General features: G+C 54.3%; 56 protein-coding genes (1 of these 56 running past the window's edge). 38 read left to right on the top strand and 18 right to left on the bottom strand.

Annotation, left to right across the window (positions count from 1 at the left end; genetic code table 11):
* Window positions 1-73, bottom strand: the beginning of a protein-coding gene (csdA, locus tag M2406_RS23160) for a cysteine desulfurase CsdA (protein WP_012146510.1). It extends 1,133 nt beyond the left edge of the window; only the first 73 of its 1,206 coding nucleotides appear in the window; the start codon lies at window positions 71-73; the stop codon falls past the left edge of the window.
* 194 nt (window positions 74-267) lie between these two features.
* Here csdA and M2406_RS23155 point away from each other — a divergent pair, with 194 nt between their 5' ends.
* The 4 genes from M2406_RS23155 to rlmM all read left to right on the top strand — a co-directional run bounded on the left by M2406_RS23155 (window position 268) and on the right by rlmM (window position 3,336).
* Entirely contained in the window at window positions 268-492 is a 225-nt protein-coding gene (locus M2406_RS23155; protein ID WP_012146509.1) for a YgdI/YgdR family lipoprotein, read from the top strand.
* A gap of 382 nt (window positions 493-874) precedes the next feature.
* Window positions 875-1,792: a transcriptional regulator GcvA gene (locus tag M2406_RS23150; RefSeq protein ID WP_012146508.1), complete on the top strand. Its 918-nt coding sequence runs from the start codon at window positions 875-877 to the stop codon at window positions 1,790-1,792.
* Window positions 1,793-1,844: 52 nt separating this feature from the next.
* Entirely contained in the window at window positions 1,845-2,240 is a 396-nt protein-coding gene (locus tag M2406_RS23145) for a DUF423 domain-containing protein (protein ID WP_012146507.1), read from the top strand.
* Complete coding sequence (gene rlmM / locus M2406_RS23140; protein WP_012146506.1) at window positions 2,233-3,336, top strand: 23S rRNA (cytidine(2498)-2'-O)-methyltransferase RlmM; 1,104 nt, start codon at window positions 2,233-2,235, stop codon at window positions 3,334-3,336. Before M2406_RS23145 ends, rlmM begins: the two co-directional genes overlap by 8 nt.
* 30 nt (window positions 3,337-3,366) lie before the next feature.
* Here the strand turns inward: rlmM and xni are convergent, their stop codons facing one another.
* The 3 genes from xni to queF all read right to left on the bottom strand — a co-directional run bounded on the left by xni (window position 3,367) and on the right by queF (window position 6,588).
* Entirely contained in the window at window positions 3,367-4,122 is a 756-nt protein-coding gene (xni, locus tag M2406_RS23135; RefSeq protein WP_112363397.1) for a flap endonuclease Xni, read from the bottom strand.
* 56 nt (window positions 4,123-4,178) lie between these two features.
* On the bottom strand, window positions 4,179-5,543 hold the full coding sequence (ppnN, locus tag M2406_RS23130; protein WP_012146504.1) for a nucleotide 5'-monophosphate nucleosidase PpnN: 1,365 nt from the start codon (window positions 5,541-5,543) through the stop codon (window positions 4,179-4,181).
* A gap of 199 nt (window positions 5,544-5,742) precedes the next feature.
* Window positions 5,743-6,588, bottom strand: a complete 846-nt coding sequence (gene queF / locus M2406_RS23125) for an NADPH-dependent 7-cyano-7-deazaguanine reductase QueF (RefSeq protein WP_112363398.1) — start codon at window positions 6,586-6,588, stop codon at window positions 5,743-5,745.
* A gap of 63 nt (window positions 6,589-6,651) precedes the next feature.
* Here queF and syd point away from each other — a divergent pair, with 63 nt between their 5' ends.
* Complete coding sequence (gene syd, locus M2406_RS23120) at window positions 6,652-7,203, top strand: SecY-interacting protein (RefSeq protein ID WP_017893799.1); 552 nt, start codon at window positions 6,652-6,654, stop codon at window positions 7,201-7,203.
* Between the two features lie 620 nt (window positions 7,204-7,823).
* Here the strand turns inward: syd and M2406_RS23115 are convergent.
* A complete protein-coding gene (locus tag M2406_RS23115; RefSeq protein ID WP_135344985.1) occupies window positions 7,824-9,062 on the bottom strand; it encodes an MFS transporter in 1,239 nt (412 codons plus the stop codon).
* A 183-nt stretch (window positions 9,063-9,245) separates the two neighbouring features.
* Here M2406_RS23115 and M2406_RS23110 point away from each other — a divergent pair, with 183 nt between their 5' ends.
* The 3 genes from M2406_RS23110 to M2406_RS23100 are packed head-to-tail and all read left to right on the top strand — an operon-like array spanning window position 9,246 to window position 10,828.
* Entirely contained in the window at window positions 9,246-9,575 is a 330-nt protein-coding gene (locus M2406_RS23110; RefSeq protein ID WP_012146500.1) for a YqcC family protein, read from the top strand.
* Window positions 9,575-10,345, top strand: coding sequence for a tRNA pseudouridine(65) synthase TruC (gene truC, locus M2406_RS23105; protein WP_012146499.1), 771 nt, complete (start codon window positions 9,575-9,577; stop codon window positions 10,343-10,345). The genes M2406_RS23110 and truC overlap by 1 nt, the downstream gene beginning before the upstream one ends.
* Window positions 10,346-10,378: 33 nt before the next feature.
* Window positions 10,379-10,828 (top strand): flavodoxin, encoded by a 450-nt coding sequence (locus M2406_RS23100; protein ID WP_017893795.1) that lies wholly within the window; start codon window positions 10,379-10,381, stop codon window positions 10,826-10,828.
* A 98-nt stretch (window positions 10,829-10,926) separates the two neighbouring features.
* Here M2406_RS23100 and M2406_RS23095 read toward each other — a convergent pair whose 3' ends face one another.
* From M2406_RS23095 to map, 4 genes are all read right to left on the bottom strand, one after another.
* Window positions 10,927-11,316: a DUF3461 family protein gene (locus M2406_RS23095; RefSeq protein ID WP_006318690.1), complete on the bottom strand. Its 390-nt coding sequence runs from the start codon at window positions 11,314-11,316 to the stop codon at window positions 10,927-10,929.
* A 129-nt stretch (window positions 11,317-11,445) separates the two neighbouring features.
* Window positions 11,446-12,270, bottom strand: coding sequence for a 2,3,4,5-tetrahydropyridine-2,6-dicarboxylate N-succinyltransferase (dapD, locus tag M2406_RS23090; protein WP_012146497.1), 825 nt, complete (start codon window positions 12,268-12,270; stop codon window positions 11,446-11,448).
* A gap of 43 nt (window positions 12,271-12,313) precedes the next feature.
* Window positions 12,314-14,992 (bottom strand): bifunctional uridylyltransferase/uridylyl-removing protein GlnD, encoded by a 2,679-nt coding sequence (gene glnD / locus M2406_RS23085; protein ID WP_012146496.1) that lies wholly within the window; start codon window positions 14,990-14,992, stop codon window positions 12,314-12,316.
* A 74-nt stretch (window positions 14,993-15,066) separates the two neighbouring features.
* A complete protein-coding gene (gene map / locus M2406_RS23080) occupies window positions 15,067-15,861 on the bottom strand; it encodes a type I methionyl aminopeptidase (RefSeq protein ID WP_012146495.1) in 795 nt (264 codons plus the stop codon).
* A gap of 356 nt (window positions 15,862-16,217) precedes the next feature.
* On the opposite strand from map, the gene rpsB reads away from it, so the two are divergent.
* From rpsB to M2406_RS22990, 18 genes are all read left to right on the top strand, one after another.
* Window positions 16,218-16,943, top strand: coding sequence for a 30S ribosomal protein S2 (rpsB, locus tag M2406_RS23075; RefSeq protein WP_012146494.1), 726 nt, complete (start codon window positions 16,218-16,220; stop codon window positions 16,941-16,943).
* A 128-nt stretch (window positions 16,944-17,071) separates the two neighbouring features.
* A complete protein-coding gene (gene tsf / locus M2406_RS23070) occupies window positions 17,072-17,923 on the top strand; it encodes a translation elongation factor Ts (protein WP_012146493.1) in 852 nt (283 codons plus the stop codon).
* Between the two features lie 148 nt (window positions 17,924-18,071).
* On the top strand, window positions 18,072-18,797 hold the full coding sequence (gene pyrH / locus M2406_RS23065) for a UMP kinase (protein ID WP_004952223.1): 726 nt from the start codon (window positions 18,072-18,074) through the stop codon (window positions 18,795-18,797).
* A gap of 123 nt (window positions 18,798-18,920) precedes the next feature.
* Window positions 18,921-19,478 (top strand): ribosome recycling factor, encoded by a 558-nt coding sequence (frr, locus tag M2406_RS23060; protein ID WP_012146492.1) that lies wholly within the window; start codon window positions 18,921-18,923, stop codon window positions 19,476-19,478.
* Window positions 19,479-19,635: 157 nt separating this feature from the next.
* Entirely contained in the window at window positions 19,636-20,832 is a 1,197-nt protein-coding gene (gene ispC / locus M2406_RS23055) for a 1-deoxy-D-xylulose-5-phosphate reductoisomerase (protein ID WP_017893792.1), read from the top strand.
* A gap of 278 nt (window positions 20,833-21,110) precedes the next feature.
* Entirely contained in the window at window positions 21,111-21,869 is a 759-nt protein-coding gene (gene ispU, locus M2406_RS23050) for a (2E,6E)-farnesyl-diphosphate-specific ditrans,polycis-undecaprenyl-diphosphate synthase (protein ID WP_012146490.1), read from the top strand.
* A 9-nt stretch (window positions 21,870-21,878) separates the two neighbouring features.
* Complete coding sequence (gene cdsA / locus M2406_RS23045) at window positions 21,879-22,727, top strand: phosphatidate cytidylyltransferase (protein WP_012146489.1); 849 nt, start codon at window positions 21,879-21,881, stop codon at window positions 22,725-22,727.
* A 28-nt stretch (window positions 22,728-22,755) separates the two neighbouring features.
* Complete coding sequence (gene rseP, locus M2406_RS23040) at window positions 22,756-24,111, top strand: sigma E protease regulator RseP (RefSeq protein ID WP_012146488.1); 1,356 nt, start codon at window positions 22,756-22,758, stop codon at window positions 24,109-24,111.
* Between the two features lie 35 nt (window positions 24,112-24,146).
* Window positions 24,147-26,552 carry an outer membrane protein assembly factor BamA gene (bamA, locus tag M2406_RS23035; RefSeq protein WP_259191509.1) on the top strand — a complete coding sequence of 802 codons (2,406 nt, stop codon included), beginning with the start codon at window positions 24,147-24,149 and terminating at the stop codon, window positions 26,550-26,552.
* A gap of 159 nt (window positions 26,553-26,711) precedes the next feature.
* Window positions 26,712-27,209, top strand: a complete 498-nt coding sequence (gene skp, locus M2406_RS23030; protein WP_017893791.1) for a molecular chaperone Skp — start codon at window positions 26,712-26,714, stop codon at window positions 27,207-27,209.
* A gap of 4 nt (window positions 27,210-27,213) precedes the next feature.
* Window positions 27,214-28,236 (top strand): UDP-3-O-(3-hydroxymyristoyl)glucosamine N-acyltransferase, encoded by a 1,023-nt coding sequence (gene lpxD / locus M2406_RS23025; RefSeq protein WP_012146485.1) that lies wholly within the window; start codon window positions 27,214-27,216, stop codon window positions 28,234-28,236.
* Between the two features lie 161 nt (window positions 28,237-28,397).
* Window positions 28,398-28,853, top strand: a complete 456-nt coding sequence (gene fabZ, locus M2406_RS23020; RefSeq protein ID WP_017893789.1) for a 3-hydroxyacyl-ACP dehydratase FabZ — start codon at window positions 28,398-28,400, stop codon at window positions 28,851-28,853.
* A gap of 3 nt (window positions 28,854-28,856) precedes the next feature.
* The gene (gene lpxA / locus M2406_RS23015) at window positions 28,857-29,645 is read left to right on the top strand and encodes an acyl-ACP--UDP-N-acetylglucosamine O-acyltransferase (RefSeq protein ID WP_135317742.1); all 789 of its coding nucleotides are present in this window, start codon (window positions 28,857-28,859) and stop codon (window positions 29,643-29,645) included.
* Window positions 29,646-29,648: 3 nt separating this feature from the next.
* Window positions 29,649-30,797, top strand: a complete 1,149-nt coding sequence (gene lpxB / locus M2406_RS23010; protein WP_012146482.1) for a lipid-A-disaccharide synthase — start codon at window positions 29,649-29,651, stop codon at window positions 30,795-30,797.
* On the top strand, window positions 30,794-31,387 hold the full coding sequence (rnhB, locus tag M2406_RS23005) for a ribonuclease HII (protein WP_012146481.1): 594 nt from the start codon (window positions 30,794-30,796) through the stop codon (window positions 31,385-31,387). Before lpxB ends, rnhB begins: the two co-directional genes overlap by 4 nt.
* Window positions 31,388-31,456: 69 nt before the next feature.
* A complete protein-coding gene (gene dnaE, locus M2406_RS23000) occupies window positions 31,457-34,945 on the top strand; it encodes a DNA polymerase III subunit alpha (RefSeq protein WP_012146480.1) in 3,489 nt (1,162 codons plus the stop codon).
* 12 nt (window positions 34,946-34,957) lie between these two features.
* Window positions 34,958-35,917, top strand: a complete 960-nt coding sequence (gene accA / locus M2406_RS22995) for an acetyl-CoA carboxylase carboxyl transferase subunit alpha (RefSeq protein WP_012146479.1) — start codon at window positions 34,958-34,960, stop codon at window positions 35,915-35,917.
* 138 nt (window positions 35,918-36,055) lie between these two features.
* On the top strand, window positions 36,056-38,200 hold the full coding sequence (locus M2406_RS22990; protein WP_012146478.1) for a lysine decarboxylase LdcC: 2,145 nt from the start codon (window positions 36,056-36,058) through the stop codon (window positions 38,198-38,200).
* On the opposite strand, the gene M2406_RS22985 is transcribed toward M2406_RS22990, so the two are convergent.
* A complete protein-coding gene (locus tag M2406_RS22985; protein WP_012146477.1) occupies window positions 38,197-38,742 on the bottom strand; it encodes a MarR family winged helix-turn-helix transcriptional regulator in 546 nt (181 codons plus the stop codon). The two genes, M2406_RS22990 and M2406_RS22985, sit on opposite strands and share 4 nt — an antisense overlap.
* A 150-nt stretch (window positions 38,743-38,892) precedes the next feature.
* On the opposite strand from M2406_RS22985, the gene M2406_RS22980 reads away from it, so the two are divergent.
* The 8 genes from M2406_RS22980 to M2406_RS22945 all read left to right on the top strand — a co-directional run bounded on the left by M2406_RS22980 (window position 38,893) and on the right by M2406_RS22945 (window position 48,440).
* Window positions 38,893-39,126 (top strand): thioredoxin family protein, encoded by a 234-nt coding sequence (locus M2406_RS22980; protein WP_012146476.1) that lies wholly within the window; start codon window positions 38,893-38,895, stop codon window positions 39,124-39,126.
* Between the two features lie 120 nt (window positions 39,127-39,246).
* On the top strand, window positions 39,247-39,636 hold the full coding sequence (locus M2406_RS22975; protein ID WP_017893785.1) for a VOC family protein: 390 nt from the start codon (window positions 39,247-39,249) through the stop codon (window positions 39,634-39,636).
* Between the two features lie 88 nt (window positions 39,637-39,724).
* Window positions 39,725-41,281, top strand: coding sequence for a lysine decarboxylation/transport transcriptional activator CadC (gene cadC / locus M2406_RS22970; protein ID WP_012146474.1), 1,557 nt, complete (start codon window positions 39,725-39,727; stop codon window positions 41,279-41,281).
* Between the two features lie 358 nt (window positions 41,282-41,639).
* The gene (gene cadB / locus M2406_RS22965; protein WP_115183941.1) at window positions 41,640-42,989 is read left to right on the top strand and encodes a cadaverine/lysine antiporter; all 1,350 of its coding nucleotides are present in this window, start codon (window positions 41,640-41,642) and stop codon (window positions 42,987-42,989) included.
* Between the two features lie 91 nt (window positions 42,990-43,080).
* A complete protein-coding gene (cadA, locus tag M2406_RS22960) occupies window positions 43,081-45,222 on the top strand; it encodes a lysine decarboxylase CadA (RefSeq protein ID WP_012146472.1) in 2,142 nt (713 codons plus the stop codon).
* 66 nt (window positions 45,223-45,288) lie between these two features.
* Window positions 45,289-46,737: a dipeptide permease DtpD gene (gene dtpD / locus M2406_RS22955; RefSeq protein ID WP_012146471.1), complete on the top strand. Its 1,449-nt coding sequence runs from the start codon at window positions 45,289-45,291 to the stop codon at window positions 46,735-46,737.
* Between the two features lie 56 nt (window positions 46,738-46,793).
* Complete coding sequence (gene tilS / locus M2406_RS22950; RefSeq protein ID WP_259191485.1) at window positions 46,794-48,104, top strand: tRNA lysidine(34) synthetase TilS; 1,311 nt, start codon at window positions 46,794-46,796, stop codon at window positions 48,102-48,104.
* Window positions 48,105-48,122: 18 nt separating this feature from the next.
* Entirely contained in the window at window positions 48,123-48,440 is a 318-nt protein-coding gene (locus M2406_RS22945; protein WP_026142508.1) for a cytochrome c, read from the top strand.
* An 87-nt stretch (window positions 48,441-48,527) separates the two neighbouring features.
* On the opposite strand, the gene rof is transcribed toward M2406_RS22945, so the two are convergent.
* Both rof and M2406_RS22935 read right to left on the bottom strand, forming a co-directional pair.
* Window positions 48,528-48,785 carry a Rho-binding antiterminator gene (rof, locus tag M2406_RS22940; RefSeq protein WP_368040125.1) on the bottom strand — a complete coding sequence of 86 codons (258 nt, stop codon included), beginning with the start codon at window positions 48,783-48,785 and terminating at the stop codon, window positions 48,528-48,530.
* A complete protein-coding gene (locus M2406_RS22935) occupies window positions 48,778-48,978 on the bottom strand; it encodes a YaeP family protein (RefSeq protein ID WP_012146467.1) in 201 nt (66 codons plus the stop codon). The genes rof and M2406_RS22935 overlap by 8 nt, the downstream gene beginning before the upstream one ends.
* A gap of 213 nt (window positions 48,979-49,191) precedes the next feature.
* Between M2406_RS22935 and M2406_RS22930 the strand changes: the two genes are divergently transcribed.
* From M2406_RS22930 to nlpE, 3 genes are read left to right on the top strand one after another with little or no spacing between them, the layout of a single operon-like run.
* The gene (locus M2406_RS22930; RefSeq protein WP_012146466.1) at window positions 49,192-49,740 is read left to right on the top strand and encodes a YaeQ family protein; all 549 of its coding nucleotides are present in this window, start codon (window positions 49,192-49,194) and stop codon (window positions 49,738-49,740) included.
* Window positions 49,741-49,743: 3 nt separating this feature from the next.
* The gene (arfB, locus tag M2406_RS22925) at window positions 49,744-50,157 is read left to right on the top strand and encodes an alternative ribosome rescue aminoacyl-tRNA hydrolase ArfB (protein WP_012146465.1); all 414 of its coding nucleotides are present in this window, start codon (window positions 49,744-49,746) and stop codon (window positions 50,155-50,157) included.
* A gap of 29 nt (window positions 50,158-50,186) precedes the next feature.
* Window positions 50,187-50,870 carry an envelope stress response activation lipoprotein NlpE gene (gene nlpE / locus M2406_RS22920; protein WP_218217284.1) on the top strand — a complete coding sequence of 228 codons (684 nt, stop codon included), beginning with the start codon at window positions 50,187-50,189 and terminating at the stop codon, window positions 50,868-50,870.
* Between the two features lie 51 nt (window positions 50,871-50,921).
* On the opposite strand, the gene proS is transcribed toward nlpE, so the two are convergent.
* The 6 genes from proS to metN form a co-directional block, all read right to left on the bottom strand.
* On the bottom strand, window positions 50,922-52,640 hold the full coding sequence (proS, locus tag M2406_RS22915) for a proline--tRNA ligase (RefSeq protein WP_012146463.1): 1,719 nt from the start codon (window positions 52,638-52,640) through the stop codon (window positions 50,922-50,924).
* A gap of 123 nt (window positions 52,641-52,763) precedes the next feature.
* The gene (gene tsaA / locus M2406_RS22910; protein ID WP_112363405.1) at window positions 52,764-53,471 is read right to left on the bottom strand and encodes a tRNA (N6-threonylcarbamoyladenosine(37)-N6)-methyltransferase TrmO; all 708 of its coding nucleotides are present in this window, start codon (window positions 53,469-53,471) and stop codon (window positions 52,764-52,766) included.
* Window positions 53,468-53,872, bottom strand: coding sequence for an Rcs stress response system protein RcsF (gene rcsF / locus M2406_RS22905; RefSeq protein WP_012146461.1), 405 nt, complete (start codon window positions 53,870-53,872; stop codon window positions 53,468-53,470). Before rcsF ends, tsaA begins: the two co-directional genes overlap by 4 nt.
* Window positions 53,873-54,138: 266 nt before the next feature.
* Window positions 54,139-54,954, bottom strand: a complete 816-nt coding sequence (locus M2406_RS22900) for a MetQ/NlpA family lipoprotein (RefSeq protein ID WP_004952177.1) — start codon at window positions 54,952-54,954, stop codon at window positions 54,139-54,141.
* Window positions 54,955-55,013: 59 nt separating this feature from the next.
* Complete coding sequence (locus M2406_RS22895; RefSeq protein ID WP_012146460.1) at window positions 55,014-55,667, bottom strand: methionine ABC transporter permease MetI; 654 nt, start codon at window positions 55,665-55,667, stop codon at window positions 55,014-55,016.
* Entirely contained in the window at window positions 55,660-56,691 is a 1,032-nt protein-coding gene (metN, locus tag M2406_RS22890; protein ID WP_012146459.1) for a methionine ABC transporter ATP-binding protein MetN, read from the bottom strand. Before metN ends, M2406_RS22895 begins: the two co-directional genes overlap by 8 nt.
* Window positions 56,692-56,878: 187 nt before the next feature.
* Between metN and gmhB the strand changes: the two genes are divergently transcribed.
* Entirely contained in the window at window positions 56,879-57,442 is a 564-nt protein-coding gene (gene gmhB / locus M2406_RS22885; protein ID WP_017893778.1) for a D-glycero-beta-D-manno-heptose 1,7-bisphosphate 7-phosphatase, read from the top strand.
* The last annotated feature ends 229 nt before the right edge of the window (window positions 57,443-57,671 follow it).

Genomic DNA, 57,671 nt, shown 5'->3' with positions numbered 1-57,671 from the left:
TGTCGAGATAAATGCCCGCTTGCTGCAAGGCAGGAAACTGATTACGAAAGACGATGGGATTAAAAGGTGTCATAACCTGATTGTCACTGGCTTGAGTCAATGGCCGATCCTGTCTTATTTTACCGCCAGAGACAAGCTATCCCGCATATTAGGATTCATCGTCTGGAAATTATAGGTAAGTTTGTTATGCTGTTAGGTGCGCACTAAGTCATGGCGTTAAATAACATAAAAGGTTTTTACAGCATTTAAAACTACAAGGAGTCCACAATGAAGAAAACAGCCGCAGTTATCTCTGCCCTGATGCTAACGTTTACCCTGGCCGCCTGTTCCAGCAACTACGTGATGCAGACCAATGATGGACGCACCATTGTCGCTAAAGGAAAACCCGCGTTGGATAACGACACCGGGATGATCAGCTATAAAGACGCCAACGGCGTTGAGCAGCAGATCAACCGTTCAGACGTGAAGGAAATGGTTGAAAAAGACCAATAACGTCGGGCAAAAAAAAAGCACCGCAAAGATTGCGGTGCTGCATAAAATCACTATGGACAGACAGGGTAAATGTACAGGAAGTGAAAAACAGTAGCTTAGCTACCACGTCTGGATTGCCAGACAATTTGCAAACACAACATCACAACCACAAGCCAAAAGTTCATCGGCGTCCTCGACACCCACTCCCTTTTCGTTCCGGCCCGGGAAGTGCCGCCACTATAGGTATTTACTGGCGCATGCTCAACGGACAATTTATAATGGCTCGGATTAAAAAAACTAATGGTAGCGCTTTGCTGTCTGGTGCCTATCGCACGGCAGATAACGCCGCCTGATTTTTTATGCCGAATCACTCGGATTATTGTTACACAAAAGTAGCTAATAAATGTCTAAACGCTTACCACCTCTTAATGCACTGCGGGTTTTTGACGCGGCTGCCCGTCACCTGAGTTTTACCAAAGCGGCAGAAGAACTGTTTGTCACCCAGGCCGCGGTGAGCCACCAGATCAAGTCGCTGGAGGACTTCCTCGGCCTGAAGCTGTTTCGGCGCCGCAATCGCTCGCTGTTGCTGACGGAAGAAGGGCAAAGTTATTACCTGGATATCAAAGAAATTTTCACCTCAATCAATGAGGCCACCCGCAAGCTGCAGGCCCGCAGCGCCAAGGGGGCATTAACCGTCAGTTTGCCCCCTAGTTTTGCTATTCAGTGGCTGGTGCCGCGCCTGTCCGGCTTTAACTCAGCTTATCCGGGAATTGACGTGCGTATTCAGGCCGTGGACCGCGAAGAAGACAAGCTGGCGGATGATGTCGACGTGGCTATTTTCTATGGGCGCGGCAACTGGACCGGATTGCGAGCCGAACGTTTATACGCGGAATATCTGTTGCCGGTGTGCTCACCCAGCCTGCTGACCGGGGAACATGCGTTAAAAATGACGAGCGATCTGGCTTATCACACGCTACTGCATGATACTTCACGCCGCGATTGGCTAGCCTATACCCGTCAGTTGGGGTTGCAGCACATTAATGTGCAGCAGGGGCCTATTTTCAGCCATAGCGCGATGGTGGTTCAGGCGGCGGTGCATGGGCAGGGGATTGCGCTGGTGAATAACGTGATGGCGCAGACCGAGATTGAAGCCGGGCGTTTGGTCTGTCCGTTTAACGAGGTTTTGGTCAGTAAAAATGCTTTTTATCTGGTATGTCATGACAGCCAGGCAGAACTGGGTAAAATAGCCGCCTTTCGTCAGTGGATCCTGGCTCGGGCAGCCAGCGAACAAGAAAAGTTCCGCTTTCGCTACGAACAATGAGGCCGGTCGCCGCGATGGCGCAGCCGGTTTTCTTCAATAAAGGTAAATAACGATGAGCAGTCGTTCAATGCTGATTTTTGCCGCTATCAGTGGCTTTGTATTTGTTGCTCTGGGCGCGTTTGGCGCACACGTGTTAAGTGGCACCCTGGGTGCCAACGAGATGGTCTGGATCCGTACCGGACTGGACTATCAGGGGTTCCATACCCTGGCGATCCTGGCGCTGGCGGTGGCAATGCAACGCCGCGTCAGCCTGTGGTTTTACTGGAGCGGAGCGCTGTTGGCGCTCGGCACCGTACTGTTCAGCGGCAGTCTGTACTGTCTGGCGCTGTCACACCTGAAGTTCTGGGTTTATATCACGCCGATTGGCGGCGTGTGTTTCCTGATCGGTTGGGTATTGATGTTGATTGGCGCTTTGCGTCTGAGGAAAAAGGCCGAGCGCCATGAATAGACTTGCGTTGTATTGCCGTCAAGGCTTTGAAAAAGAGTGTGCGGCAGAAATTACCGCCAAGGCTGCCGAACTGGAAGTGTTCGGTTTCGCCAGAGTAAAGGATAACAGCGGCTACGTGCTGTTCGAGTGCTACCAGCCGGATGACGCCGATCGCCTGGCGAAGGAAATCCCGTTCCGGGAGCTGATTTTTGCCCGTCAGATATTGGTGGTTGGCGAGTTGCTGCGCGATTTACCACCGGAAGATCGGGTTTCTCCGATTGTCGGCATGCTGATTGGCGTGGTCGATCGTGGTGGTGAGCTGCGCGTGGAAGTGCCGGATACCAACGAAAGCAAAGAACTGTTGAAGTTCTGCCGCAAGCTGACGGTGCCGTTGCGTACTGCGATGCGTGAGCAGAAGGTGTTGATGGCGCGTGAGAATAAGACCCGTCCAGTGGTGCATGTGTTCTTTATCGCTCCGGGGTGTTGCTATGTGGGTTACTCCTTCAGTAACAACAACTCACCGTTCTATATGGGCATTCCGCGTCTCAAGTTCCCATCCGATGCACCGAGCCGTTCTACCCTGAAACTGGAAGAAGCGTTCCACGTGTTCATTCCTGCCGACGAGTGGGATGAACGTTTGGCCAGCGGCATGCACGCGGTCGATCTGGGCGCCTGTCCGGGGGGCTGGACCTATCAACTGGTGCAACGCAGCATGATGGTACACGCGGTGGATAATGGCCCAATGGCACCGAGCCTGATGGATACCGGGCAGGTGACGCATCATCGTGCCGACGGTTTCAGATATGAGCCTTCCAGCAGCAAGATTTACTGGCTGGTGTGCGATATGGTGGAAAAACCGGCGAAGGTGACCAGCCTGATGATCCAGTGGCTGGTGAAAGGCTGGTGTCGTGAGGCGATCTTCAACCTGAAATTGCCGATGAAAAAACGTTACGAAGAGGTTTCGCAGAATCTGCTGGCCATCAAGGAAGCGTTGGATACGGCGGGTATCAGTTCAGAAATTCATGCCAAGCAGCTGTATCACGATCGTGAAGAAGTCACCGTGCACGTCCGTCGTATGTGGTCGGCCGTGGCAGGCCGCCGCGACGAGCGCGATTAAATGACAGGGCGCTGTCTTCAGCGCCAGTGATTAAACCGGTAACCGCAGTTGCTGCAGGTTGCCGGTTAATGCCAGATCGGTTCGCAAGGTAGCGACACTTTTGCTGACGTAGGCCATCTCGCGGTGCTGTTGCAGTTTTCCGCGCCATTTTTCCGGCACCTGTTCCAAATCCTGATATAACCCATCCAGCGAACCTGCCTGTTGTAACAGCAATACCGCCGTCTTCGGCCCAATCCCCGCCACGCCGGGGATTTTGCTGCTGCTTATTCCCGCCAGCCCCCAGTAATCCGACAATTGTTGTGGCGATACGCCGAACTCTTGCTGCACAAACGGCATATCCAGCCAACGTTTTTGGAAATAATCGCGGATCTGCACGCTGGGTGCCAATAGTTGGCAATAGCCTTTGTCGGTGGACACAATGGTCACCTGATGGCCGCCGCCTGCAACCTTGGCGGTCAGCGTTGCCGCCAGATCGTCGGCCTCATTGCCTGGAGAGTGCCAACAGGCAACGCCAAGTGATTCAAATGCTTGCCGTAACTGCGGCATTTCCTGCTGCAAATTGTCCGGCATGGGCGAACGTCCGGCCTTGTAGTCGGGCAGGATTTGGTGGCGCCAGCTTTCGCTGCGGTCATCCTCATCGAACACCGCTACGGCGTGCGTTGGCCGACTGTGCTGAATCAACTGTTGCAGTGCGTGCTGGCAGGCATTCACACAGGGGGACCCCTGCACGGCGTGTATGCGGCGGATCAGGTTGAGGGCATCGACAATCAGTAGGTGTATCATCATGGGCTTACAAGGTCAGAAGAAAGAAGGGCGGCTGTCAGGCCGCCCCGGATAGCTCATTAAGCGACTATTTCGTAACAGGGCACATAAGCGGTGCCTGGCAGTTTCATCCGGTGCTGAGCGACAAAGCCCTGCAGCAGACTGTCCATTTGCTTCATCATCTGCGGTTCGCCGTGCAGCTTGTACGGCCCAAACTGTTCGATGGCATGAATGCCATTTTCCTTCACGTTACCGGCGACGATGCCGGAAAACGCGCGGCGCAGCGCGGCAGCCAACTGTTCGGCCGGCTGGTCGGGATACAGGTTGAGATTGGCCATATTCTCATGGCTTGGCTCAAACGGCAGCTGCAAATCCGGCGCAATGCGGATCGACCAGTTAAAGCTGTAGGCATCGCCGGTATTACGACGGTTCTCTTTCACCAGCGGCATGGCTTTTTTCATCTGACGTGCGACTTCGGCCGGATCGTCGATGATGATGGTGTAGTGACGGCGCGCTTCATCTCCCAGCGTGTTCATGATGAACTCATCCAGCACCTGGAAGTAGTTGGCGCTCTCTTTCGGCCCGGTGAGGATCAGCGGCAACACCTGTTCGCTGTTCTCCGGGTTCATCAGGATACCCAGTAGATAAAGCAGCTCTTCTGCCGTGCCGACACCGCCCGGGAAGATGATGATGCCGTGGGCGATACGGACGAAGGCCTCCAGGCGTTTTTCAATGTCCGGCATGATCACCAGCTCATTGACCAACGGGTTGGGTGGCTCTGCGGCGATGATCGACGGCTCGGTCATGCCGATAAAGCGGCTATTGTGGTAGCGCTGTTGCGCATGGCCTACGGCCGCGCCTTTCATCGGTGCCTCCATGGCACCCGGCCCACAGCCGGTACAGATATTCAGCTCGCGCAGGCCCAGTTGGCTTCCGACCTTACGTGCGTAGAGGTATTCGTTTTCGTTGATCGAGTGACCCCCCCAGCACACTACCAGATTGGGATCTTCATCAAGGTGCAGCGCGCGGGCGTTGCGCAGGATAGAGAACACCAGATTGGTAATGTGGGCCGAGTTTTCCAGATTCAGATGCTGGAAACGGCCGGCGCTGTCGATCTGCCCGTGAACGAACAGGATATCGCGCAGCACGGCAAACAGGTTGGCCTGCAGCGAACGGATGATTCGCCCGTCGACAAACGCGTCTTCCGGTGGATTCACCAGTTCAAGTTTGACCCCGCGCTCACGGCGCAGAACGTTAATATCAAAGGTTTCGTAGCGTGACAGCAGCTGTTTGCTGTTGTCGGTCTGGCTGCCGGAGTTCAGGACGGCCAGCGAACAGTTGCGGAACAAACGGTATAGATCGCTGCTGGCGGTACGCTTCAGCATGTCTACTTCCAGCTGCGACAGCAAATCCATAGAGCCAAGCGGGCTGATGTGTGTAATCAAGGTAACTCCTTTGCACCCGGAAAGGGGCAGTAGTAATCCATACGCAGCAGAACAGCATCTCGTTATAGTTAGCGCACGGCGGCAACGTCATCGTTTGCCAGCCGGAATGCCCAGCGCTCCTGATTTAACCTTACCGCCGTCACCTGTTTTTTACCAATACAAACCGCTCGTTAGCTCAGTTGTTGAGCACTGTTTCGCACTATTGGCGTGCCAGACGGCCATGTGACGGGACAAAGTCAGTGTTGCTGCGCCATGGATTGATGTCCAACCCGCCGCGACGGGTGTAGCGCGCATATACCGTCAGGCTTTGCGGCTGACAGTAACGCATCAGGTCGTTAAAGATGCGTTCGACACATTGTTCATGGAATTCATTGTGATGACGGAAAGACACCAGATAACGCAGCAGCGCTTCGCGATCGATCTGCGCACCACGATAAGCAATTTGCACCGAGCCCCAGTCCGGCTGGTTGGTGATCAGGCAATTGGACTTCAACAGATGGCTGACCAACTGCTCTTCCACCTGCAGGGGGCCGGTGGCATTTTGCAGATAATCGGCATTGAACTCGTAGTTATCGATACGAATGTCCTGGTTATCGATGCATTCGCCGTCCAACCGGGCGATCGGGCTGCCTTCCAGCTGATCTACGCGGAACAATGAGACGCTGACCTCGCCCTGAGCGCAGGCAGACAGATCGCGTTGCAAGGTATTGCGCACCGTCTCCCAGTCGCTGAAAGGCGTTTGGTTGAAACTGTTGAGATAAAGTTTGAAGCTCTTGGACTCAATCAGATTGATGCTGTCGGCAGTCAGGCTTATCTCTCCAACTGCCACCTGCGGCAAGCCGTTGTCGTTCAGCCAGGAGAGTTCGTACAGCGTCCAGATATCGGCCCCGTGGAACGGCAGGCTGTCCGGATACAAGCCCAGCGGCTCGCGGTTCATACTGCGCGGTACCGCCTGCAACAGCGTGGCGTCGTAATGGTCGCGATACGCGGTGGCTTTGCCCAGCGTCAGTGCCGACAGGGCGTGATGGTCTTGGTAGGAGGACATCTGCTGTCACCTTGGTAATAGATAGGTACAATGGTTGTCAGTTTACCGTATGCGAGAAAAAATATGGACCATGATGTACCGCACGCCCTGCGTGAATTTACCCAGCGCTATGTTGATCTTTGGCAGCAAGAGCGTGGTCATGCCCCAGCCAGCCAGGATCTGTACGGTGTGCCGTCGCCTTGCCTGGTAGAAAATCGTGATGACGAAGTGCTGTGGTTGCCCCAGCCGTTTACCCCGGCGGCGACGCTGGAAAAGGTAGAGACCGCGCTCGAGCTGCGCTTGCAGCCGGATATCAATCTGTTTTATACCCAGCAGTATGCGGGTGACATGAGCGCCCAGTTTGGTGAGCATCACGTGACTCTGTTGCAGGTATGGAGCGAGGACGACTTTATTCGTCTGCAGGAAAACCTGATCGGTCATCTGGTGACGCAAAAGCGCCTGAAACTGTCGCCAACGCTGTTCCTGGCAACGACCGAATCAGAAATGACCATGGTCTCGCTGTGTAACGTTAGCGGCAATGTGGTTTTGGAGCAGTTTGGCAGTGATAAACGCACTTTGCTGGCGGCTTCGTTGGGCAATTTCCTCGATGCATTGCGCCCGACGTTGGGTGTTTGAGCCTTTTTGTTCCGAAGTCCGTGTGCGAGATCTCGCACACGGGCTGTGAGAGATCGCTTTTAATTTTTCCCTCGCACTAGCTTAGGTGGGATTTATTGTTATCCAGATCAATTGGTTAGATTTTCTTTAGGATAACTCTTAGTGTTAATTTCCTGTCAGCCGTCCAGTAAGCCCTTGTGAACCCGGGATAATTAAGCGATCTTATGTTCACCGGAAGGGATACGGTGGAGCTGGAAAGCATCAGGATGATGCAGCTTCAGGATGAAGAAGTGGATGCGCTCAGTGAAGAGCGAAGGACGGCGTCAGGAGATGCTCAGGATGTTTCAGGATTGAAACCAGGGACACCTCCAGGATGGAGATTGAGAGCCGGCACAGGATGGTTGGCGGGTCATGAAGACTGAGGAACCGCGTCAGGACGATGCTACAGGACAGAGCCAGGATGGTTTTGGTCAGGATGGCCGCAGGAAAAGTTTTCAAGGATTGAGCAGGGAGCACACTGTGTAGCGGGACTGCTATAAAACGAACCGAGGGCACTGTTAGCGCAGTGCCCTCAACTTTTTATACGGGTTCATGCTTTAAGTATCAATAATACTTAACCCTGCTTACATTCATCTCAGTTATTAACCAATCGCACCCAGCGTATCGCCATCGCCCTGTTTTTTCGGTAACAGGAACAGCGTGGCGTAGATATCCAGCAAATAAATAGCCGCCAGCAGGCTGATCGCCGCAGTGAAGGATACCTGTGTCACCAGCGCGCCGATGACCAATGGCCCCAGTCCACCGACGCCTCGCCCCAGGTTAAACAGAATATTTTGTGCAGTGGCACGCGCCTGAACCGGGTAGGTATCGGAGATCAATGCGCCGTAGCCCCCAATCATGCCATTAACGAATAACCCCATCAGCGCTCCGGCAAACAGCATCAACGTTGGGTCACTAAGCTGTGCGTAGACAACCACCATGACCACCGCACCAATCTGATAGCAGATAAAAATCTTCCAGCGGCTGAAGCGATCGGCCAACACGCCAAATAGCCAGATGCCAAATGTCATGCCGATCACCGTGACGGCTGTCCACAGGCCGGATTTGGTCAGTGAGAAACCAAAGTTTTTTGCCAGGTAGGTCGGCATCCAAATCATCAGCCCGTAATAACCGAAGTTCTGCACCGAGCACAGAATGAAAATGCCGATGCTGGCCTTGCTGGTGGCCCGGTCTTTGAATAGCAGGCTCAGACGTTGGGCGAATGACAGTTGTGGGCCGCTGTTTTGCTGACGGACGAACTCTTCCGGCTCACCCAGAGTGCGGCGGATCAGGAACGACACCAGCGCCGGTAACAGCCCAACCAGGAACATGCCACGCCAGCCGATATGGGGCAGCAGCAGTGGGGTGAGGAACGCCGCCGCCAGGACGCCCAACTGCCAGCCCATACCCACATAGGCCGAGGCGCGATTACGTTTTTCTGCCGGCCAGGCTTCGGCGATCAGTGCCATGCCGATACCGAACTCGCCGCCGAGTCCAATGCCAGCCAGCGTGCGGTAGGCGAGCAAATCCCAGTAGCCTTGCGCCAGCGCGCACAGACCGGTAAACAGTGAGAACATCAAAATTGTAATGGTCAGCACCCGGATACGGCCAAAGCGATCGCTGAGGTGGCCGAAGATCACGCCGCCCAGTACCGCGCCGATCAGCGTCCAGGTGACCAGTGAACCGGCAGCGGAGGAGCTTAACCCCATTTCGATACTGATGGCCGGCAGCATAAAGCCGAGGATCAGCAGGTCAAAGCCGTCCATGGCATAGCCGGTGACTGAAGCCACCATGGCTTTGCCGGGCGTGGCGTGATTTTTTGTCGGTGTGATTGCGGGCATCTGTCTAATCTGTGTGGTTTATTCGGTGAACACATTGTGCCGTGTGGCCGCGTCGCCCACCAGTGCAAATCCATTTCGGCCATCAACTCAGCTGAATTTGGGCTATAAAAAGTAAAATGCTATGCTTTGCCGCCTTTCAGCCGCGCCGCTGAATATCATGGTTTAAACAGATCGGGAATGCAGATGAGTATACAAAATCAGGTTCGCCTTAGTTTGCAGGCGATTGAACAGTCAATGCGAGAGTTGGCGCTGTGGCAAGCTACGCCGCCCGAGCCTGAAGCCTTCGCCAGCCCCGAGCCGTTTTGCGTTGACAGCATGTCGGCCGAAGCCTGGTTGCAATGGGTCTTTCTGCCACGCATGTACGCGTTGCTGGATGCGGGAGCGCCGCTGCCGACGCGTTTTGCCATCACGCCTTATTTCGAAGAGGCGTTGAAAGATAACGACCCCAACTGCATGCCGCTGTTGGTGCTGTTGCAGCGCCTGGATAACATGCTGAATAAAGAGCTGCAATAATGCTTGAGATTCTATATCAGGATGAGCATTTGGTGGCGGTGAACAAGCCTTCCGGGTGGTTGGTACACCGCAGCTGGCTGGATCGCCATGAAACCCGGTTTGTGATGCAAACCGTGCGCGATCAGATTGGCCAGCATGTGTTTACCGTGCATCGCCTCGATCGGCCCACCTCAGGGGTGCTGCTGATGGCGCTGTCCAGTGAGGTGGCACGGTTGCTATCGCAGCAGTTTGAACAGCATCAGATGCAGAAAACCTATCATGCGGTGGTGCGTGGTTACGTGCTGGAGGGGGCGACCATCGACTATCCGCTGACGGAAGAACTAGACAAAATCGCCGACAAGTTTGCCTCTAAAGACAAAGGCCCGCAGCCGGCGGTCACTCATTACCGGCCGCTGGCGCGGGTAGAAATGCCGGTAGCGATTGGCCGTTACGAAAGCGCGCGCTACAGCCTGGTTGAACTGAAGCCGGAAAATGGCCGCAAGCACCAGTTGCGCCGCCATATGGTGCATATCCGCCATCCGATTATTGGTGACAGCAAACACGGCGACCTGAACCAGAACCGGGGTATGGCCCAGCATTTTGGCTGTCCACGCCTGATGCTGCATGCCAGTCATCTGCAACTGAATCATCCGGTGACCGGCGAGCCGCTGCATCTTTCCGCGCGCTGGGATGAACCTTGGCAGGGAGTCATGTCACAGTTTGGCTGGACAGAGAATCTCCCTGAGCTTGCCAGGGTTGAGTTTCCCCCGGCTAGCGGTCAGGATAACTGATCATTTTCAAAGATATTTAAGGGAGTAGGGGCAATGGCTCAGGTTGGAATCTTCGTGGGAACGGTCTACGGCAACGCATTATTGGTGGCGGAAGAGGCTGAAACTATCCTCAGTGAGCAGGGCCACGAGGTCAAACTGTTTGAAGAAGGCACGCTTGAGGCCTGGCAGTTTTACCGTCAGCACTACGCGCTGGTGATTACTTCAACCACCGGCCAGGGTGATTTGCCGGACAGCATTGCGCCGCTGTTTCACGCTATCCGTGACCAGGTCGGCTACCAGCCGGAGCTGCGCTATGGGCTGATCGCACTGGGCGACAGCAGCTACGACAATTTCTGCGGTGCCGGGCGTGCTTTTGATGCGTTGCTGCAGGAACAAGGCGCCACCCGCGTGGGTGAAGTGTTGGAAATCGATGCGATGGAACAGCCTGAACCGGAAGTGGTTTCTTGCCCGTGGGTTGAGAAGTGGGGCACGCTGCTGAAATAGAATGACCTGCCGCCTGTAGGGGCGAATATATTCGTCCCGATTAATACGGGCGCAGCATGCTGCGCCCCTACAATCTGTAGTCTCAGTTCGCTGAACCTTTACTTACCGCGAGTCAGTTTTTCCAGATCGGATTCGATCTCGGCAATTTTGTGGGAGACCACGCCTTCCAGATGACGCAAGTCATCAAGAATTTTGCGTTTCAGATCGACTTCCACCTGATCGCGCTGGCATAGCTGATCCAATTCATCAATGACGTAGCGAAGGTTCGGGTTAATTTCGTGGATTTCTTTGTAACCCTGGCCGGCGTTGTCAGCGACGACCGTTTTGCGTTGGCGCGGATATTTGAATTTCACGCTCTTGGCAAAGAATTCGCCTTTATCCTTGCGGAAATAAATCTTAAGAATGTCGTTATTGGCCTCCTGACGCAGGCTATAGCGATCGACATCTTCCGGTTGATTGATTCCTAAGCTTTTCAGGTTGTCATACATAATAGCGCCACCTTATAAATAGACTATATTCCACGGTCTGGGATTATGGCGAATAACCGCGCCAGAGACTGTGACTGCTCACGTAATGAAGATAAAAAAATGGCGGGTGATTAACCCGCCATGTCTATTTTAGTCGATGGTGCGTAATAACTCATTAATGCCGACTTTACCACGCGTCTTGGCATCGACCTTCTTGACGATGACCGCGCAATACAGGCTGTAAGAGCCATCTTTGGACGGCAGGTTACCGGAAACCACTACCGAACCGGCCGGTACGCGGCCGTAGTGCACTTCGCCGGTTTCACGGTCGTAAATGCGGGTGCTCTGACCCAGGTACACGCCCATGGAGATCACTGAACCTTCTTCCACGATCACGCCTTCAACCACTTCTGAACGCGCACCGATAAAGCAGTTGTCTTCAATGATGGTCGGGTTGGCCTGCAGGGGCTCCAGTACGCCACCGATGCCGACGCCGCCGGACAGGTGAACGTTTTTGCCGATCTGCGCGCAAGAGCCGACGGTTGCCCAGGTATCCACCATGCTGCCTTCGTCAACGTAGGCACCGATGTTCACGTAGGATGGCATCAGTACGGTATTACGGGCGATGAACGCGCCCTGGCGAACGGTGGCTGGTGGCACCACGCGGAAGCCTTCTTTCTGGAAGCGCGCTTCGTCGTAATCGGCGAATTTCATTGGCACTTTGTCGTAATAACGGGTTTCGGCACCGTCCATCACTTTGTTGTCATTGATGCGGAAAGAAAGCAGCACGGCCTTTTTCAGCCACTGATGCGTTACCCACTGACCGTCAATCTTCTCGGCAACGCGCAGGGCGCCGCTGTCCAGCAGGGCGATCACCTGGTTTACCGCTTCGCGCGTTACGGTGTCTGCGTTCGCCGGGGTGATTTCCGCACGGCGTTCGAAGGCGTTTTCAATAACGTTTTGTAATTGCTGCATGCTGTTCTCTGTCCTGATGTTGTCTACGAAAAGGTTACTTGTATCACATTTTATCGTTTGGATTGAGGGCCTCTGTCAACCGTTGTTCCAACTTTCTGCGCGTTTCCGGGTTAAGGGCGCGTCGATCGCTGTCGGCCAGAATAAATAAATCCTCAACCCGTTCGCCGATAGTGGAGATGCGTGCGCCGTGCAGCGACAGGTTGAGATCGGCGAACACTTCGCCCACCCGAGCCAACAGACCGGGCTGGTCGAGTGCGGTCAGTTCCAGATAGCTGCGACGGTCGGTATGGGTCGGCAGGAAACTGACTTCGGTCGGCACGCTAAAATGACGCAGCTTGGAAGACGGCCTGCGCACGCGCGGCGGCTGATATTCCCGCTGGGTAATGGCCTGCAACAGTGCGTGGCGGATCGCCGTGTGGCGGTCCTGGGCCAGCGGGCTGCCGTCCGGCTCCAGTACGATAAAGGTATCCATTGCCATGCCGTCACGATTAGTGAAGATCTGCGCGTCATGTACGCTCAGGTTACGGCGATCCATCTCCCCGGCCACGGCGGCAAACAGGTAAGGGCGATCCGGGCTCCAGATGAAAATTTCGGTGCCGCCACGCGTGGCCTGCCGGCTGACCAGCACCAGCGGTTTGGTGGAGTCATGGGCCAGCAAATGGCGCGCATGCCAGGCCAACTGGTTGGGTGAATGACGCAGGAAGTAATCGGCGCGACAGCGGCTCCAGATGCGGTGCAGCGCCTCCTCGTCGATATTGTCCATGCGCAACAACGCCAAAGCCTGCAGGCGATGATGACGTACGCGTTCGCGCAGATCCGGGCTGTTTTGCATGCCGCGGCGCAGCTGTTTTTCTGTGGCAAAATACAGCTCGCGCAACAGGCTCTGTTTCCAACTGTTCCACAGGGTTTCATTGGTGGCGCAGATATCCGCCACCGTCAGGCAGACCAGATAACGCAGACGGGTTTCGCTCTGCACTTCGGCGCTGAACTGCTGAATAACGGTCGGGTCCTGAATGTCGCGGCGTTGGGCGGTCACTGACATCAGCAGATGACAACGCACCAGCCAGGCGACCAGTTGGGCCTCGCGGGAATTCAGCCCATGGACTTCGGCGAACTCCAGCACGTCCTGCGCACCGAGGATCGAATGGTCGCCGCCGCGCCCTTTGGCGATATCGTGGAACAGGGCAGCCAGCAGTAGCAGTTCCGGATTCGGCAGGCGTGGATACAGCTCGACACACAGCGGATGGCGCGGTCGCGTTTCGGCATCGGCAAAGCTTTCCAGTTTTTGCAGGACGCGAATGGTGTGTTCGTCGACGGTGTAGGCGTGGAACAGATCGAACTGCATTTGCCCGACGATTTTGCCCCACTGTGGCATATAGGCCCACAGCACGCTGTGGCGGTGCATCGGCACCAACGCCCGGGAGACCGCGCCGGGGTGGCGCAGAATGGCCATAAACAGTTCGCGTGCCTCAGGAATGGTGCAGAGCGGCTGCTTCAAATGGCGGCGCGCATGACGCAGCTGGCGCACTGTGGTGGAATAAATGCCTTTGATCTCACGGTTGCGTACCATCAGGTAGAACATCCGCATGATGGATTCCGGCTGGCGGATAAACAGCGTTTCATCACGCAGGTCGATCAGATCGCCGCGCAGTTGGAAATCGTCGTTCAGCGGACGCGGTTTTTCCGTCGCGTCCAGCGCCAGAATTGCCTCGTCGAACAGCTGCAGCAGCATGTGATTCAGCTCGCCGACGCGGCGCGTCATGCGATAAAAATCCTTCATCATGCGTTCAACCGGTTCGTTGCCTTCCCCCTCATAACGCAGTAACTGTGCCACGTTGAGCTGGCGATCGAACAGTAAACGGTTGTCGTAGCGCGGCAGCACCAGGTGCAGTGCGAAGCGGATGCGCCACAGGAAGCTCTGGCATTCGTTCAGCTCGTTGCGCTCGGCCTGAGTGAGAAAGCCGAAGCCGACCATTTCGTCAAGTGATGTGGCGCCAAAGTGACGACGCGCCACCCACAGCAAGGTGTGAATATCGCGCAGGCCACCGGGGCTGCTCTTGATATCCGGTTCCAGGTTGTAGCTGGTACCGTGGTATCGCTGATGGCGTTCCTGCTGCTCAACCACCTTGGCGTGGAAAAATTGCGGGGAGGGCCAGAAGCCATCGCTGAAGATATGTTTTTGCATTTGCAGAAACAGTGCGACATCGCCGCAGATCATCCGCGATTCAATCAGGTTGGTGGCGACGGTCAGGTCCGCCAGCCCTTCCAGCAGGCATTCTTCCAGGGTTCGCACACTGTGGCCGACTTCCAGCTTCAGATCCCACAGCAGGGTGATAAATTCCCCCACGCGTTGGGATTGCTGTTCATTCAGGCGGCGCTGGCTGAGCACCAGCACGTCAATGTCTGAGAGCGGATGCAGCTCGCCACGGCCATAGCCGCCAACGGCAACCAGCGCGGTTTCCGGAATATCCTCGAACCCGTAGAAGACCCACAGGCGGCGCAGCAGGCGGTCGATAAAGTCACTGCGGGCCGCTACCAGGCTTTCGGCGCTGGAACCGGCGTTGAACGCTGCCGCCAGCCATAATTGGAACTGCTCCAGGCGTTGTTTCAGCGCGATGCAGTTAATCTCCTCATCGCCATAGGCGTTGGGATATTCAGGCTGCACCGGTACGGCCTGTGGCGAAATGACCGAGGTGTCTTGTTGGCGAAAGTTTTCAGACATAATACGCAGCCCATAAAAAAGGCCGGCAAAAGCCGGCCTGTGACATCATGCATCGCGGCAAAACGCCGCGGCGCTTACATCTCGTGCGTAATGATGTTGGGGATGGTGTCATCCTTGCGCAACGTCATTATCTCGCAGCCGTTATCCGTGACCACAATAGTATGCTCATACTGCGCCGACAAGCTGCGATCTTTGGTTTTTACCGTCCAGCCGTCTTTCATGGTGCGAATGCGGTAATCACCGGCATTGACCATCGGCTCGATGGTGAAGGCCATACCAGCCTGCAGCACCACGCCGCCGTCGTCAGCGTCATAGTGCAGCACCTGAGGTTCCTCGTGGAACACTTCACCAATGCCGTGGCCGCAGTACTCGCGAACCACCGAGAAATTCTCGGCCTCGACGAATTTCTGGATCTCTTTGCCCAGCGTGCGCAGGCGGATACCCGGCTTCACCATTTTCAGCGACAGATACAGGCTTTCCTGAGTGATGCGGCACAGGCGCTCGCCCAGAATGGTCGGTTTACCGGCGATGAACATTTTAGAAGTATCACCGTGGAAACCGTCTTTGATGACGGTAACGTCGATATTAACGATGTCGCCGTCTTTCAGGACCTTGTCATCGCTCGGGATGCCGTGGCAGACCACTTCATTCACCGAGATACACACGGATTTCGGGAAACCGTGGTAGCCCAGACAGGCAGAGATCGCCTGCTGCTGGTTGGTGATGTGATCGTGACAGATACGATCGAGTTCGCCGGTGGTCACGCCAGGTTTGACGTGCGGCTCAATGATTTCCAGCACTTCGGCAGCCAGTCGGCCGGCCACGCGCATTTTTTGGATGTCATCAGGTGTTTTAATTGAGATTGCCATGAAATTCGTCCGCAGGTGTCGTGCTCGCCGACAACAGAAAGAAATAAGAAGCAGTCTCTTATGGTATCAGCCCGGCCTGAGGCTGCCAAATTTGATTTCTCGCCGGCCTGCGCCTGGCAACAAAAGTTGGTGTCCGGGGTGGGTTTATGGTATAAAGCGCGCCGGCAGATCCGCACATCTTCCTTGTGATAATGGCGGAATAGGCCGAAAATACTTTAACTGCACTCACTTTGTGTAAATAACACACACGTATCGGCACATCCGCCGGGGTGCCCTGAGGTGATTTATCACCGCCAGGGTCGGCGTTATGGGATACGTGGAGGCATAACCCCAACTAACTCTATAGAGGTTTAATCATGGCAACTGTTTCCATGCGCGACATGCTCCAGGCCGGTGTACACTTTGGTCACCAGACCCGTTACTGGAACCCGAAAATGAAGCCTTTCATCTTCGGCGCACGTAACAAGGTTCACATCATCAACCTGGAAAAAACTGTACCAATGGCCAACGCAGCACTGGCTGAACTGACCAAGATCTCTTCCCGTAAAGGTAAGATCCTGTTCGTTGGTACCAAGCGCGCAGCAAGCGAAGCGGTAAAAGAATATGCTACCGGCTGCGACCAGTTCTTCGTGAACCATCGCTGGTTGGGCGGCATGCTGACTAACTGGAAAACCGTTCGTCAGTCAATCAAGCGTTTGAAAGATCTGGAAATCCAGTCTCAAGATGGCACCTTTGACAAGCTGACCAAGAAAGAGGCGCTGATGCGTACTCGCGAACTGGCCAAGCTGGAAAACTCCCTGGGTGGTATCAAGGACATGGGTGGTCTGCCTGACGCTCTGTTCGTAATCGATGCTGATCACGAACACATCGCGATCAAAGAAGCCAACAACCTGGGTATCCCGGTATTCTCTATCGTTGATACCAACTCCGATCCAGACGGCGTTGACTTCATCATCCCTGGTAACGACGATGCAATCCGTGCAATCAAATTGTACCTGACTGCCGTTGCTGCCGCCGTCCGTGAAGGTCGTTCTCAAGATCTGGCCGTTCAAGCGGAAGAAAGCTTCGTAGAAGCTGAATAATAAGGCAAGCTCGTCACTGAGCCCTTATTAACCAGGTATTGAATATGTTGGTTAGGGGGGCCTTTATAGGCCCCCTTTGCTTATCTGAATGAGAACTGTCTCCACGTGAGATAACCGAGGAAAAAGAAATGGCTGATATTACCGCTGCTCTGGTAAAAGAACTGCGTGAGCGTACTGGCGCTGGCATGATGGATTGTAAAAAAGCTCTGGTTGAGTCTAACGGCGACATCGAGCTGGCAATCGAAAACATGCGTAAATCTGGTGCGATCAAAGCGGCGAAAAAAGCAGGCAACGTAGCTGCTGACGGCGTGATCAAAACCAAGATTGAAGGCAACTACGGTCTGATCCTGGAAGTTAACTGCCAGACTGACTTCGTAGCTAAAGATGCTGGTTTCCAGGCATTCGCTGACAAAGTGCTGGATGCTGCTTTTGCCGGCAAAATCACTGACGTTGAAGTGTTGAAAGCACAGTTCGAAGAAGAACGTGTAGCGCTGGTTGCAAAAATCGGTGAGAACATCAACATCCGTCGCGTTGCTTCCCTGGAAGGCGAAGTGCTGGGTAGCTACCTGCACGGTGCGCGTATTGGCGTTCTGATCGCAGCTACCGGTGCTGACGAAGAGCTGGTTAAGCAAATTGCCATGCACGTTGCGGCAAGCAAGCCTGAATTCGTTAAGCCTGAAGACGTGTCTGCTGAAGTGGTAGAAAAAGAGTACCAGGTTCAGTTGGACATCGCCATGCAGTCTGGCAAGCCGAAAGAAATCGCTGAGAAAATGGTTGAAGGCCGCATGAAGAAATTCACCGGCGAAGTTTCCCTGACCGGTCAGCCTTTCGTTATCGAACCAAGCAAAACCGTTGGCCAGGTGCTGAAAGAGCACAACGCTGACGTGGTTAACTTCATCCGCTTCGAAGTGGGCGAAGGCATCGCTAAAGTTGAGAACGACTTTGCTGCTGAAGTTGCAGCAATGAGCAAGCAGTCTTAATGACTGTTAATGGGGCCGCCGTCTGGCGGTTCCATTTTATCCAGCCAGAATTACACCGGTGGCAAGCCCTGTGGCATGATACACAGCACAGGCGCGTTTCATCGGCTGAAATCCCCAATACTAATACTGCTTCTTAGGACAGATCACCATGGCAACCAATGCAAAACCCGTATATCAGCGTATTCTGCTTAAACTGAGTGGCGAAGCCCTGCAAGGTGCAGAAGGTTTTGGTATCGACGCTAGCGTTTTGGATCGCATGGCTCAGGAAGTTAAAGAGCTGGTCGAACTGGGAATTCAGGTCGGTGTAGTTATTGGCGGCGGTAACCTGTTCCGCGGCGCGGGCCTGGCACAAGCCGGCATGAACCGCGTAGTGGGCGACCACATGGGAATGCTGGCTACCGTGATGAACGGTCTGGCTATGCGTGATGCACTGCACCGTGCCTATGTGAACGCTCGCCTGATGTCGGCAATTCCGTTGAACGGCGTGTGCGACAACTACAGCTGGGCCGAGGCGATCAGCCTGCTGCGTAATAATCGCGTGGTGATCTTCTCCGCCGGTACCGGCAACCCGTTCTTCACTACCGATTCTGCGGCGTGCCTGCGCGGGATCGAGATTGAAGCGGATGTGGTATTGAAAGCGACTAAAGTGGATGGTGTATACTCCGCTGACCCGGTTAAAAATCCGGATGCCACACTGTACGAACATATAACCTATCAGGACGTGTTGGAACGTGAGCTGAAAGTGATGGATCTGGCGGCATTTACGCTGGCTCGCGATCACGGTCTGCCAATCCGCGTATTCAACATGAACAAGCCGGGTGCGCTGCGCCGGGTAGTGATGGGTGAAAACGAAGGCACGCTGATCAGCAAATAAGGCGGGTCTGCCAAATTTAGCGGGAGCGGCTAACGCCAGGCGTAGCGCGCTTTCCTTGAGTAAAATTCACGGGCTATACTGTGGTATGGCCTGCCAAGTATCCAGCTTTCAAGGGTTCGCAACGTGATTAATGAAATCAGAAAAGATGCTGATTCACGCATGGAAAAAAGCGTAGAAGCATTCAAAAACCAAATCAGTAAAATCCGTACCGGCCGCGCTTCTCCGAGCATCCTGGACGGCATCATGGTTGAATATTACGGCGCATCTACGCCGCTGCGTCAGCTGGCTAGCGTGACGGTAGAAGATTCTCGTACGCTGAAAATTAACGTATTTGACCGCTCTATCAGTGCCGCTGTTGAAAAGGCAATCATGAGCTCCGATCTGGGTCTGAACCCATCTTCAGCCGGTAGCGACATCCGTGTTCCACTTCCTGCATTGACCGAAGAGCGCCGTAAAGATCTGATCAAGATCGTGCGTAATGAAGCTGAGCAGGGCCGTGTAGCGGTTCGTAACGTGCGCCGTGATGCCAACGACAAGGTTAAAGCGCTGCTGAAAGACAAAGAAATCAGCGAAGATGAAGATCGTCGTTCACAGGACGACGTTCAGAAACTGACCGATGCTTACATCAAACTTCTGGATGCCGCTCTGGCGGATAAAGAAAAAGAGCTGATGGAATTCTAATCAGCATCGCGCAGAAACAAAGCGTCGCCTGGGCGGCGCTTTGTTTTTTGTGGCGCAGATCCCGTTTCATCGTACTGATTGATCATGGACAAGTGGTGGCCAAGGTTACACACTGGAGCACCTCCGATCTCATCAGACAGTTATTCAGAGTGAGCTCATGAAGCAACTGACTATTCTTGGTTCCACCGGCTCAGTGGGGACCAGTACCCTGGCCGTGGTCAGGGAAAATCCCGACCGTTTTGCGATTAAAGCGCTGGTTGCCGGCCGCAATGTCGCGGTTATGGCGCAACAGTGCATCGAATTTCGCCCGGCGTATGCCGCGATGGCGGACGAAGGCGCTGCGCGTGAACTGCGTACTCTGCTGGCGGAAAACGGTATTGCCACCGAGGTGATGGCGGGCGAGCAGGCGGCCTGTGAGTTGGCGGCATTGGACGACGTCGACCAGGTCACGGCAGCCATTGTGGGCGCTGCCGGCCTGCTGCCAACGCTGGCGGCAATTCGTGCCGGCAAGCAGGTGCTGCTGGCGAACAAAGAGTCGCTGGTCACCTGCGGGCGTCTGTTTATGGACGCGGTGCAACAGAGCAAGACGCAGTTACTGCCGCTCGACAGCGAACATAACGCCATTTTTCAGAGTTTGCCTGAGAGCATTCAGCGTCAGTTGGGATACTCTTCATTAGAGAGTCATGGTGTGTCGCGCATCGTGCTTACCGGTTCTGGCGGCCCGTTCCGCACTACGCCGCTGGAGCAGTTCACCACGATGACGCCGGATCAGGCCTGTGCCCATCCCAATTGGTCGATGGGGCGCAAGATCTCGGTGGACTCCGCCACCATGATGAACAAAGGACTGGAATATATTGAGGCCCGCTGGCTGTTTAACGCCTCGGCCGAGCAAATGGAAGTGATTCTGCATCCGCAGTCGGTGATCCACTCGATGGTTCGTTACACCGATGGCAGCGTACTGGCCCAGTTGGGCACGCCGGATATGCGTACGCCGATCGCCCATGCGATGGCTTATCCTCAGCGCGTTAATTCTGGTGTGGAAGCACTGGATTTCTGCCGCATCGGCTCGCTGACCTTTGCCGAGCCTGAACGGGAACGCTATCCCTGCCTGTATCTGGCCATTGAGGCCTTTGATGCCGGTCAGGCGGCGACTACCGCGCTGAACGCGGCTAACGAAGTGGCCGTGGCGGCTTTCCTGCAGGAGCAGATTCGCTTTACCGATATTGCGGCAGTGAACCAAAAAGTAGTCGAACGGCTGTCACTGCAGGAACCGTCCTGCATTGATGCGGTCTTAGAAATAGATCGCCAGGCGCGTGAGGTTGCGGTTGGATTGGTTAAATCACTGCATAACTGATACCGGCAATTATCCTATTTTGTTCGCAAATTACGCGTGCCGCAGTGGGGCCGTTTGTTCAGGCCTTGCTGAGGTGGTATAGTCTGCGCCACCTTTCAGCGGTTATACCGTTGAATTATGGCCTGATTGACATCTCGAATGCCGATAGTACAGCGCAGATTACCGGCTGTCGCAAGGCAGTCTGAAAAGCCGTGTCGGGCACACGGCTTTTTTTGCGCGTAAGGGCCTGATGTTCCGGAAGGGCAGTTGTATTTCTATTGAGGAAATAAGTACGAGTTATGTCGTCCGCAAATCAACAAGAGGCTAATCTGTCCACTCTGGGGCCACGACATGTCGCCATTATTATGGACGGCAACGGGCGCTGGGCTAAACGTCAGGGTAAGTTACGTGTCTTCGGTCATAAAGCAGGGGTGAAATCGGTGCGTCGCGCGGTCAGTTTTGCCGCCAACAACCATTTAGATGCGCTCACGCTTTATGCCTTCAGCAGCGAGAACTGGAATCGTCCAGTGCAGGAAGTTTCCGCTTTGATGGAGCTTTTCGTCCGCGCCTTGGACAGTGAAGTAAAAAGCCTGCATAAACATAACGTCAGACTGCGAGTGATCGGTGATATCAGCCGTTTCAGCACGCGCTTGCAGGAGCGGATCCGTCGCTCCGAGCAACTGACAGAAAATAACGATGGCCTGACGCTCAACATTGCTGCCAACTATGGCGGCCGTTGGGATATTATTCAGGGAGTAAGGGAACTGGCTGAGCAGGTGAAGGACGGTTCACTGCGTCCGGATCAAATCAGCGAAGAGTTACTGGGTGAGCGGATCTGCATGAACGATCTGTCGCCGGTGGATTTGGTGATCCGTACCGGTGGCGAACATCGCATCAGTAACTTCTTGCTGTGGCAAATTGCTTATGCCGAACTTTACTTTACTGATGTACTCTGGCCTGATTTTGATGAACTTGTCTTTGAAGGTGCGCTGAATGCATTTGCACAACGCGAGCGTCGCTTCGGGGGAACAACACCTATCGGCGCCAATGCGTCCTAGGGGGAACTTTTGCTGAAGTATCGCCTCATAACTGCTCTGATCTTAATTCCGATTGTTATCGCGGCGCTGTTTTTGCTGCCGCCGGTGGGCTTTGCCCTGGTAACACTCGTGGTGTGCATGTTAGCGGCCTGGGAGTGGGGCCAACTGGCCGGATTTACCTCCCGCTCGCAGCGCATCTGGTTGGCGATATTGTGCGGCTTCCTGCTGGCGTTGATGATGCTCAGTATTCCGGCCTATCATCAGTCGGTCCATTTACTTCAGGTAGGCGGTTCGCTGTGGCTGTCAATGGCTTGGTGGCTGGTGGCGCTGTTGCTGGTGCTGTTTTATCCCGGCTCGGCCGCACTGTGGCGTAACTCACGCCCGATACGTCTGGTTTTCGGTCTGCTGACCATAGTGCCGTTCTTCTGGGGTATGCTATCGCTGCGTCAGTTCGGCTACGAACAAAACCACTTCACCGGCGCCTGGTGGCTGCTGTATGTGATGTTGCTGGTTTGGGGCGCGGATTCCGGTGCCTACATGTTCGGCAAACTGTTCGGCAAGCATAAGCTGGCACCCAAAGTTTCTCCGGGGAAAACCTGGGAAGGGCTGGTCGGTGGCCTGATTACTTCGGCCCTGATATCCTGGCTGTTTGGTCGTTATGCCCCGCTCAATGTGGTGCCGACAACCTTACTGATTTGTTCGGTGATTGCCGTGCTGGCCTCAGTGCTGGGCGATCTTACCGAGAGCATGTTCAAACGCGAAGCGGGTATCAAAGACAGCGGTCATTTGATACCGGGTCATGGCGGCATACTGGATCGTATCGATAGCCTGACCGCAGCAGTGCCTGTATTTGCCTGCCTGATGCTGTTAGTGTTTTAATCCGTCAACGGCGGGGAGTGAAGGGATTATGGTTAGCGTGCTCTGGAACTTAGTCGCATTTCTTGTTGCGCTCGGTGTATTGATCACCGTGCATGAGTTCGGGCACTTTTGGGTCGCCCGTCGCTGCGGCGTCCGTGTAGAACGCTTCTCCATTGGCTTCGGCCGCGCCCTGTGGCGTCGTACCGACCGTCAGGGTACGGAGTACGTGATTGCCCTGATCCCGCTTGGCGGCTACGTGAAGATGCTCGATGAGCGGGTTGATTCGGTCGCACCGGAACTCCGTCATCAGGCGTTTAACAACAAAACCGTTTGGCAGCGTGCCGCTATCATCAGTGCCGGTCCTATCGCCAATTTCCTGTTTGCTATCCTTGCTTACTGGCTGGTATTCATTATCGGCGTGCCCAGTTTCCGCCCGGTAATCGGTGAAATCGCTCCCCAATCGATTGCAGCCCACGCTGAAATTTCGCCTGGAATGGAACTTAAGTCCGTAGATGGCATCGAAACGCCTGATTGGGAATCAGTTCGTCTGGCACTGGTGGCGAAGATTGGCGACGCAGAAACCGAGGTGGGTATCGCGCCGTTTGGTTCTTCCAGTGTGGTGACCAAAACCCTGGATTTGCGCCAGTGGAATTTTGAACCGGACAAACAGGATCCCGTGGTGGCGTTGGGTATCATTCCGCGCGGCCCGCAGATAGAATCTGTCCTTGCCGAAGTGCAGCCGGGGTCGGCAGCGCAAAAGGCGGGTTTACAAGCGGGGGACAGGATCGTTAAAGTCGATGGTCAGTTATTGGGTCGTTGGCAAACGTTGGTGAAACGGATACACAACGGTCCAGGGCAACCGCTGGCTTTAGAGATCGAAAGAAACGGCGCCCCCTTGTCTTTGACGCTGATACCGGATACAAAGCCGGTGGGAAAAGACAAATCGGTGGGTTTTGCCGGCATCATTCCGAAAGTGTTGCCGCTGCCGGACGAGTATAAGACGATTCGCCAGTATGGACCTTTCCCGGCGCTGTATCAGGCCGGGGACAAGACCTGGCAGCTTATGAGCCTTACGGTCAAAATGCTGGGTAAATTAATAACCGGTGATGTAAAGCTGAACAACCTGAGTGGCCCGATTTCGATTGCACAGGGAGCAGGGGCGTCAGCTGGGGTCGGGTTTGTGTATTATCTGATGTTTCTGGCGTTGATCAGTGTCAACCTGGGTATCATCAACCTGTTCCCATTACCGGTGTTAGATGGTGGGCATCTCCTCTTCCTGGCGATAGAAAAGCTGAAGGGTGGGCCGGTTTCCGAGCGAGTACAGGACTACAGTTACCGCATAGGTTCGATCGTGTTGGTGCTTTTAATGGGTCTTGCACTTTTCAATGATTTTTCTCGTCTTTAGGGGCGGGGATAGGTTAGGAAGAACGCATAACAACGATGGCGATGAAAAAGTTGCTCATAGCGTCGCTGCTGTTTGGCAGCGCCACCGTATACGGTGCAGACGGGTTCGTAGTGAAGGATATTCATTTCGAAGGCCTGCAGCGAGTCGCCGTCGGTGCGGCGTTACTCAACATGCCGGTTCGCGTAGGCGATACCGTCACTGACGATGATATCAGTAATACCATCCGTGCCTTGTTTGCCACTGGCAACTTCGAGGACGTTCGCGTGCTGCGCGATGGTAATACGCTGATTGTTCAGGTTAAGGAACGCCCTACCATTGCCAGCATCACTTTCTCCGGCAACAAGTCGGTGAAAGATGACATGCTCAAGCAAAACCTGGAAGCCTCTGGCGTTCGGGTTGGCGAAGCGCTCGACCGCACCACGATATCCAGCATTGAAAAAGGGCTGGAAGACTTCTATTACAGCGTCGGTAAATACAGTGCCTCGGTGAAAGCCGTGGTCACGCCATTGCCGCGTAACCGTGTTGACCTGAAACTGGTGTTCACGGAAGGGGTTTCCGCCAAGATTCAACAAATCAACATTGTCGGCAATCATGCCTTCACCAATGATGAACTGATTTCACGCTTCCAACTGCGTGATGAAGTGCCGTGGTGGAACGTGGTTGGCGATCGCAAATACCAGAAGCAAAAGCTGGCGGGTGACCTCGAAACCCTGCGCAGTTTCTATCTGGACCGCGGCTACGCGCGCTTTAATATTGATTCGACTCAGGTCAGCCTGACGCCGGACAAAAAAGGCATCTATATCACCATCAATATCACTGAAGGCGAGCAGTACAAGCTCACCGACGTGGTGGTGAACGGCAATCTGGCCGGCCACTCGGCGGAAGTCGCCCAGTTGACCAAGATTGAGCCAGGTGAGCTGTATAACGGCAGTAAAGTGACCAAAATGGAAGACAACATCAAAACGATGTTGGGCCGTTACGGTTACGCTTACCCACGTGTTTCTACCCAGCCTGAAATCAACGACGCGGATAAAACCGTGAAGCTGCACGTGAATATTGATGCGGGTAACCGTTTCTATGTCCGTCGCATCAAGTTTGAAGGCAACGACACCAGTAAAGATTCCGTACTGCGCCGTGAAATGCGTCAGATGGAAGGTGCGTGGCTGGGCAATGCACAGGTAGAGCAGGGCAAAGAACGTCTGAACCGTTTGGGCTATTTTGAAACGGTAGATGTGGAAACCCAGCGCGTGCCAGGTACTGCAGATCAGGTTGATGTCACCTATAAGGTGAAAGAGCGTAACACCGGTACCTTCAACTTCGGCGTTGGCTACGGCACCGAGAGCGGCGTGAGCTTCCAGGCAGGCGTTCAGCAGGACAACTGGCTGGGGACCGGCTATTCCGTCGGCATCAGCGGTACCAAGAACGATTACCAGACCTACACCGAGCTGTCGGTAACCAACCCGTACTTCACCGTTGACGGTGTGAGTTTGGGTGGCCGTATCTTCTACAACGACTTTAAAGCCGATGACGCGGACCTGTCCGACTATACCAACAAGAGTTACGGTATAGACGGTACCCTGGGCTTCCCGATCAACGAAAACAACTCGTTGCGTACCGGCCTGGGTTACGTGCATAACGGCTTGTCCAACATGCAGCCGCAGATTGCCATGTGGCGTTATCTGGACTCGATGGGTCTGAACCCTAACACCACCGATCGCGCCAGCTATTCTGCCGATGACTTCACGCTGAACCTGGGTTGGACCTACAACAACCTTGACCGTGGCTATTTCCCAACCTCGGGTAACCGCACTACGCTCAATGGTAAAGTCACCATTCCAGGCTCGGATAACGAATACTACAAGTTGACGTTAGACAGCGTGCAGTATGTTCCGATCAATGATGACCGCACCTGGGTGCTGTTGGGTCGTGGCCGTCTGGGTTATGCAGATGGTCTGGGCGGCAAAGAAATGCCGTTCTACGAAAACTTCTATGCCGGTGGTTCCAGCACCGTGCGTGGTTTCGGCTCCAACACCATTGGTCCAAAAGCGGCATACTACAACTCCAATTCGTATGGCTGTAGTAACGGTACCCCGATTTGTAATTCGGACGACGCAGTGGGCGGTAACGCCATGGCTGTCGCCAGTATGGAATTGATCACACCAACGCCATTCATCAGTGAGAAATACGCCAACTCGGTGCGTACTTCACTGTTCATGGATGCGGGTACCGTGTGGGATACCAACTGGCAGAATACTGCGCAGACCAGCATGTACGATATTCCGGACTACAGTAAGGCGAGCAACATCCGCGTTTCTGCCGGTATCGCCTTGCAGTGGATGTCACCTTTGGGTCCGTTGGTGTTCTCTTATGCCAACCCGCTCAAGAAATACGAAGGCGACAAGTCCGAACAGTTCCAGTTTAACATTGGCAAGACCTGGTAACAGGTCCGGCTTCTGGGCATAGCAGTTATTAAGAATCGCAAATGCCAGGCGCCCGTCCGAACACAGAGAGATGATTCTCATTGTTTTGCGGGATAAGTCTGGCAGATTGTGTACTTCAAGTGTCATATGACACAAATGGGTGATGGTAAGGAGTTTATAGTGAAAAAGTGGTTGTGTGCCGCAGGCCTCGGTTTAGCAATGGCTGCTTCAGCTGGCGTTCAGGCAGCAGATAAGATCGCTGTAGTTAACGTCTCCAGCATTTTCCAACAGTTGCCGGCTCGTGAAACCGTAGCTAAACAGCTGGAAAACGAGTTTAAAGGCCGTGCGGGTGAGCTTCAGACTATGGAGCGTAGCCTTCAGACCAAAATGCAACGTTTGCAGCGTGATGGCGCTACCATGAAAGCCAGCGATCGCAGCAAGTTGGAAAAAGACGTGATGGCACAGCGCGAGCAGTTCTCTCAGAAAGCACAGGCTTTTGAGCAGGACAACCGTCGCCGTCAGATGGAAGAGCGTAACAAAATCCTGAGCCGTATTCAGGACGCTGTGAAATCTGTTGCCAGCAAAGAAGGCTACGACGTAGTTATCGATGCTAACGCTGTTGCCTACGCAGGGACTTCAAAAGACATCACTGCTGACGTGCTGAAACAGGTTAAATAACAACATGCCTTCAATTCGACTGGCTGATCTAGCGCAGCAGTTGGATGCACAATTGCACGGTGATGGCGATCTCGTCATCACCGGCATTGCTTCTATGCATTCGGCACAGGCTGGCCAAATCACGTTTTTGTCAAACAGCCGCTATCAAGAGCAGCTGGCTTCCTGCCAGGCAAGCGCAGTAGTGCTTACCGAGGCGGATTTACCACACTGTCGTTCTGCGGCGCTGGTGGTTAAAAATCCTTACCTGACTTACGCGCGCATGGCGCAACTGATGGATACCACGCCGTCCCCGGCTCAGGATATCGCTCCAAGCGCGGTTATCTCACCTGAAGCCACTCTGGGTCAGCATGTTGCCATTGGTGCCAATGCGGTGATCGAGTCGGGCGCAGTGCTTGGCGATAACGTGGTTATCGGCCCTGGCTGCTTCATCGGCAAACGTGCACGCATTGGCGCGGGAACGCGTCTGTGGGCGAACGTAACGATTTATCATGAAGTCGAGATCGGCCAACGCTGCCTGATCCAATCAGGTACTGTGATTGGTGCTGATGGTTTCGGCTATGCCAACGAACGTGGTGAGTGGATCAAAATCCCTCAGTTGGGCACGGTAATTATCGGCGATCGCGTCGAGATTGGCGCTTGCACCACCATTGACCGCGGCGCGCTGGATAACACCCAGATCGGGAATGGTGTTATCATCGACAACCAATGCCAGATTGCACATAACGTGGTGATTGGCGACAATACTGCCGTTGCCGGCGGTGTTATCATGGCGGGCAGCCTGAAAATCGGCCGCTACTGCCAGATCGGCGGAGCCAGCGTGATCAACGGTCACATGGAGATCGCCGACAAGGTTGTTGTCACCGGAATGGGAATGGTTATGCGACCAATCACCGAACCTGGGGTATACTCTTCGGGCATTCCGTTACAACCCAACAAAGTTTGGCGTAAAACCGCTGCGTTGGTGATGAATATCGATGAGATTAGCAAGCGCTTAAAAGCTGTCGAACGAAAAGTCGGAAAAGACTAATCACTACCGCCCGCCTCGCTGGGTACAAAACGAAACGCGTTGGTCATGAGACCAAAAGCGCAAAGAGTTGTTAATTTGCGGCCTGCATGACTTCCTCCTTATTGGGGGCAGCGCAGGCCGTGTTGTTGATGCCATCAGTTTTTAGAGACAGGAAGAGTATTTTGACTACTGACACTCATACTCTGGATATTGCAGAAATTTTAGAGTTGCTTCCTCACCGTTACCCGTTCTTGCTGGTTGATCGCGTCCTCGAGTTTGAGGAGCACAAATTCCTGCGTGCGGTGAAGAACGTATCTGTAAATGAGCCGTTTTTCCAGGGACACTTCCCTGGTAAGCCGATTTTTCCAGGCGTATTGATTCTGGAAGCCATGGCGCAGGCCACCGGTATTCTGGCGTTTAAAAGCGTCGGCAAACTGGAGCCGGGCGAGTTGTATTACTTTGCCGGTATCGACGAAGCTCGCTTCAAACGCCCGGTAGTGCCTGGTGATCAAATGATCATGGAAGTCACCTTTGAGAAAACTCGTCGTGGTTTGACGCGCTTTAAAGGCGTGGCGACCGTCGACGGCAAAATTGTCTGCGAAGCAACCATGATGTGTGCGCGCAGCCGGGAGGCCTAATCCGTGATCGACAAAACCGCCTTTATCCATCCTAGCGCGATTATTGAAGAAGGCGCCGTTATCGGCGCTGGTGCGCACATCGGTCCCTTCTGCTACGTCGGCTCCCAGGTGGAAATCGGCGAAGGCACGGTACTGAAGTCCCACATTGTGGTGAATGGCTTGACCAAAATCGGCCGCGATAATCAGATCTATCAGTTCGCCTCTATTGGCGAAGTGAATCAGGATCTGAAATACGCGGGTGAACCGACGCGTGTCGAGATTGGCGATCGCAACCGCATCCGCGAAAGCGTCACCATTCATCGCGGTACGGCGCAGGGCACCGGTTTGACCAAAGTAGGTAATGACAACCTGCTGATGGTTAACGTGCATGTCGCGCACGACTGCGTGGTGGGTAACTCCTGTATCCTGGCAAACAACGCCACGCTGGCTGGCCATGTGGAAATTGACGATCATGCCATTATCGGTGGTATGACGGCTATTCATCAGTTCTGCATTATCGGGACTCACGTGATGGTTGGCGGTTGTTCCGGCGTTGCCCAGGACGTGCCACCTTTTGTCATTGCGCAGGGTAACCACGCCACGCCATTCGGTGTTAACGCCGTTGGCCTGAAGCGTCGTGGTTTTGATAAAGATGAAATGCAGGCTATCCGTAACGCCTACAAAATTCTTTATCGCAGCGAAAAAACGCTGGATGAAGCGAAAACAGAAATCGAAACCCTGGCGAAAGAACAGCCAGTGGTGCAGCAGTTCCTTGATTTCTTTGGTCGTTCCACCCGCGGTATTATTCGCTGACCTATGCAAAATCGCCCATTGACCATCGGATTGGTCGCCGGAGAAACTTCCGGTGATATTCTTGGCGCCGGTTTAATTCGCGCGCTCAAGGCGCAGATCCCCGACGCGCGTTTTGTTGGCGTCGCCGGCCCGCTGATGCAGGCCGAAGGCTGCGAAACCTGGTACGAAATGGAAGAGCTGGCGGTAATGGGCGTGGTCGAGGTGCTTGAGCGCCTGCCACGCCTGTTAAAGATCCGCAAGGATCTTACCCGCCGGTTCAGCGATCTCGCGCCTGACGTGTTTGTGGGTATCGACGCGCCGGACTTCAATATAACCCTGGAAGGTCGCCTGAAACAGCGTGGCATCCGCACTATTCACTATGTCAGCCCGTCCGTTTGGGCCTGGCGTCAAAAGCGCGTTTTCAAAATAGGCAAAGCCACCGATCTGGTGTTGGCGTTTCTCCCTTTCGAAAAAGCGTTTTACGATCGTTTCAACGTTCCCTGTCGGTTTATCGGCCATACCATGGCCGACGCCATGCCGCTGCAACCGGACAAACTGGCTGCGCGCGCTAAACTGGGCATTGCCGCTGATGCGCGTTGTCTGGCCTTGTTACCGGGCAGCCGCGGTGCGGAAGTCGAGATGCTGAGCGCTGACTTCCTGAAGACGGCCCAGTTGCTGCGTACCCGCTATCCGGAGCTGGAACTGGTGGTGCCGTTGGTTAACGCCAAGCGACGCGAGCAGTTCGAACGCATCAAGGCGGAAGTGGCACCTGAGTTAAGGGTCCATTTGCTCAATGGCCAGGGCCGTGAGGCGATGATCGCCAGCGACGCAGCTTTACTGGCCTCAGGGACGGCGGCGCTGGAGTGCATGCTGGCCAAATGCCCGATGGTGGTGGGTTACCGCATGAAGCCCTTTACCTTCTGGATAGCGCAGAGGTTGGTGAAGACTCCCTATGTCTCACTGCCCAACCTGTTGGCCGGTCGTGAGATCGTCACCGAACTGTTGCAGCACGACTGCGTGCCGGACAAGCTGGCGGCATCGGTCATGCCGTTGCTGGAAGACAGTCCGCAAACCGACGAACTGAAACAGACTTTCCTTACCCTGCACCAAAGCATCCGTTGTGGTGCCGATGAACAGGCCGCTCAGGCTGTGTTGGAGCTGGCAAAAGCATGATTGAACCCTTCATTTATCCTGTCGCCACGCTGATTGCTGGCGTGGACGAAGTCGGCCGTGGCCCTTTGGTCGGGGCGGTAGTGACCGCCGCAGTGATCCTCGATCCTGCGCGGCCAATCGTTGGGCTGGCGGACTCGAAAAAACTCAGTGAAAAGCGCCGCCTGGCGCTGTATGACGAAATCGTCGAAAAGGCACTTTCCTGGAGTCTGGGGCGAGCCGAGCCGGACGAGATCGATCAACTGAACATTCTGCATGCCACCATGCTGGCGATGCAGCGAGCGGTTGCCGGATTGCATATCGCGCCGGACATGGTATTGATCGACGGTAACCGTTGTCCTAAATTACCGATGCGTTCGCAGGCGGTGGTGAAGGGCGATAGCCGCGTGGCAGAAATCAGCGCCGCGTCCATTCTGGCGAAGGTAACGCGTGATCGCGAAATGACCGAGTTGGATCGGGAATTCCCGGACTACGGCTTTGCGCAGCATAAAGGCTACCCAACCGCTTTCCATCTGGAGCGGCTGGCCGCGCTGGGTGCGACCGAGCATCATCGCCGCAGCTTTGCCCCGGTTAGAAGGGTGCTGGCGCTGTAATCTGCCGGCCCTAGCGATAGAGTTAACCCGGGTTCAGTTCGCTGAACCCCTAGATTCAGGTATCTGGATATGGCCGAACCTCGTTTTATTCACCTGCGCGTTCATAGCGACTACTCCATGATTGATGGATTAGCCAAGATCGGACCGTTGGTGAAAAGAGCCGCCGCGTTAGCCATGCCCGCTTTGGCAATTACCGACTTTACCAACCTGTGTGGCCTGGTGAAGTTTTATGGCAGCGCGCACGGCGCCGGGATTAAACCGATCATCGGCGCGGATTTTCATGTGCAAAGTGAAGTGCTGGGCGACGAGTTGGCGCAGCTCACCGTACTGGCCGCCAATAATGAAGGTTACCAAAACCTGACGCTGCTGATTTCCCGCGCCTATCAGCGTGGTTACGGCGCCGCCGGGCCGATCATCGATCGCGACTGGCTGATTGAGCACCGTGAAGGGCTTATCCTGCTCTCTGGCGCCCGTCAGGGCGACGTCGGCAAGTTTCTGCTGCGCGGCAACCAGCCGCAGGTGGAGCAGTGCCTGGAGTTCTACCAGCAGTACTTCCCCGACAGTTACTATCTTGAACTGATCCGTACCGGTCGGCCGGACGAAGAAAACTACCTGCATGCGGCGGTAGCCCTGGCGACCGAACGTGGGCTGCCGGTAGTGGCCACCAACGATGTGCGTTTTCTGGTCGCAGATGACTTTGACGCCCATGAGATCCGCGTTGCCATCCACGACGGTTTCACGCTCGATGATCCCAAGCGCCCGCGTAACTACACCTCGCAGCAATACATGCGTGACGAAGACGAGATGTGTGAGCTGTTTGCCGACATCCCGGAGGCGTTGCTCAACAGCGTAGAGATCGCCAAGCGTTGTAACGTGACTATTCGCCTTGGCGAATACTTCCTGCCGCAGTTCCCAACCGGTGATATGACTACCGAGGACTTCCTGGTCCTTAAGTCGAAGGAAGGGCTGGAAGATCGACTGGAGTTCCTGTTCCCGGATCCGGAGGTGCGTGCCCAGCGCCGCCCTGAATACGACGAACGTCTGGATATTGAGCTGAAAGTAATCAACCAGATGGGGTTCCCGGGCTACTTCCTGATCGTGATGGAGTTTATCCAGTGGTCGAAGGACAACGACGTGCCGGTCGGGCCAGGCCGTGGTTCTGGTGCCGGTTCACTGGTGGCTTACGCGCTGAAAATCACCGATCTTGATCCGCTGGAATTTGACCTGCTGTTCGAACGTTTCCTTAATCCGGAACGTGTTTCGATGCCCGACTTCGACGTCGACTTCTGCATGGAAAAACGCGATCTGGTGATTGATCACGTGGCGGAGATGTACGGCCGTGAGGCGGTATCCCAGATCATTACCTTCGGTACCATGGCGGCGAAAGCGGTTATTCGCGACGTGGGCCGCGTGCTGGGTCACCCGTATGGCTTCGTCGATCGTATCTCCAAGCTGGTGCCACCCGATCCAGGTATGACGCTGGAGAAAGCCTTTGCCGCCGAGCCGCAGTTACCGGAAATCTACGAGGCTGATGAGGAAGTCAAAGCGCTGATCGACATGGCGCGCAAGCTGGAAGGGGTGACGCGTAACGCCGGTAAGCACGCCGGTGGTGTGGTGATCGCACCGACCAAAATCACTGACTTCGCCCCCTTGTACTGCGACGCAGAAGGTCAGCATCCGGTAACCCAGTTTGACAAGAACGATGTGGAATACGCCGGGCTGGTGAAGTTCGACTTCCTCGGTCTGCGTACCCTGACCATCATCGACTGGGCGTTGGCGATGATCAACGCCCGCCGCGCGAAGACCGGGCTGGAACCGATCGATATCGCCGCTATCCCGCTCGAAGACAAGAAAAGCTTCGACATGCTGCAGCGTTCGGAGACCACTGCGGTCTTCCAGCTTGAATCGCGCGGCATGAAAGACTTGATCAAACGCCTGAAGCCCGACTGCTTCGAAGATATGATCGCCCTGGTGGCGCTGTTCCGCCCTGGGCCGTTGCAGTCCGGCATGGTAGATAACTTTATCGACCGTAAGCACGGTCGTGAAGAGATCTCTTACCCGGATATCCAGTGGCAGCATGAGTCGCTCAAGCCGGTGCTGGAGCCTACCTACGGCATCATCCTGTACCAGGAACAGGTAATGCAGATTGCCCAGGTGCTGGCCGGCTATTCGCTGGGCGGCGCGGACATGTTGCGTCGTGCGATGGGTAAAAAGAACCCGGTCGAGATGGCCAAGCAGCGTGGCGGTTTCGAAGATGGGGCTAAATCACGCGGTATCGACGGTGAACTGTCGGTAAAAATCTTTGACCTGGTGGAGAAATTCGCCGGTTACGGCTTCAACAAATCGCACTCCGCTGCCTATGCGCTGGTGTCATACCAGACATTGTGGCTGAAGGCGCACTATCCAGCCGAGTTTATGGCGGCGGTAATGACCGCCGATATGGACAACACCGATAAGGTAGTGGGCCTGGTGGATGAATGCTGGCGTATGGGCCTGAAAATCCTGCCGCCGGACATCAACAGCGGTCAGTACCATTTCCACGTTAACGATGAAGGCGAGATCGTTTACGGCATCGGCGCTATCAAGGGCGTCGGGGAAGGGCCGATTGAAGCCATTCTTGAAGCGCGCAACAGTGGTGAGCAGGGCTACTTCAAAGACTTGTTCGATCTGTGTGCTCGCTCAGATATCAAAAAACTGAACCGCCGCATTCTGGAAAAGCTGATCATGTCCGGGGCATTCGACCGCCTTGGGCCGCACCGCGCCGCGCTGATGAACTCATTGCCCGATGCGTTGAAAGCGGCCGATCAGCATGCCAAAGCCGAAGCGATCGGCCAGGTGGACATGTTTGGCGTACTGGCCGAAGCGCCGGAGCAGGTGGAGCAATCCTACGCCAACGTGCCCCTCTGGCAGGAGCAGGTGGTGCTGGACGGTGAACGGGAAACGCTGGGGTTGTACCTTACTGGCCACCCGATCACCCAGTACCTGAAGGAAATCGAACGCTATGCCGGTGGCCAGCGTTTGAAAGATATGCACCCGACGGATCGGGGCAAGATGACGACCGCCGTTGGGCTGGTGATCGCCTCACGGGTTATGGTCACCAAGCGGGGTAATCGCATCGGAATTTGTACGCTGGATGACCGTTCAGGCCGTCTGGAAGTGATGTTATTCACCGATGCGTTAGAAAAATACCAGCATTTATTGGAAAAAGACCGTATCCTGATCGCCAGTGGACAGGTCAGCTTTGATGACTTTAGCGGTGGGCTTAAAATGACCGCCCGCGAGCTAATGGACATCAGTGAAGCCCGTGAAAAATACGCTCGCGGACTTGCTATCTCGCTGACGGACAGGCAAATTGATGACCAGCTTTTGAACCGTCTCCGTCAGTCTTTGGAACCCCATCGCTCGGGGACGATTCCAGTGCATCTTTACTATCAACGGGAAGATGCGCGGGCCAAGCTGCGTTTTGGCGCAACCTGGCGCGTGACGCCCACCGACCGCTTATTGATAGATTTGCGGACTTTGGTAGGTAATGAGCAGGTGGAACTGGAATTTGACTAAAATAGGAATGCTATGAGTCTGAATTTTCTTGATTTTGAACAGCCGATTGCAGAGCTGGAAGCGAAAATTGACTCGCTGACTGCAGTCAGCCGTCAAGACGAAAAATTAGATATTAATCTGGACGAAGAGGTTCAGCGCCTTCGTGAAAAGAGCGTTGAGCTGACGCGCAAGATTTTTTCCGATCTTGGGGCTTGGCAAGTTGCTCAATTGGCACGCCACCCACGCCGTCCTTATACCCTGGATTATATCAAACACATCTTCACCGACTTCGAAGAACTGGCTGGCGATCGCGCCTATGCCGATGATAAAGCGATTGTCGGTGGTATTGCGCGTCTGGATGGTCGCCCGGTGATGATCATCGGTCACCAGAAAGGCCGCGAAACCAAAGAGAAAATCCGCCGTAACTTCGGCATGCCGGCACCGGAAGGCTATCGCAAAGCGTTGCGCCTGATGGAAATGGCTTCTCGCTTCAAGCTGCCGTTGATCACTTTCATCGACACCCCAGGGGCATACCCGGGCGTGGGCGCGGAAGAACGCGGCCAGTCAGAAGCGATTGCCCATAACCTGCGTGAAATGTCTCGCCTGAACATCCCGGTTGTCTGCACCGTGATCGGCGAAGGCGGTTCTGGCGGTGCATTGGCCATCGGCGTTGGCGACAAAGTGAATATGCTGCAGTACAGCACCTATTCGGTGATTTCACCGGAAGGCTGTGCCTCCATTTTGTGGAAGAGTGCTGATAAGGCACCTCTGGCTGCAGAAGCGATGGGCATTACTGCACCGCGTCTGAAAGAGCTTAAGCTGATCGATTCGGTGATCCCGGAGCCTTTGGGTTCTGCTCACCGTGACGTTCCTGCGATGGCTGCGACGCTGAAAGCACAGTTGCTGGCTGACCTGAAAGACCTCGATGGCCTGAACAACGAAGAGTTGCGCAACCGTCGTTACCAGCGCCTGATGAACTACGGCTACTGCTGAGTTTTGTTATGCGTTACAAGAAACCGCCTTCATTTGGGCGGTTTTTTTTTGGCTGACGAAAAGGGGGGCTTTGGGGTACACAGCACGGTTTTTTCATGTTGTTATAGAGGATTGGTGGTTAACTGACAGGAGCAGCCGTTGAATATCATCGCGATCATGAGCCCAGCGGGCGTTTATTACAAAGACGAGCCGATCCGCGAACTTCACACCGCACTGGCTGCAATGGATTTCCAACTGGTCTATCCGAAAAACAGCGGCGATCTGTTAAAACTGGTCGAAGCCAACGCGCGCATTTGTGGGGTGATTTTTGACTGGGACGACTACAGTCTGGAGCTGTGCAGCGATATCAATGAGTTGAATGAATATCTGCCGTTGTATGCCTTCATCAACACGCATTCCACCTTCGACGTCAGCCTGCATGAAATGCGCATGGCGCTGTATTTCTTTGAGTACGCTCTAAATGCGGCGGATGATATTGCACAGCGTATTCAGCAGTACACCGCCGAATACATAGATACCATTACGCCTCCTTTGACCAAGGCGCTGTTCAACTATGTGCGCGAAGGGAAATACACTTTCTGTACTCCAGGCCATATGGCCGGCACTGCCTTTCAGAAAAGCCCGGTCGGCTGTCTGTTTTACGACTTTTTTGGTGCCAACACGCTAAAAGCAGATGTCTCGATCTCTGTGACAGAACTGGGATCGTTGCTGGATCACACCGGCCCACATCTGGAAGCCGAAGAGTATATTGCCCGTACCTTTAACGCCGAGCAGAGTTATCTGGTGACCAACGGCACCTCCACCGCCAACAAGATAGTCGGAATGTATTCGGCGCCGACCGGTAGCACGGTATTGATTGACCGCAACTGCCATAAATCCTTATGCCATTTGCTGATGATGAGCGATATCGTGCCTATCTACCTGCGTCCGCTGCGTAATGCCTATGGCATTCTCGGCGGTATTCCGCAGCATGAATTTACTCGCGAGAGCATTGCCGGCCGGGTCGCGGCAACGGCTAACGCCAGTTGGCCGGTACATGCGGTGATCACCAACTCCACTTATGACGGTTTGTTGTACAACACCGACTACATCAAACAGACGCTGGACGTACCCTCAATTCACTTTGATTCGGCCTGGGTGCCCTATACCAACTTCCATCCCATTTACGACGGCAAGAGCGGTATGAGCGGCGAGCGCACGCCCGGCAAGGTTATCTACGAAACCCAGTCTACGCACAAACTGCTGGCGGCGTTTTCGCAGGCCTCAATGATTCACATTAAGGGTGACTACGACGAAAGCACCTTTAACGAAGCCTATATGATGCACACCACCACCTCGCCGAATTACGGCATCGTAGCATCGATGGAGACTGCCGCAGCCATGCTGCGCGGCAATCCGGGGCGGCGATTGATAAATCGTTCGGTGGAGCGCGCACTGCATTTCCGCCGTGAGGTACAGCGGTTGCGAGAGGAGAGCGATAGCTGGTTCTTCGACATCTGGCAGCCGGAGGAGATCGACGAGGCGCAGTGTTGGCCGCTGAACCCGGATGATAATTGGCACGGTTTCGGCAACACCGACAGCAACCACATGTACCTCGATCCGATCAAGGTCACTATCCTGACGCCGGGCATGAATGAACTGGGCATGCTGGAAGAGAGCGGGATACCGGCGGCGCTGGTGGCGAAGTATCTGGACGAACGCGGTATCGTAGTGGAAAAAACCGGGCCTTATAACCTGTTATTCCTGTTCAGCATCGGCATCGATAAAACCAAGGCGATGAGTCTGCTGCGCGGTTTGACCGATTTTAAACGCGCTTACGATCTCAACCTGCGGGTGAAGAACATGCTGCCGGATCTGTTTGCGGAAGATCCGGATTTCTACCGCAATATGCGCATTCAGGATCTGGCGGCCGGGATCCACAGTTTAATCTGTCGGCACGATCTGCCGGGGCTGATGCAGCGGGCGTTTGACGTGCTGCCTGAAATGAAACTGACGCCGCACCAGATGTTCCAGCAACAGGTGCGCGGCAACGTAGAAACCTGCGAGCTGGATCAGTTGGTCGGCAAGGTGGCGGCCAACATGATCCTGCCTTATCCGCCAGGGGTACCGCTGGTGATGCCGGGTGAGATGATCACCGAAGAGAGCCGTGCAGTGCTGGATTTCCTGCTGATGCTGTGCTCGATCGGCGAGCGTTACCCGGGCTTTGAAACCGATATCCACGGCGCGAAACTGACCGAGGACGGGCGTTATCTGGTGAAGGTACTGAAAATGCCGCTGGCTTAAGCAAATTCTCGGCAAATCAGGTTCACGCTGCTTGCCGGCAACGGTTCCTGCGTCAGGCCGCAAAATGGTTGGCCATCCTGCCGTTGGTGATAGCGGCAGCGATGGCATTCGCCGAATAACGCCACGTTATCATCCTGCTTTTGCAACTGGCGCAACAACTGCGTCAGCAGTTCCACTAGCTGCCTGCCGTCTCGCTGCATGGCATCCTGCGCATCCTGTAAATAGGCCGGTGGGAACAGGGCATCCATCAATACGCGTGATTTGTCAGTCAGCTTTAGCCTGACGCTGCGGCGGTCCTTCTCGTCCGCAGTGCGGGCAATCATTCCGTTACTTTCCAGCTTTTTCAGCGATTGCGATACCGTGCCCTTGGTCAGGCCAAGATATTCCGCCACCGCCATTGGCGTGTTGGAGTAATGGTTGCAGCGCGCCAGATAGTACAACGCACTCAATTGCACCGGGGGCAGGCTTTCCAGCTCTTCATGGCTACGCAGCCAGCTGCGTTGCAGGCTATTCAGTCGTTCCAGTAAATCAAAAAGTCTCAATATGGGATCCTCGCTAACGTGGGAAAATAGTATCGATTAAAAACTATATTGACAAGGAGTGACGGAGGATTTATTGTGCATTTGGTTTCGAGTCGAAACCAAATGTGCGAATTAATTTCGCCCACACAGTCAGAACCAAGGAGAATTATCATGACTAAGGCCGTTTTCTATCATGCCGGTTGCCCGGTTTGCGTGAGCGCAGAGCAGCAGTTGTTGGGCCTGTTGAGCCAGGATGTGCAAGTGGATGTCGTTCATCTGGGTGAAAAACCGGCGCGTATCGCCGAAGCAGAAAAAGCCGGGGTACAGAGCGTACCGGCGCTGGTGGTGGATGGGCAGGTACTGCACATCAACTACGGTGCTGCGCTGGCGGATCTTAAAGCCTGATCTGCCGTTGCGTTGCTGATTTCTGAATGACGGCCCCGTCTTATATGCGGGGCTTTTTGTCGTTGACGTCGCCACTGCTGCCGGATAACGTGCCTCATCACATCGATAATGAGACACACTATGTTGGCACTTCGTCAGATACACCACATTGCCGTCATTGGTTCAGACTATGCGGCCAGTAAGCATTTTTATTGCGATATTCTGGGTTTCACCTTACTCGGCGAGTTTTACCGCGAAGAACGTGACTCCTGGAAGGCCGATTTGGCACTCAACGGCCAATACAGCATCGAACTGTTTTCCTTCCCGTCCCCCCCGGCTCGTGTCAGTCGTCCGGAAGCCTGTGGCCTGCGCCATCTGGCATTCAGCGTCGAGGACATCGAGCAGGCCATCCAGCATTTGCAGGCTGCCGGCGTAGTTTGCGAGCCGGTACGCATCGATCCTTATACCCAGTCACGCTTCACTTTTTTCAGCGATCCCGATGGCTTGCCTCTAGAATTATATGAGGTATGAATGCTTAATCGGGGCATATCGACGCAGGTCGGGCGCTCATATGGTATTATCCCGCGCTTGCCGCACCCCCTTTTGAGTTATTTTCACTATGCAAGAACCCGTTTTTCGCGTTGGTGAGTGGTTGGTTACTCCCGCAGACAACAAAATAAGCCGTGATGGGCGCCAACTGGCGTTGGAGCCGCGCTTAATCGATATGCTGCAATATTTCGCCCGGCACCCGGATGTGGTGCTGAGTCGCGATGAGCTGATCGATAACGTTTGGAAGCGCAACATTGTCACCAACCATGTCGTGACTCAGAGTATTTCCGAACTGCGCAAATACCTGAAGGACGGTGACAGCAACAGCCCGGAATACATCATTACCGTGCCCAAGCGCGGCTATAAGCTGGCTGCGCCAGTGATGTGGTGTGAAGGGGAAGAGACAGGCATACCTGCGCTACCCCGGGTGGCGGTCATCACCCATGAGCCGGAAGATGGCAGTGAAGACGATGACGTTGATTATCAACCGCCAAAACCCAGCCAGGCAAAAACATCGCCGGCAAAGTCGAAGGTGGCTTTTTATCGACAATCGCCGTTCTGGGTGTGGCTGGCTTTCCTGGCGGCATTGAGCGCCTGCGTGGTGTTTGTGGCCATTGCAACTTTGTCGCGTCGCATACCGGAATCCACCATGCCGGTGCTGATGAACCCGCGGGATATTGATATCCGCATTCAGGGGGGCAACAGCTGCAGTAACTGGACGCCGCAACTTTCCTATGTCGTCGGCCTGAGCGAAGTAGTCACGGACTCGCTAAATACCTATTCCACTTTCCTGGTGCACGATCAAACCAACTATAACTACACCGGGCCAAGCAGTTCGGGTAAATCGCTGACCATTGAGTTCGTCAACCAGCGCCATTATCGTGCGCAGCAATGTTTCCTGTCGGTACGGCTGGTGGACAATGCGGACAGCTCGATCATGCTGGATAAGCGCTACTTCGTTACTACAGACAATCAACTGAAAATTCAGGAGGACTTCCTGAGTAGCCTGTCTTTGGCCCTCAATCAGCCGTGGCCGGCCCCTTTGCAGCAGCGGTTGATGAAACTCTTGCCAAACTCAGGCCCGGAACTGCAGCAGTATTACCAGGCACATCAGTTATTGATCCAGGGGGATATCGATTCTTTAACCCATGCCAGTCGCATGCTGGGTGATATGGTGAAATCGTCTCCGGACTTTATTTATATTGCGGCCGAAAAAGCGCTGGCAGACTTACTGCGTAATTCTTATCAACCTTTTGATACTGTGCAGTTGGCGCAACTGGATACGGAGATAGCTCGCCTGGATGCGTTGCCAGCATTAAAAGACAGCCCCATAATTCAGCAAATTCATACGATACGGGCACTGGGAGAGGGGAAAACCGATGAGGCTTATCAGGCGATAAATAAAGGCATCGAGCTGCAGATGTCATGGATGAATTATGTGTTACTCGGCAAAGTTTATGAAATGCAGGGCTACAATCGCTTGGCTGCAGATTCCTATATCACGGCATTTAACCTGCGTCCGGGCGAAAATACCTTGCACTGGATCCGTAATGCCGTCTTCCATACCTCAATAAACACCGTAGTTCCCTACCTCGAAAACTACAATCCGGATAAACAACCCAATTAAGCCACGCCGCCGAGTCAGATAGTTGACCGGCGGTGTTATTTATTGTGTTTTATTTGTTAAGTCCCATTAACTTATTGGTTGATTTGTTTTTCTCTTTTATTTTCATTTGTTAGTGAAAATAACAACGCTATCTTAATGTTTTTATTGGTTGTTTATCTTTTCTTGAGCACCTGTTTATCTCTTGATGTGTTAATGAAAAACCTCAATTTATCATTTGTATGATCATGAGCGTAATATCACTTTATCTTTAGGACTTTATTCCCGCCAATCATTAGCATCCTGACTATCAAGTCCGGTCATTAGCAAATTTGCTTAGCGGCCAAGACTTATAAGAAATCAAAATCAGGAGAAACTGACCATGGGTTCATCCAAGAAAATAGGGCTTATTGCCTGCACCGGTGTGGTTGCCGGTAATATGATGGGGAGCGGTATTGCCTTATTACCCGCGAACCTGGCAAGCCTCGGTTCTATCGCCATCTGGGGATGGGTAATCTCTATTATTGGCGCGATGTCACTGGCTTATGTCTATGCGCGTCTGGCCACCAAAAACCCTCAGCAGGGTGGCCCTATTGCTTACGCGGGTGAAATTTCCCCGGCGTTTGGTTTCCAGACCGGTGTGCTTTATTACCATGCGAACTGGATCGGTAATTTGGCTATCGGCATTACCGCAGTTTCTTATCTCTCTACCTTCTTCCCTGAATTGAATAATCCGGTACCGGCAGGTATTGCCTGTATCGCCATCGTGTGGATATTCACCTTTGTTAACCTGCTTGGCGGGACCTGGGTCAGCCGCTTGACCACCCTCGGCCTGGTGTTGGTGCTAATCCCGGTGATTGTCACCGCGACTGCGGGCTGGCATTGGTTCGACGCTGCAACCTACCACGCTAACTGGAACACTTCCGGTACCACCGACAGCCATGCGGTAATCAAAAGTATTCTGCTGTGCCTGTGGGCGTTCATCGGCGTAGAGTCTGCTGCCGTGAGCACCGGCATGGTGAAAAACCCGAAACGCACCGTACCGCTGGCAACCATGCTGGGTACCGCACTGGCCGGGATTATCTACATTGCGGCCACTCAGGTGATGAGCGGTATGTTCCCGGCTAGCCAAATGGCTGCCAGCGGTGCACCGTTCGCCGTCAGCGCCTCCGCCATTATGGGTAACTGGGCTGCACCACTGGTCTCTGCCTTCACCGCCTTTGCCTGCCTGACTTCACTGGGTTCGTGGATGATGCTGGTTGGCCAGGCCGGGGTTCGTGCCGCCAACGACGGTAACTTCCCGAAAGTTTATGGTGAAGTCGATAAAAACGGCGTGCCGAAAAAAGGCCTGCTGCTGGCAAGCTGCAAAATGACTGCGCTGATGGTGCTGATTACCGCCATGAGCTCCGGCGGCGGTAAAGCTTCCGACCTGTTCGGCATGCTGACCGGTATTGCGGTGCTGCTGACCATGTTGCCTTACTTCTACTCTTGCGTAGACCTGATCCGCTTTGAAGGCGTCAATATCCGTAACCTGTTGAGCCTGATTGCCTCGGTTCTGGGTTGTGGCTTCTGCTTCATCGCACTGATGGGTGCCGAATCGTTCGAACTGGCCGGTACCTTCATCATCAGCCTGATCATCCTGATGTTCTACGCCCGCAAAATGAATACCCGTCAGACAGCGAAAGCCAATGCTGTAGCCATCGACGACAGCTCGACGGCCAAAGCGCACTAAGCACGTACTGACCCACTTCTTAATTCAGCCCCTTGCAACAACGATTGTCATCCGTGATGGCAAGGGGCTCGCATTACCTGGAGAAATGATTATGAACGTTATTGCTATCATGAACCACATGGGTGTCTACTTCAAAGAAGAGCCCATCCGCGAACTGCACAACGCGTTGGAAAAACTGAACTTCCGCATTGTTTACCCGAACGACCGCGAAGACCTGCTCAAATTGATCGAGAATAATGCCCGTCTGTGCGGCGTGATCTTCGACTGGGATAAATACAACCTTGAGCTGTGCCAGGAAATCAGCGAGTTGAATGAGTACATGCCGCTGTATGCCTTTGCCAATACCTATTCAACCCTGGACGTTAGCCTCAACGATCTGCGTATGCAGGTGCGTTTCTTTGAATATGCGCTCGGTGCGGCCAACGACATTGCCGACAAGATCAAACAGAACACCGATGAGTACGTAGACACCATCCTGCCACCGCTGACCAAAGCGCTGTTCAAATATGTACGTGAAGGCAAATACACCTTCTGTACTCCTGGCCACATGGGCGGTACTGCCTTCCAGAAAAGCCCGGTCGGTAGCCTGTTCTACGATTTCTTTGGCCCTAATGCGATGAAATCCGACGTGTCAATTTCGGTCTCTGAGCTGGGTTCACTGCTGGATCACTCCGGCCCGCACAAAGAAGCTGAAGAATACATTGCCCGCGTGTTCAACGCTGAACGCAGCTATATGGTGACTAACGGCACTTCTACCGCCAACAAAATTGTCGGTATGTACTCTGCACCTGCCGGCAGCACGGTGCTGATTGACCGTAACTGCCATAAATCGCTGACCCATCTGATGATGATGAGCGACATTACGCCAATTTATTTCCGCCCGACTCGTAATGCTTATGGCATCCTCGGTGGTATTCCACAGAGCGAGTTTGCCCGCGCCACCATCGCCAAACGCGTGAAAGAGACGCCGAACGCCACCTGGCCGGTACACGCGGTGATCACCAACTCGACCTACGACGGTCTGCTGTATAACACCGATTTCATCAAGAGCACGCTGGATGTGAAATCCATCCACTTTGACTCTGCCTGGGTGCCTTACACCAATTTCCACCCGATCTACAAAGGCAAGTGCGGCATGAGCGGCGGCCGCGTGGAAGGGAAAGTGATCTATGAAACCCAATCCACCCATAAACTGCTGGCGGCGTTCTCACAGGCTTCGATGATCCACGTGAAAGGCGACATCAATGAAGAAACCTTCAGTGAAGCCTACATGATGCACACCACCACTTCACCGCACTACGGTATCGTGGCATCTACCGAAACCGCAGCGGCGATGATGAAAGGCAATGCCGGTAAGCGTCTGATTAACGGTTCAATTGAGCGAGCTATCAAGTTCCGTAAAGAAATCAAACGTCTGAATGTCGAATCTGAAGGCTGGTTCTTTGACGTTTGGCAGCCGGAACATATTGATGAAGCAGAATGTTGGCCGCTGCGTTCCGACAGTGCATGGCATGGTTTCAAAGGTATTGATAACGAACATATGTACCTTGACCCAATCAAGGTCACCATGTTGACACCGGGGATGAGCAAAGATGGCGAAATGGAGTCGTTTGGTATCCCGGCCAGCCTGGTTGCCAAATACCTTGATGAGCATGGCATCATCGTTGAGAAAACCGGCCCGTATAACCTGCTGTTCCTGTTCAGCATCGGCATCGATAAAACCAAGGCTCTCAGCCTGTTGCGCGGTCTGACTGACTTTAAACGCTCGTTCGATCTGAACCTGCGGGTGAAAAACATGCTGCCTTCGCTGTATAAAGAGGCACCAGAGTTTTATGAAGACATGCGGATCCAGGAGCTGGCTCAGAATATCCACAACCTGGTGAAACACCATAATCTGCCTGACCTGATGTACCGCGCCTTTGAAGTGCTGCCGGCGATGGTAATGAACCCGTTCCAGGCCTTCCAGAAAGAACTGCACGGTGAAGTGGAAGAGGTTTATTTGGAAGACATGGTGGGCAAAGTGAATGCCAACATGATCCTGCCATATCCTCCGGGTGTTCCGCTGGTCATGCCGGGTGAAATGCTCACCGAGGAAAGCCGTCCGGTTCTGGAGTTCCTGCAAATGCTGTGCGAGATCGGCGCGCATTATCCAGGCTTCGAAACTGATATCCATGGCGCTTATCGCCAGGCGGATGGACGTTACACCGTGAAGGTGTTGAAAAACGATAAATAAGTGAACTAACAAGGGGAGGCGCTTGCGCTTCCCCTTTTGTCGTTCCCCGACTGATGGGAGAAAACCATGAAAACACCCTCACAGCCGCGCGCAATCTACTATGTCGTAGCCATACAAATTTGGGAATATTTCAGCTTTTACGGCATGCGTGCGTTACTTATTCTCTATCTTACCCACCAACTTGGTTATTCCGATAGCCGCGCCATTAGCCTCTATAGCGCTTACGCTTCTCTGGTCTATGTCACGCCGATACTCGGCGGCCTGCTTGCCGATCGCCTGCTGGGCAACCGCGTAGCGGTCATTGCCGGAGCGGTATTGATGACGCTGGGCCATATCGTGCTCGGCCTGAGCGCCGTATCGACACAATCACTCTATCTCTCGCTGTCGATCATCATCTGTGGCTACGGCCTGTTTAAATCCAATATCAGCTGCCTGCTGGGCGAGTTGTATCAACCGCAGGACTCGCGCCGGGAAGGGGGCTTCTCACTGCTGTATGCCGCCGGTAATGTCGGCTCGATCCTGGCACCCATTGCCTGTGGGTTGGCGGCAGAACGCTACGGCTGGCACGTCGGCTTTGCGCTGGCGGGTATCGGTATGCTGGCCGGGTTGACGATCTTCCTGTTCGGCAGCCGTCATTTCAGCCATACGCGCGGTGTGGATCGGGCGCAGATGTGCGTCACCACGCTGCGAGTACCTAACTGGGTATGGCTTGGTGCCATGCTGCTGTTGGCCCCTCTGTTCTTCACTTCACTGTTCATTTACGACCTGGCCGGCCAATTACTGATGCTGGTGTGTGCCGCCGCCGTCGTGATGGTGATCCGTATAATGGCCCGGGCTACAACAGTGCAGCGCCGTGGGCTGTGGCAGATAGTGATGTTGATGTTGTTGGGCACCTTGTTCTGGGCCTTTGCCCAGCAGGGCGGTAGTTCGATCAGCCTGTTTATCGATCACTTTGTCGACCGCCAATGGTTTTCCTGGACGGTGCCGACCGCATTGTTCCAGTCGGTTAACGCTTTTGCCGTGATGTTTGGCGGTGTGATGCTGGCCTGGCTGGTGCGGGGTAACGGCAATGGCAACCCCACTCTGCGGATTTGGGGAAAGTTCGCCTTTGGTTTACTGCTGATTGGCGTGGGGTTTACCCTGATGGCGCTTAACGCCCGTTACGGGCAGGGCTCGATGAGCCTGATGATCGCCGGGCTGTCGGTGATGGGGCTTGCCGAACTGTTTATCGATCCGGTCGCCATGGCACAGATTACCCGACTGAATATCCCAGGCGCTACCGGGGTGCTGACTGGTATTTATATGCTGACTACCGGCTCGATAGCCAATTACCTGGCCGGTATTATCGCCGGCCAGACCGCTGAAGACCCGGCAACGGGCGCAACGGCGCAGGCCTATGTTCACCTGTTTGCTCAAATTGGCTGGTGGGCGATGGGCTGTACGGCGGCAGTGGTGGCGGTGTTGGCCATGTGGTGGTTGCTGTCCGGCCGTCATATCCGTGCGGTTAATGCTTGATTGATGGTATGACGGGGGTTAACGTGCAGCTATCTGGACGTCATTAAGCCTAATCAATGAATAACAATCAATTATCCGCACAGCTAGCCCGCCAATTGGGTGCACACCGGCACTTGCTGGTGGCATTCAGTGGCGGGCTGGACTCCAGCGTGCTATTGCATCTGCTGGTAGGGTTACGGCAGCAATTGCCGGACTTGCAGCTTCGCGCGGTGCACGTGCATCACGGCCTGAGCGCTTTTGCCGACCAGTGGGTAACACACTGTCGGCAACAATGCGTTGCCTGGCAGCTCCCCCTGGTGGTTCAGCACGTGCAGGTTGATAGCCAGCAGGGTGGTATCGAAGCCGCAGCCCGGGCGGCACGCTACTCGGCTTTTGCCAGCACGCTGGCGACCGATGAAACCTTGCTTACCGCGCAACACCTTGACGACCAATGTGAAACCTTCCTGCTGGCGCTAAAACGTGGCAGTGGCCCGGCGGGCCTGTCGGCCATGGCTGCACAGACGTCGCTGGGGCATAATCATTTGCTGCGTCCACTGTTGGGTCACACTCGCCAGCAGTTGGAGGCCTATGCGCAGCAACATCAGCTCAGTTGGATTGAAGACGACAGCAATCAGGACCCACGCTTCGACCGCAACTTTTTGCGCCTGCAGGTGTTGCCGCTACTGAATCAGCGCTGGCCGCACTTTGCTGCAGCGACGGCACGTAGTGCCAGCCTGTGCGCCGAGCAAGAGCAATTGCTGGATGAATTGCTGGCAGAGCAACTGCACAATCTGCTCGATGAAGATCGTGCGTTGGCGATTGATGGCCTGCTGACATGCTCAGCGGCCCGACGTTTCGCCCTGTTACGCCGTTGGATCGCGCTATTTGGCGTTACCATGCCTTCTCGCGAACAGTTGCAGCGGTTATGGGAAGAAGTGGCGCTCAGCCGCGAGGACGCCGAACCCCAGCTGCAATTGGGCCAATATCAGTTTCGCCGCTTCCGCCGCCGCTTGTATCTGCTGCCGCTGATGGCCGATCTGCGTGAAATCAGTCTAAGCTGGTCATTGGATGATTCGCTGATGCTGCCGGATGGGTTAGGTGAACTGGTCAGTGGGGAAGGAGACATCTGTTTGCGTGCGCCGCAATCACAGCAAAAAGTGAGCATTCGTTTTAGCGCTCAGGGCAAACACCGCATCCTGGGGCGCGCGCATTCTCGTCCGATCAAAAAATTGTGGCAGGAGTTGGGTATTCCTCCGTGGCAGCGTGAGCGTATCCCGTTGATCTATTATGATGACCAGCTGATTGCGGCGCTGGGGATTTTTGTCAGCGAGGCCGGACAAACGCCTGAGGGGCAGCAGCCCTGGCGGCTGCATTGGCGTAAAAAATAATAATTAGACTGAGGAACCATGATGAAATTTGTGAGCGCAATGGCGGTGATGTTGGGTCTGTTCAGCCTGCCTGTAATGGCGGCGGGCGATGCGGCTGCGGGTAAGGATAAGTCCGCCAGTTGTATGGCGTGCCATGGGGCTGAAGGGAAGGTGTCGATGCCCATGTACCCGAATCTGGCTGGGCAAAACGCCATGTATCTGGAGCATGCGTTGCAGGCTTATAAGAAGGGTGAGCGTAACGGAGGACAGGCGGAAGTGATGAAAGCCTACGTTTCCCCGCTGTCTGATGCGGATATTGCCGATCTGGCGGCCTACTATTCCAGTCTCAAACCCTAGGCCAGTCTCAAACCCCAGGCCAGCCTCAAACCATAAATGACGAGGGCAGCCGTTGGGCTGCCCTGTTGGGATGGCGTTACCGCTAAATCAATCAGACAGGCTGACGACCACGGTACCGATTTCCGGATGACTGAAACTGAGGATGTGATCCAGACGCAAGCTGAGAGCGTCGCCGGCCCGATCGATAATCAGGTACTCAACGCCCTTGGTAAACTTCAGCTCGGTGGCTTTGCCTTCGAATTTTTCTCCGTCGCGTAACTCCAGCTTCAGAATGTAGTTATGCTGACAGGCGAGTTCCAGGCTTTCATAGTCATCGCAATTGATGGATTGGTACTCATCATTCATCAACATAGTCGCTCACCAATAAGTTAGCGGCGGCAAAGGCCGCCTGTTCCCTAACGGAGGACGGTAGCGTGCTATTCGCAGCAACTTCGTCCAATGCCTTTAATACACATGCTAACGCATCAGGCACGTAGCCGAGATCACCACTGCCGATCTCAGCGTAAAAACGGCGTACTAACTCACAGTATTGTTGCACAGTTTCCTCCCTTAAGAACCTCTGCGTCATCGAAGCCTTATAGCGATGAGGCGCAGGCACTCGGAGCTTGACTCTATCCTAGACGACTATAGCACAGCTATTGTGGAGTTATTAGCACCTCAGCGCGGCTTTCGCACCGGGCTTTGCCCGGCCGTGCTGGCCGCGGTTGGGCCAAATCTAGTACACTGTCGCCTGATAATAATGAGGTCACCCATGGCGCTGAAAGCTACTATTTATAAAGCCACGGTCAATATCGCTGATATGGATCGTCACTTCTACCACGACGCCACGCTTACCCTGGCCCAGCATCCTTCCGAAACTGAACAGCGCATGATGCTGCGTTTGCTGGCCTGGATCTGTCATGCCGATGAGCGTCTGGTGTTTACCAAAGGCCTGAGCGCCGATGATGAGCCGGAAATCTGGCGGCGAAACGATCATAACGGGCTGGAAATGTGGATTGAAATGGGCCTGCCGGATGAAAAACGCATCAAGAAGGCCTGCAACCAGTCACCGAGAGTGGTGCTGTATGCTTACGGCGAACGTGCCGGCCACGTGTGGTGGCAATCGATGCAAGGCAAGGTGGCAAACCACAAAAACCTAAGCATCCGTTTCCTGGATGATGAACAATTAGCCAAACTGGCGGCGTTGGCCAGCCGCAATATGACGCTGCAGGCCACGCTGCAAGAGGGAACTATCTGGCTTTCCGATGCTCAGAATAGTCTGGAAATCCAGTTTGCCGAGTGGCAACAGGCGCAGGTGTGACCGGTGCTTGAACTGTCAAGAAATGTAGCCATACCGGATAACGAAGTGGAATTGACCGCGATCCGCGCGCAGGGCGCGGGTGGCCAGCACGTGAACAAAACCTCAACGGCTATCCATTTGCGCTTTGACATCCGGGCATCCAGCCTGCCAGAGTATTATAAGGAAAGGCTGCTGGCCCTGAATAATCATTTAATTACCGCCGATGGCGTGGTGATTATCAAAGCGCAGGAATATCGCAGTCAGGAATTAAACCGCGAGGCGGCGTTGGCCAGACTGGTCACTTTGATCCAGCAGGCGATGGTGGTAGAAAAAACTCGCCGGGCGACCAAGCCCACCAAAGGGGCAAAATTACGTCGTCTGGAAGGCAAGGTACGGAAAGGCGCGACTAAAGCGCTGCGCGGCAAGATCCGCACTTAAGGACACATGAACACAGTAGGAGAATAACTGTGAAGAAAATAACACTGGCCCTGTTTTTAGCGGCAGGGGCACTTTCGTTACTGGGATGTAATAACCACTTCCAGCCGAAAGAACAACCGCTTCAGGCGATGCAACAAAGTTATCAGGGCGTGCTGCCTTGCGCTGACTGCGGCGGTCTGGATACCGCATTATTCCTGGATAAAGACGGTACTTTCGTCCTGCAGGAAACCTATCGCGACACCAAAGACGGCGATCAAACCTTTGCCGATTACGGTAAATGGGCGCGTACCGCCGATAAGCTGGTGCTGACCGACAGCCGTGGTGATAAGCGTTATTTCCGCCCGGTGGGTAAAAGTTTGGAAATGCTGGATCAAACCGGCATGCCGATTGAGTCGCAGTTGAATTACCGCCTTGATCCGGTAGAGAAAGCCTTGCCTAAAACGCCGATGGCGCTGAAAGGCAGCTACACCTACATGGCGGATGCGGCCGTGTTCAAAGATTGCGCCACCGGTAAAACGTTCCCGGTCGACAATACAATCGCGCTGGAGCAGGGGTATGCCAAGGCGTACAAAACGCCGGGCGAACCGGTGTTCCTGACGCTGAATGGCCACTTTAGCGTTCAGCCGTCAATGGAAGAGGGGTTAACCGAGAAGGCGCTGGTGCCGGACGGTAAAATAGCCTTCGACCGCAGTAAAAATTGCGACAGCAAATAACCGCTACAAAAAAACCCGCCTAGGCGGGTTTTTAGTTTCTGCGAAAGTGGATTAGCGCTTGATCTGTCCCAGCAAGAAATCAATGACTTCGCCGGTTTTAATCATTTGCTTCTCGCCGACACGGCGGTTTTTGTACTCAATCTCTTCGCTGTCGAGGTTACGGTCGCCGATCACGATAGAGTGCGGTACGCCAATCAGTTCCATATCCGCGAACATCACGCCCGGACGTTCTTTACGGTCGTCGAGGATCACGTCGATACCGTGGGAACGCAGAGTGTTGTACAACTCCTCCGCCAGCGCCTGCACGCGGAAGGATTTGTGCATGTTCATTGGCAGAATAGCCACCTGGAATGGCGCGATAGCGTCAGGCCAAATGATACCGCGTTCGTCATGGTTCTGTTCGATAGCGGCAGCGACCACGCGGGTGACCCCGATACCGTAACAACCCATGGTCAGCACCTGATTACGGCCATCTTCACCCTGAACGGTGGCTTTCATCGCTTCCGAGTATTTGGTGCCGAGCTGGAAGATATGGCCCACTTCGATACCGCGTTTGATCAGCAGTGTGCCTTTACCGTCCGGGCTGGCATCGCCTTCAACGACGTTACGGATATCGGCAACCTGTGGCAGCGGCAGATCGCGCTCCCAGTTGATACCAAAGTAGTGTTTGCCGTCGATGTTGGCGCCGGCGCCAAAATCACTCATCGCCGCTACGCTGCGATCGGCAACCACGGGAACCTGCAAATTGACCGGGCCGAGTGAACCAGGGCCTGCACCCACGATAGCGCGGATCTCTTCTTCGGTAGCAAAGACCAACGGAGCAGCAACCTGCGGCAGCTTCTCGGCTTTGATTTCGTTCAGTTCGTGATCGCCACGCACCAACAGGGCAACCAGCTTGTGGCCGCTCTCTTCTTTAGCACGTACCAGCAGCGTCTTGACGGTTTTCGTCACCGGCAGTTGGAATTGTTCTACCAGTTCAGCAATGGTCTTGGCGTTCGGGGTATCCACAATGCGCAGTTCTTCACTGGCTGCCGCACGCGGCTCAGCCGGTGCAACCGCTTCTGCCAGTTCGATATTGGCGGCAAAGTCGGAGCCGGTGGAAAACACGATATCGTCTTCACCGCTGTCGGCCAGTACCTGGAACTCGTGTGATGCACTACCGCCGATCGAGCCGGTATCGGCATGTACCGGACGGAAGTCCAGCCCCATGCGGCTGAAGATTTTGCTGTAGGCTTCGTACATCGCTTCGTAGGTTGCCTGCAGCGATTCCTGCGAGGTATGGAACGAGTAAGCATCCTTCATCAGGAATTCACGCGAGCGCATGACGCCGAAACGTGGGCGGACTTCATCACGGAACTTGGTCTGAATCTGGAAGAAGTTCAGCGGCAGCTGCTTGTAAGAGCTGATCTCGTTACGGATCAGGTCGGTGATCACTTCTTCGTGGGTTGGACCCAGCACGAATGGACGATCGCCGCGATCGACAAAGCGCAGCAGCTCAGGGCCGTACTGTTCCCAACGGCCGCTTTCCTGCCACAGATCGGCAGGCTGTACCACCGGCATGCAAACTTCGATCGCGTTAGCATTGTTCATTTCTTCGCGAACGATGTTTTCAACCTTTTTCAGAACGCGCAGGCCGGTTGGCAGCCAGGTATAAAGACCGGAGGCCAGCTTGCGAATCATCCCGGCGCGCAGCATCAGCTGGTGGCTGATCACTTCGGCATCGGCAGGTGTCTCCTTCAAAGTGGAGAGCAGATATTGGCTAGTACGCATGGTGTTTTGGTTCCGTTAGAACTGCAAATTGCAACCGGCTGCCAGTAGTAGGGCAGCCAAAATTTTCGAAAGTGATTTAGTTTACCAGTGCGAGCGGGTTGTCAAAAGAGAGACGGTGGAATTTTAACGCAGGTCGAGAGACAGCACCTCGGTTTGTTGACCCACCACTCGCCAGCGCACGTTGAAATCCAGTAGCCAGACGGCATAATCCCGTTCTGCTGCTTGCCCCTTGCGGTAGGCTGGACGCGGATCCTGAGCCAGCACCTGACTGATAAAGCGCCGCAGGTGCGGATAACGCCGCTGATGTTGCAGCAACTGTTGTTCCGCTTCTGGTGCAAAGCATACCGGCATATCACCGGCAGGCGCGGCCTGAGCGAACCCGGCGCGGGCCTGCGGCTGGCTTTCGGCAAATGGCAGATAGGGTTTGATATCCACCACCGGTGTGCCGTCAACCAGATCGAGACTGCCCAACTCCAGCACCACTTCTCCGCCCTGCACACGTATGCCTTTTAATTCGATCAGCGACATGCCGAGCGGATTGGGGCGGAAGGTTGAGCGGGTGGCAAAAACTCCCATCCTGGCATTACCGCCGAGGCGGGGTGGCCGGACAGTGGGGCGCCAGCCACCTTCCATGGTTTGATGGAAAATAAACATTACCCACAGATGGCTGAACTCACTGAGCCCGCGTACCGCTTCCGCCTGATTATAGGGCGGCAGCAGCAGCAACTCACCGCCACCGTCTTCGACTAACCCCGGTTGGCGGGGGACGGCGAACTTTTCTTTATACGGTGAACGGATGGTACCGATCTGGTTGAAAACAAATTCGGTCATTTGGACGAAACGTTAAGCGCTGAACCCTGGCAAATAGCCTGTTGGTAACAGCCGGCAACACCGCTGACAATCTGGCAGTCATGCAACAGCACGGCATTAGCCTTCATATAAGAGGCGCGGATTTGCATGCGCTTACGGGCGGTCGCCAGATTCGGTGGTGAGTCCTGAACGGTTGTCTGGCAGGATTCGCCAGAGACTTCACCCAGATCGCGGAATGGTTTACCCACTAATTCTTCTGCACTTTTGTACAGTTTAACCGGTGCCGGACGCGCTGCTGGCGTGGGTTTGGTCGGAGTGGTTACTGCCGGTTTGCTGGTGCTGCTTGTGGACGGGGGCGCGAAACGCTGCGACGAACACCCTGCCAGCGCAAGCGCTAACAAACAGAGAGGTAAAGCACGCATTGAGATTCCTCTGCCTTGATGGAATAGTTAAGTGGCGCTATTGAAGCAATCTATGGTGGAAATAACAAGACGGGCCGTAGCCCGTCTAGATATAAGACAAACACCCGAAAAACGTGGTTTTCGGATGTTTGGGGTAATTCAGAAGATCTAATTCTTTGTTTTCATTAGGACTAAATCATTACTTTTAGCCGCAAAGAACTATGCCAACTCTCTCGACGGGCCGTAGCCCGTCTTGCAATTATAGGAATAAATTCGGTAATTAATGATTACCAGCCTTTAACTGCGCCACCGTTAAAGATCTTGTTGGCCGCTTCATTAACTTCGTCAGACTGATAAGCCTGAACGAACTTCTTCACGTTTTCCGCGTCTTTGTTATCTTCACGGGCAACCAGCAGGTTAACGTACGGTGAGTCTTTATCTTCAACAAACAGGCCGTCTTTTGCCGGCGTCAGGCCAATCTGGCTGGCGTAAGTGGTGTTGATCACCGCCAGAGCGATTTGTTGGTCGTCCAGGGAGCGTGGCAGCTGTGGTGCTTCCAGTTCAACCAGCTTCAGGTTTTTCGGGTTTTCAGTCACGTCCAATACGGTCGGCAGCAGGCCAACACCGTCTTTCAGTTTGATCAGGTTAACCTTCTGCAGCAGCAGCAGGGAGCGGCCCAGGTTGGTTGGGTCGTTAGGCAGGGCAACCTGAGAACCGTCTTTCAGTTCGTCCAGCGATTTGATTTTCTTGGAGTAACCGGCAATCGGGTAAACGAAGGAGTTACCGACCGACACCAGCTTGTAGCCGCGATCCTTGATCTGCTGATCCAGGTAAGGTTTGTGCTGGAAGGCATTCAGATCGATATCACCTTTGCTCAGCGCTTCGTTTGGCAGCACGTAGTCATTGAAGGTCACCAGTTCGACGTCCAGACCGTATTTCTCTTTTGCTACTTTTTGCGCGATTTCAGCGACCTGCTGTTCAGCACCGACAATGACGCCGACTTTGATATGGTTCGGATCTTTTTCTTCCTGACCGCAGCCTGCCAGAGCCAGAGTACCGATCAGTGCGCCGATTGCCGCGATGGATTTAAATTTTAACGACATATCCCTTCCTCATTAGACTCGCATTTGAAATACGCTGTGTGAGCGCAGTTGCTGTAAAACTACTTATGGGTGACGGCCTTGACGATCCGATCACCGAAGAACTGAATCAGATAGACCAGCACCACCAGTAATACTAATACGGTATTCATTACTGTGGCGTTATAACCGATATAACCGTACTGATAGCCAATCTGTCCCAGACCGCCGGCGCCGACTGCGCCACCCATGGCGGAATAACCCACCAAAGTGATCAAGGTGATAGTGGCGGCGTTAACCAGGCCCGGCAGGGCTTCCGGCAGCAGCACCTTCTTGATGATTTGCATCGGGGTCGCCCCCATAGCGCGGGCGGCCTCCACCAGACCTGAGGGGATCTCCAGCAGGGCGTTTTCCACCATACGGGCAATAAACGGCGCAGCGCCCACGGTCAGCGGCACGATAGCTGCCTGCAGACCGATCGAGGTACCGACGATCAAACGAGTAAATGGAATCATCCACACCAACAGAATAATGAACGGAATGGAACGGAAAACGTTCACCAGCCCGGACAGCGTCCTATATAGCGTGTTGTTGGCGGCGATTTGTCCCGGGCGGGTCACATACAGCAGCACGCCAACCGGCAGGCCGAGTACGAAACCGAAAAAGCCGGAGACAAAGGTCATCATGACGGTTTCCCACACGCCACGAGCCATTAACCACATCATTGCCTCAGACATAACCCAGAACCTCTACTTTTACCTGATTTTCCTGCAGGAACTTAATCGTTGCCAGCGCGTCTTCATCACTGCCATGCAGCTCTGCCAACATCACGCCGAATTTAACGCCGCCGGCATAATCCATCTGCGCACTGATAATGTTGTTGTTAACGTTGAAACGACGGGCGGCTTCTGACAGCAGCGGCGCATCAACGGATTGGCCGGTGAACTCCAGACGTAAAAGGGGCTGACGGCCGCCACTGCGTTCCGGTGCCAGGCGTTTTGCGTAGTCGTCCGGGATATCCAAATGCAGCGTGGCTTGAATAAACTGCTGGGCCAGCGGAGTTTTCGGGTGCGAGAACACTTCGCTGACGCTGTCTTTTTCAATCAACTGACCCTGGCTGATAACCGCAACCTGATCGCAGATGCGTTTCACCACATCCATTTCATGGGTGATCAACAGGATGGTCAGGCCGAGACGACGGTTAATGTCTTTCAGCAGTTCCAGAATTGAACGGGTGGTGGCCGGGTCCAGCGCGCTGGTGGCTTCATCACACAGCAGGACTTTAGGTTGGCTTGCCAGCGCACGGGCAATCGCCACGCGTTGCTTCTGGCCGCCCGACAGGTTGGCCGGGTAGGCGTCATGCTTGTCTGACAGTCCGACCAGTTCCAGCAATTCGGTTACGCGTTTTTTGATTTCAGCGCGTGGGGTGTTGTCCAGCTCAAGCGGCAATGAAACGTTGCCAAACACCGTGCGCGAAGACAACAGGTTAAAGTGCTGGAATATCATACCGATCTGACGGCGAGCGCGCGTCAGTTCGCCTTCAGACAGCGAGGTCAGATCCTGTCCGTCAACCAGTACCTGGCCGGAGGTAGGACGCTCAAGCATGTTGGCGCAGCGGATTAAGGTACTTTTACCGGCGCCTGATGCACCGATAACGCCATAAATTTGCCCGGCAGGGACGTGAAGAGTCACGTCAGAGAGCGCGGTAATGGTGCGCGAACCCTGCTGGAACACTTTGGTGATGTTAGAAAGTTTAATCATATTCTTCTTATTTTAGCGTGGTTGCCCGTGGCTAGATAAAAGTAAACCCTGGCGTGGACCAAGGTATGAGTCAGATGTTAAGGCGTCTAGACGTCCAAGTCAACGATCAACGCTGTTCTCTGCCGTTCTCAGTGCCGGGTAAAACATGCGATACTGTCGGCGTTTTCAGGCCCTCAGGAGCAAACCGGTGACACAAAGCGTTCCAGCAATTTTCCTCGATCGTGATGGCACGATTAATGTCGATCATGGCTACGTTCATGAAATCGATAATTTCCACTTTATAGATGGCGTGATTGACGCCTGTCGCGAACTCAAAAAGATGGGCTTTGCTCTGGTATTGGTGACCAACCAGTCCGGCATCGCGCGCGGCATGTTCAGCGAAGACCAATTTATGTACCTGACCGAGTGGATGGACTGGTCACTGGCCGATCGCGATGTTGATCTGGACGGTATCTATTTCTGTCCACATCATCCTGATGCAGTAGTAGAAGAGTTCCGTCAGGTGTGCGACTGCCGTAAACCTCAGCCGGGCATGTTGTTGCAGGCGCAGCAGGAATTGAACATTGATATGGCTGCTTCTTATATGGTTGGCGATAAACCGGAAGATATGCAGGCAGCAATAGCGGCAGGCGTCGGGACTAAAGTGCTGGTGCGTACCGGCAAACCTGTCACTGAGCAAGGTGAGAAACTGGCGGATTGGGTGATAAACAGCCTGGCAGACCTGCCGGAAGCCATCAAAAAGCGGGTTTAGTAGGCGTTGTGCATGAATAGTGAGCGGTCAGATAAAAAGTGAATATAAACCCTTGTCATTCTGAACCAGCTCCCTATAATGCGCCTCCATCGACACGGAACATGTGAACAACTTCACAGAGTCTCCGGGGTTCGAAGAGAAAAAATCCTGAAAATTAGGGGTTGACTCTGAAAGAGGAAAGCGTAATATACGCCACCTCGAGATAGCAAGCTACGGCGGCTAACTCACT

This window comes from Serratia sp. BIGb0163 (genome assembly GCF_024809935.1).
GTDB classification, from domain to species: domain Bacteria; phylum Pseudomonadota; class Gammaproteobacteria; order Enterobacterales; family Enterobacteriaceae; genus Serratia; species Serratia quinivorans.
The sequence above is the reverse complement of the archived record's forward strand: the minus strand, read 5'-3'. Positions and strand labels throughout refer to the sequence as shown.

Bases quoted from the DNA above. Each gene is read 5' to 3' on its own strand.
- rpsB (WP_012146494.1), top strand. From the start codon at position 16,218: ATGGCAACTGTTTCCATGCGCGACATGCTCCAGGCCGGTGTACACTTT.
- M2406_RS23145 (WP_012146507.1), top strand. From the start codon at position 1,845: ATGAGCAGTCGTTCAATGCTGATTTTTGCCGCTATCAGTGGCTTTGTA.
- lpxB (WP_012146482.1), top strand. From the start codon at position 29,649: ATGCAAAATCGCCCATTGACCATCGGATTGGTCGCCGGAGAAACTTCC.
- M2406_RS23095 (WP_006318690.1), bottom strand. From the start codon at position 11,316: ATGTATGACAACCTGAAAAGCTTAGGAATCAATCAACCGGAAGATGTC.
- M2406_RS22895 (WP_012146460.1), bottom strand. From the start codon at position 55,667: ATGTCTGAGGCAATGATGTGGTTAATGGCTCGTGGCGTGTGGGAAACC.
- M2406_RS22930 (WP_012146466.1), top strand. From the start codon at position 49,192: ATGGCGCTGAAAGCTACTATTTATAAAGCCACGGTCAATATCGCTGAT.
- cadA (WP_012146472.1), top strand. From the start codon at position 43,081: ATGAACGTTATTGCTATCATGAACCACATGGGTGTCTACTTCAAAGAA.
- cadB (WP_115183941.1), top strand. From the start codon at position 41,640: ATGGGTTCATCCAAGAAAATAGGGCTTATTGCCTGCACCGGTGTGGTT.
- M2406_RS22945 (WP_026142508.1), top strand. From the start codon at position 48,123: ATGATGAAATTTGTGAGCGCAATGGCGGTGATGTTGGGTCTGTTCAGC.
- cadC (WP_012146474.1), top strand. From the start codon at position 39,725: ATGCAAGAACCCGTTTTTCGCGTTGGTGAGTGGTTGGTTACTCCCGCA.
- M2406_RS23110 (WP_012146500.1), top strand. From the start codon at position 9,246: ATGAGTATACAAAATCAGGTTCGCCTTAGTTTGCAGGCGATTGAACAG.
- glnD (WP_012146496.1), bottom strand. From the start codon at position 14,992: ATGTCTGAAAACTTTCGCCAACAAGACACCTCGGTCATTTCGCCACAG.
- dapD (WP_012146497.1), bottom strand. From the start codon at position 12,270: ATGCAGCAATTACAAAACGTTATTGAAAACGCCTTCGAACGCCGTGCG.
- tsaA (WP_112363405.1), bottom strand. From the start codon at position 53,471: ATGACCGAATTTGTTTTCAACCAGATCGGTACCATCCGTTCACCGTAT.
- M2406_RS22975 (WP_017893785.1), top strand. From the start codon at position 39,247: ATGTTGGCACTTCGTCAGATACACCACATTGCCGTCATTGGTTCAGAC.
- rof (WP_368040125.1), bottom strand. From the start codon at position 48,785: ATGAATGATGAGTACCAATCCATCAATTGCGATGACTATGAAAGCCTG.
- M2406_RS23115 (WP_135344985.1), bottom strand. From the start codon at position 9,062: ATGCCCGCAATCACACCGACAAAAAATCACGCCACGCCCGGCAAAGCC.
- tsf (WP_012146493.1), top strand. From the start codon at position 17,072: ATGGCTGATATTACCGCTGCTCTGGTAAAAGAACTGCGTGAGCGTACT.
- pyrH (WP_004952223.1), top strand. From the start codon at position 18,072: ATGGCAACCAATGCAAAACCCGTATATCAGCGTATTCTGCTTAAACTG.
- tilS (WP_259191485.1), top strand. From the start codon at position 46,794: ATGAATAACAATCAATTATCCGCACAGCTAGCCCGCCAATTGGGTGCA.
- M2406_RS23100 (WP_017893795.1), top strand. From the start codon at position 10,379: ATGGCTCAGGTTGGAATCTTCGTGGGAACGGTCTACGGCAACGCATTA.
- metN (WP_012146459.1), bottom strand. From the start codon at position 56,691: ATGATTAAACTTTCTAACATCACCAAAGTGTTCCAGCAGGGTTCGCGC.
- ispU (WP_012146490.1), top strand. From the start codon at position 21,111: ATGTCGTCCGCAAATCAACAAGAGGCTAATCTGTCCACTCTGGGGCCA.
- lpxD (WP_012146485.1), top strand. From the start codon at position 27,214: ATGCCTTCAATTCGACTGGCTGATCTAGCGCAGCAGTTGGATGCACAA.
- xni (WP_112363397.1), bottom strand. From the start codon at position 4,122: ATGATGATACACCTACTGATTGTCGATGCCCTCAACCTGATCCGCCGC.
- rseP (WP_012146488.1), top strand. From the start codon at position 22,756: ATGGTTAGCGTGCTCTGGAACTTAGTCGCATTTCTTGTTGCGCTCGGT.
- rcsF (WP_012146461.1), bottom strand. From the start codon at position 53,872: ATGCGTGCTTTACCTCTCTGTTTGTTAGCGCTTGCGCTGGCAGGGTGT.
- rlmM (WP_012146506.1), top strand. From the start codon at position 2,233: ATGAATAGACTTGCGTTGTATTGCCGTCAAGGCTTTGAAAAAGAGTGT.
- bamA (WP_259191509.1), top strand. From the start codon at position 24,147: ATGGCGATGAAAAAGTTGCTCATAGCGTCGCTGCTGTTTGGCAGCGCC.
- map (WP_012146495.1), bottom strand. From the start codon at position 15,861: ATGGCAATCTCAATTAAAACACCTGATGACATCCAAAAAATGCGCGTG.
- rnhB (WP_012146481.1), top strand. From the start codon at position 30,794: ATGATTGAACCCTTCATTTATCCTGTCGCCACGCTGATTGCTGGCGTG.
- M2406_RS22980 (WP_012146476.1), top strand. From the start codon at position 38,893: ATGACTAAGGCCGTTTTCTATCATGCCGGTTGCCCGGTTTGCGTGAGC.
- dnaE (WP_012146480.1), top strand. From the start codon at position 31,457: ATGGCCGAACCTCGTTTTATTCACCTGCGCGTTCATAGCGACTACTCC.
- M2406_RS23150 (WP_012146508.1), top strand. From the start codon at position 875: ATGTCTAAACGCTTACCACCTCTTAATGCACTGCGGGTTTTTGACGCG.
- ispC (WP_017893792.1), top strand. From the start codon at position 19,636: ATGAAGCAACTGACTATTCTTGGTTCCACCGGCTCAGTGGGGACCAGT.
- syd (WP_017893799.1), top strand. From the start codon at position 6,652: ATGGACCATGATGTACCGCACGCCCTGCGTGAATTTACCCAGCGCTAT.
- truC (WP_012146499.1), top strand. From the start codon at position 9,575: ATGCTTGAGATTCTATATCAGGATGAGCATTTGGTGGCGGTGAACAAG.
- M2406_RS22900 (WP_004952177.1), bottom strand. From the start codon at position 54,954: ATGTCGTTAAAATTTAAATCCATCGCGGCAATCGGCGCACTGATCGGT.
- proS (WP_012146463.1), bottom strand. From the start codon at position 52,640: ATGCGTACTAGCCAATATCTGCTCTCCACTTTGAAGGAGACACCTGCC.
- accA (WP_012146479.1), top strand. From the start codon at position 34,958: ATGAGTCTGAATTTTCTTGATTTTGAACAGCCGATTGCAGAGCTGGAA.
- queF (WP_112363398.1), bottom strand. From the start codon at position 6,588: ATGTCCTCCTACCAAGACCATCACGCCCTGTCGGCACTGACGCTGGGC.
- dtpD (WP_012146471.1), top strand. From the start codon at position 45,289: ATGAAAACACCCTCACAGCCGCGCGCAATCTACTATGTCGTAGCCATA.
- M2406_RS23155 (WP_012146509.1), top strand. From the start codon at position 268: ATGAAGAAAACAGCCGCAGTTATCTCTGCCCTGATGCTAACGTTTACC.